At 65.6% G+C, this 50,214-nt stretch carries 52 protein-coding genes and 1 riboswitch; of the genes, 14 read left to right on the plus strand and 38 right to left on the minus strand.

Annotated elements, in window-relative coordinates:
• From SX1_RS11180 to SX1_RS11190, 3 genes are all read right to left on the minus strand, one after another.
• Positions 1–703: ferredoxin--NADP reductase (locus SX1_RS11180; protein ID WP_019053048.1), on the minus strand; the 703-nt coding region annotated here is incomplete at its 3' end.
• Positions 704–866: 163 nt separating this feature from the next.
• Entirely contained in the window at positions 867–1,184 is a 318-nt protein-coding gene (locus SX1_RS11185; RefSeq protein ID WP_026002527.1) for a hypothetical protein, read from the minus strand.
• 114 nt (positions 1,185–1,298) lie between these two features.
• Positions 1,299–2,903: a phosphoenolpyruvate carboxykinase gene (locus SX1_RS11190; protein WP_019053049.1), complete on the minus strand. Its 1,605-nt coding sequence runs from the start codon at positions 2,901–2,903 to the stop codon at positions 1,299–1,301.
• A 293-nt stretch (positions 2,904–3,196) separates the two neighbouring features.
• On the opposite strand from SX1_RS11190, the gene SX1_RS11195 reads away from it, so the two are divergent.
• From SX1_RS11195 to SX1_RS11210, 4 genes are all read left to right on the plus strand, one after another.
• Positions 3,197–3,901, plus strand: coding sequence for a response regulator transcription factor (locus tag SX1_RS11195; RefSeq protein ID WP_019053050.1), 705 nt, complete (start codon positions 3,197–3,199; stop codon positions 3,899–3,901).
• The gene (locus tag SX1_RS11200) at positions 3,870–5,468 is read left to right on the plus strand and encodes a sensor histidine kinase (protein WP_017183885.1); all 1,599 of its coding nucleotides are present in this window, start codon (positions 3,870–3,872) and stop codon (positions 5,466–5,468) included. Before SX1_RS11195 ends, SX1_RS11200 begins: the two co-directional genes overlap by 32 nt.
• Before the next feature lie 63 nt (positions 5,469–5,531).
• The gene (locus SX1_RS11205) at positions 5,532–7,028 is read left to right on the plus strand and encodes an ABC transporter substrate-binding protein (RefSeq protein WP_019053051.1); all 1,497 of its coding nucleotides are present in this window, start codon (positions 5,532–5,534) and stop codon (positions 7,026–7,028) included.
• 26 nt (positions 7,029–7,054) lie between these two features.
• Positions 7,055–7,477, plus strand: a complete 423-nt coding sequence (locus SX1_RS11210) for a DUF4112 domain-containing protein (protein ID WP_019053052.1) — start codon at positions 7,055–7,057, stop codon at positions 7,475–7,477.
• A 3-nt stretch (positions 7,478–7,480) separates the two neighbouring features.
• On the opposite strand, the gene SX1_RS11215 is transcribed toward SX1_RS11210, so the two are convergent.
• Genes SX1_RS11215 through SX1_RS11235 form a run of 5 tightly spaced genes read right to left on the minus strand, consistent with a single transcriptional unit; the run spans position 7,481 to position 11,629 of the window.
• Positions 7,481–8,185, minus strand: a complete 705-nt coding sequence (locus tag SX1_RS11215) for a ribonuclease T2 family protein (RefSeq protein WP_019053053.1) — start codon at positions 8,183–8,185, stop codon at positions 7,481–7,483.
• Positions 8,178–9,026: a carboxylating nicotinate-nucleotide diphosphorylase gene (nadC, locus tag SX1_RS11220; RefSeq protein ID WP_019053054.1), complete on the minus strand. Its 849-nt coding sequence runs from the start codon at positions 9,024–9,026 to the stop codon at positions 8,178–8,180. The genes SX1_RS11215 and nadC overlap by 8 nt, the downstream gene beginning before the upstream one ends.
• Before the next feature lie 3 nt (positions 9,027–9,029).
• The gene (gene nadA, locus SX1_RS11225; protein WP_017183880.1) at positions 9,030–10,016 is read right to left on the minus strand and encodes a quinolinate synthase NadA; all 987 of its coding nucleotides are present in this window, start codon (positions 10,014–10,016) and stop codon (positions 9,030–9,032) included.
• Positions 10,017–10,049: 33 nt separating this feature from the next.
• A complete protein-coding gene (locus tag SX1_RS11230; RefSeq protein ID WP_019053055.1) occupies positions 10,050–10,769 on the minus strand; it encodes a DUF4230 domain-containing protein in 720 nt (239 codons plus the stop codon).
• Positions 10,754–11,629, minus strand: coding sequence for an MBL fold metallo-hydrolase (locus SX1_RS11235; RefSeq protein ID WP_019053056.1), 876 nt, complete (start codon positions 11,627–11,629; stop codon positions 10,754–10,756). The genes SX1_RS11230 and SX1_RS11235 overlap by 16 nt, the downstream gene beginning before the upstream one ends.
• A 428-nt stretch (positions 11,630–12,057) precedes the next feature.
• On the opposite strand from SX1_RS11235, the gene SX1_RS11240 reads away from it, so the two are divergent.
• Positions 12,058–12,951, plus strand: coding sequence for a tyrosine recombinase XerC (locus SX1_RS11240; protein WP_019053057.1), 894 nt, complete (start codon positions 12,058–12,060; stop codon positions 12,949–12,951).
• Between the two features lie 52 nt (positions 12,952–13,003).
• Entirely contained in the window at positions 13,004–13,279 is a 276-nt protein-coding gene (locus SX1_RS11245) for a hypothetical protein (RefSeq protein WP_019053058.1), read from the plus strand.
• A 20-nt stretch (positions 13,280–13,299) separates the two neighbouring features.
• Here the strand turns inward: SX1_RS11245 and SX1_RS11250 are convergent, their stop codons facing one another.
• From SX1_RS11250 to rsmI, 4 genes are all read right to left on the minus strand, one after another.
• Positions 13,300–13,899 (minus strand): DedA family protein, encoded by a 600-nt coding sequence (locus SX1_RS11250; protein WP_019053059.1) that lies wholly within the window; start codon positions 13,897–13,899, stop codon positions 13,300–13,302.
• A gap of 106 nt (positions 13,900–14,005) precedes the next feature.
• Positions 14,006–14,980, minus strand: coding sequence for a glutathione synthase (gene gshB / locus SX1_RS11255; RefSeq protein ID WP_017183876.1), 975 nt, complete (start codon positions 14,978–14,980; stop codon positions 14,006–14,008).
• Between the two features lie 135 nt (positions 14,981–15,115).
• Entirely contained in the window at positions 15,116–15,469 is a 354-nt protein-coding gene (locus SX1_RS11260; RefSeq protein ID WP_017183875.1) for a YraN family protein, read from the minus strand.
• Complete coding sequence (rsmI, locus tag SX1_RS11265) at positions 15,466–16,308, minus strand: 16S rRNA (cytidine(1402)-2'-O)-methyltransferase (protein WP_019053061.1); 843 nt, start codon at positions 16,306–16,308, stop codon at positions 15,466–15,468. The genes SX1_RS11260 and rsmI overlap by 4 nt, the downstream gene beginning before the upstream one ends.
• Before the next feature lie 11 nt (positions 16,309–16,319).
• Between rsmI and SX1_RS11270 the strand changes: the two genes are divergently transcribed.
• A complete protein-coding gene (locus SX1_RS11270; RefSeq protein WP_017183873.1) occupies positions 16,320–17,525 on the plus strand; it encodes a penicillin-binding protein activator in 1,206 nt (401 codons plus the stop codon).
• A gap of 28 nt (positions 17,526–17,553) precedes the next feature.
• Here SX1_RS11270 and SX1_RS11275 read toward each other — a convergent pair whose 3' ends face one another.
• On the minus strand, positions 17,554–18,327 hold the full coding sequence (locus tag SX1_RS11275) for an ABC transporter ATP-binding protein (RefSeq protein ID WP_019053062.1): 774 nt from the start codon (positions 18,325–18,327) through the stop codon (positions 17,554–17,556).
• A complete protein-coding gene (locus SX1_RS11280) occupies positions 18,321–19,316 on the minus strand; it encodes a FecCD family ABC transporter permease (RefSeq protein ID WP_019053063.1) in 996 nt (331 codons plus the stop codon). Before SX1_RS11280 ends, SX1_RS11275 begins: the two co-directional genes overlap by 7 nt.
• 77 nt (positions 19,317–19,393) lie before the next feature.
• Between SX1_RS11280 and SX1_RS22615 the strand changes: the two genes are divergently transcribed.
• On the plus strand, positions 19,394–20,296 hold the full coding sequence (locus SX1_RS22615; RefSeq protein ID WP_043145595.1) for an ABC transporter substrate-binding protein: 903 nt from the start codon (positions 19,394–19,396) through the stop codon (positions 20,294–20,296).
• Positions 20,297–20,333: 37 nt separating this feature from the next.
• Here SX1_RS22615 and SX1_RS11290 read toward each other — a convergent pair whose 3' ends face one another.
• The 7 genes from SX1_RS11290 to SX1_RS11320 all read right to left on the minus strand — a co-directional run bounded on the left by SX1_RS11290 (position 20,334) and on the right by SX1_RS11320 (position 29,617).
• Entirely contained in the window at positions 20,334–22,178 is a 1,845-nt protein-coding gene (locus SX1_RS11290; RefSeq protein ID WP_026149681.1) for a TonB-dependent receptor plug domain-containing protein, read from the minus strand.
• 172 nt (positions 22,179–22,350) lie between these two features.
• Positions 22,351–22,570: riboswitch (cobalamin riboswitch) on the minus strand.
• A 68-nt stretch (positions 22,571–22,638) separates the two neighbouring features.
• The gene (gene fdhD / locus SX1_RS11295; RefSeq protein WP_019053066.1) at positions 22,639–23,433 is read right to left on the minus strand and encodes a formate dehydrogenase accessory sulfurtransferase FdhD; all 795 of its coding nucleotides are present in this window, start codon (positions 23,431–23,433) and stop codon (positions 22,639–22,641) included.
• On the minus strand, positions 23,430–23,663 hold the full coding sequence (locus tag SX1_RS11300) for a formate dehydrogenase subunit delta (protein WP_017183867.1): 234 nt from the start codon (positions 23,661–23,663) through the stop codon (positions 23,430–23,432). Before SX1_RS11300 ends, fdhD begins: the two co-directional genes overlap by 4 nt.
• Positions 23,664–23,673: 10 nt before the next feature.
• Complete coding sequence (gene fdhF, locus SX1_RS11305; protein ID WP_019053067.1) at positions 23,674–26,520, minus strand: formate dehydrogenase subunit alpha; 2,847 nt, start codon at positions 26,518–26,520, stop codon at positions 23,674–23,676.
• Positions 26,517–28,166 carry a formate dehydrogenase beta subunit gene (locus tag SX1_RS11310; RefSeq protein WP_019053068.1) on the minus strand — a complete coding sequence of 550 codons (1,650 nt, stop codon included), beginning with the start codon at positions 28,164–28,166 and terminating at the stop codon, positions 26,517–26,519. Before SX1_RS11310 ends, fdhF begins: the two co-directional genes overlap by 4 nt.
• Entirely contained in the window at positions 28,163–28,615 is a 453-nt protein-coding gene (locus SX1_RS11315; protein ID WP_019053069.1) for a formate dehydrogenase subunit gamma, read from the minus strand. Before SX1_RS11315 ends, SX1_RS11310 begins: the two co-directional genes overlap by 4 nt.
• A 99-nt stretch (positions 28,616–28,714) precedes the next feature.
• Entirely contained in the window at positions 28,715–29,617 is a 903-nt protein-coding gene (locus SX1_RS11320) for a LysR family transcriptional regulator (protein ID WP_026149682.1), read from the minus strand.
• A 45-nt stretch (positions 29,618–29,662) separates the two neighbouring features.
• On the opposite strand from SX1_RS11320, the gene mobA reads away from it, so the two are divergent.
• Positions 29,663–30,184 (plus strand): molybdenum cofactor guanylyltransferase, encoded by a 522-nt coding sequence (gene mobA, locus SX1_RS11325; protein WP_019053071.1) that lies wholly within the window; start codon positions 29,663–29,665, stop codon positions 30,182–30,184.
• 6 nt (positions 30,185–30,190) lie between these two features.
• On the opposite strand, the gene SX1_RS11330 is transcribed toward mobA, so the two are convergent.
• The 3 genes from SX1_RS11330 to SX1_RS11340 are packed head-to-tail and all read right to left on the minus strand — an operon-like array spanning position 30,191 to position 34,411.
• Positions 30,191–31,723, minus strand: a complete 1,533-nt coding sequence (locus tag SX1_RS11330; RefSeq protein WP_019053072.1) for a DHA2 family efflux MFS transporter permease subunit — start codon at positions 31,721–31,723, stop codon at positions 30,191–30,193.
• 11 nt (positions 31,724–31,734) lie between these two features.
• Positions 31,735–32,904, minus strand: coding sequence for an EmrA/EmrK family multidrug efflux transporter periplasmic adaptor subunit (locus SX1_RS11335; RefSeq protein WP_026149683.1), 1,170 nt, complete (start codon positions 32,902–32,904; stop codon positions 31,735–31,737).
• Complete coding sequence (locus tag SX1_RS11340) at positions 32,897–34,411, minus strand: efflux transporter outer membrane subunit (RefSeq protein ID WP_026149684.1); 1,515 nt, start codon at positions 34,409–34,411, stop codon at positions 32,897–32,899. Before SX1_RS11340 ends, SX1_RS11335 begins: the two co-directional genes overlap by 8 nt.
• Before the next feature lie 89 nt (positions 34,412–34,500).
• Between SX1_RS11340 and SX1_RS11345 the strand changes: the two genes are divergently transcribed.
• Positions 34,501–35,172: a TetR/AcrR family transcriptional regulator gene (locus SX1_RS11345; RefSeq protein ID WP_019053075.1), complete on the plus strand. Its 672-nt coding sequence runs from the start codon at positions 34,501–34,503 to the stop codon at positions 35,170–35,172.
• Here SX1_RS11345 and SX1_RS11350 read toward each other — a convergent pair.
• From SX1_RS11350 to SX1_RS24510, 4 genes are all read right to left on the minus strand, one after another.
• Positions 35,127–35,723, minus strand: a complete 597-nt coding sequence (locus tag SX1_RS11350; protein WP_255209743.1) for a winged helix-turn-helix domain-containing protein — start codon at positions 35,721–35,723, stop codon at positions 35,127–35,129. The two genes, SX1_RS11345 and SX1_RS11350, sit on opposite strands and share 46 nt — an antisense overlap.
• A gap of 66 nt (positions 35,724–35,789) precedes the next feature.
• Entirely contained in the window at positions 35,790–36,689 is a 900-nt protein-coding gene (locus SX1_RS11355) for a hypothetical protein (protein WP_019053077.1), read from the minus strand.
• Entirely contained in the window at positions 36,677–37,501 is an 825-nt protein-coding gene (locus SX1_RS11360; protein ID WP_255209744.1) for a hypothetical protein, read from the minus strand. The genes SX1_RS11355 and SX1_RS11360 overlap by 13 nt, the downstream gene beginning before the upstream one ends.
• Entirely contained in the window at positions 37,498–37,638 is a 141-nt protein-coding gene (locus SX1_RS24510) for a hypothetical protein (protein WP_017183854.1), read from the minus strand. Before SX1_RS24510 ends, SX1_RS11360 begins: the two co-directional genes overlap by 4 nt.
• Positions 37,639–37,787: 149 nt before the next feature.
• On the opposite strand from SX1_RS24510, the gene SX1_RS11370 reads away from it, so the two are divergent.
• Positions 37,788–38,411: a response regulator transcription factor gene (locus SX1_RS11370; RefSeq protein ID WP_017183853.1), complete on the plus strand. Its 624-nt coding sequence runs from the start codon at positions 37,788–37,790 to the stop codon at positions 38,409–38,411.
• A gap of 4 nt (positions 38,412–38,415) precedes the next feature.
• On the opposite strand, the gene SX1_RS11375 is transcribed toward SX1_RS11370, so the two are convergent.
• From SX1_RS11375 to argH, 4 genes are read right to left on the minus strand one after another with little or no spacing between them, the layout of a single operon-like run.
• Entirely contained in the window at positions 38,416–39,174 is a 759-nt protein-coding gene (locus tag SX1_RS11375) for a precorrin-2 dehydrogenase/sirohydrochlorin ferrochelatase family protein (protein WP_019053080.1), read from the minus strand.
• On the minus strand, positions 39,174–40,439 hold the full coding sequence (gene lysA, locus SX1_RS11380) for a diaminopimelate decarboxylase (protein ID WP_026149685.1): 1,266 nt from the start codon (positions 40,437–40,439) through the stop codon (positions 39,174–39,176). The genes SX1_RS11375 and lysA overlap by 1 nt, the downstream gene beginning before the upstream one ends.
• Before the next feature lie 18 nt (positions 40,440–40,457).
• Complete coding sequence (locus SX1_RS11385; protein ID WP_019053082.1) at positions 40,458–40,715, minus strand: hypothetical protein; 258 nt, start codon at positions 40,713–40,715, stop codon at positions 40,458–40,460.
• Positions 40,712–42,082, minus strand: coding sequence for an argininosuccinate lyase (argH, locus tag SX1_RS11390; RefSeq protein ID WP_026149686.1), 1,371 nt, complete (start codon positions 42,080–42,082; stop codon positions 40,712–40,714). The genes SX1_RS11385 and argH overlap by 4 nt, the downstream gene beginning before the upstream one ends.
• 58 nt (positions 42,083–42,140) lie before the next feature.
• Between argH and SX1_RS11395 the strand changes: the two genes are divergently transcribed.
• The 3 genes from SX1_RS11395 to SX1_RS11405 all read left to right on the plus strand — a co-directional run bounded on the left by SX1_RS11395 (position 42,141) and on the right by SX1_RS11405 (position 46,028).
• A complete protein-coding gene (locus tag SX1_RS11395) occupies positions 42,141–42,722 on the plus strand; it encodes a TlpA family protein disulfide reductase (RefSeq protein WP_026149687.1) in 582 nt (193 codons plus the stop codon).
• Positions 42,723–42,913: 191 nt separating this feature from the next.
• Positions 42,914–45,526, plus strand: a complete 2,613-nt coding sequence (locus SX1_RS11400) for a TonB-dependent receptor plug domain-containing protein (protein ID WP_019053085.1) — start codon at positions 42,914–42,916, stop codon at positions 45,524–45,526.
• Between the two features lie 79 nt (positions 45,527–45,605).
• Positions 45,606–46,028, plus strand: coding sequence for a RidA family protein (locus SX1_RS11405; RefSeq protein WP_019053086.1), 423 nt, complete (start codon positions 45,606–45,608; stop codon positions 46,026–46,028).
• On the opposite strand, the gene SX1_RS11410 is transcribed toward SX1_RS11405, so the two are convergent.
• From SX1_RS11410 to SX1_RS11435, 6 genes are all read right to left on the minus strand, one after another.
• On the minus strand, positions 46,021–46,209 hold the full coding sequence (locus tag SX1_RS11410) for a Trm112 family protein (protein WP_019053087.1): 189 nt from the start codon (positions 46,207–46,209) through the stop codon (positions 46,021–46,023). The genes SX1_RS11405 and SX1_RS11410 overlap by 8 nt on opposite strands.
• Positions 46,210–46,229: 20 nt before the next feature.
• Entirely contained in the window at positions 46,230–46,844 is a 615-nt protein-coding gene (locus SX1_RS11415; protein ID WP_019053088.1) for an LON peptidase substrate-binding domain-containing protein, read from the minus strand.
• An 11-nt stretch (positions 46,845–46,855) separates the two neighbouring features.
• The gene (locus SX1_RS11420; RefSeq protein WP_026149688.1) at positions 46,856–47,767 is read right to left on the minus strand and encodes a tetratricopeptide repeat protein; all 912 of its coding nucleotides are present in this window, start codon (positions 47,765–47,767) and stop codon (positions 46,856–46,858) included.
• Positions 47,768–47,985: 218 nt separating this feature from the next.
• Complete coding sequence (locus SX1_RS11425) at positions 47,986–48,828, minus strand: MipA/OmpV family protein (protein WP_019053090.1); 843 nt, start codon at positions 48,826–48,828, stop codon at positions 47,986–47,988.
• 72 nt (positions 48,829–48,900) lie between these two features.
• A complete protein-coding gene (locus tag SX1_RS11430; RefSeq protein ID WP_019053091.1) occupies positions 48,901–49,338 on the minus strand; it encodes a DUF2141 domain-containing protein in 438 nt (145 codons plus the stop codon).
• A complete protein-coding gene (locus tag SX1_RS11435; RefSeq protein ID WP_017183840.1) occupies positions 49,335–50,066 on the minus strand; it encodes a sterol desaturase family protein in 732 nt (243 codons plus the stop codon). The genes SX1_RS11430 and SX1_RS11435 overlap by 4 nt, the downstream gene beginning before the upstream one ends.
• Positions 50,067–50,214 lie beyond the last annotated feature (148 nt).

Below are 50,214 nucleotides of genomic sequence, written 5' to 3' on the forward strand. Positions count from 1 at the left end.
ACATCATGATCCGGTCGGTTTCGGGATCGAACTTCCCTGCGCCCGGAATCCCCTCGAACAGCGCGCCACTCTCGACCAGCTTGTCGATCCGCGCGCTGTGGCCGTCAAACGGTTCGCGGGTCACTGTCGGCACATAATGGAACTGCGCCGGCGCCTGTTCGGACACCAGCGGATCTTCCGCCCATTTGGATTCCAGCTCCTCGCGGAACGCCAGATCGCTGACCCGGCGTACCGAATGGATCACGACGACCTGCTCGTAAAATTCATACACGTCCGGGTCGCGCGACAGGCTCAGGAACGGGGCCAGGCCCGTGCCGGTCGACAGCATGAATAGCCGCTTGCCCGGCAGCAGCGCGTCGGTCACCAGCGTGCCGGTCGGCTTGCGGCCCAGATAGATCTGGTCGCCCGGCTCGATCAGCTGGAGCTTGCTGGTCAACGGGCCATCCTCGACTTTGATCGACAGGAATTCCAGTTCCTCGTCCCATGACGGGCTGGCGACCGAATAGGCGCGCAGCAGCGGCTTGCCATTTTCGCCCTTCAGGCCGATCATCACAAACTCACCGGAACGGAAGCGGAAGCTTGCCGGGCGGGTGATGCGGAAGCTGAACAGATGCTCGTTCCAGTGCCGCACCGACAGCACCGTTTCCACGCTCAGCGCGCCGGTGGGTTCCAATTGCGGCTTTTCGATCGTCACGTCGGTCAAGACCTTCTTCCTTGCCATCTATGCGCGCGGGCCGGGCGGGCCGCGCCTGTTGCGTATCGTTCGCAACAACTGATATCTGACGCGAATGGAGCCATCGCCCCATGAAGGCAAGGCGAAAAAAACTTGGGGGGTCGATAGCTGCCCCCCGCAGCGGTCGGGCTATTCAGCCAAACAGACCCTTGGCCAGGCCACCCAGTTCATTGAGCGGATTGCCGTCGCCATCGCGATCGAACATCCCGCCCAGCTTGCCCAATATCGCTTCGGGGCCACCGAACTGGGCGAGCAATTCCTGCAACTTGTCCGCCGACACGCCATGTTCCGCCGCGGTTTCGGCGAGCGCCGCCACGCTGGTTTCGCCGGACCCGATCTTGCCGCTGATCTCGCTCATCAGCCCCTGCATCTGTTCGGGCGTCAGGCCGATCTGCGCCGCGATCGCTTCCAGACCGCCCACCTTGCCGATTAGATCGTCGAACATGCCCATCATCGTCACTCCTGCTTCGCACCGGCAGCTACCATAGCATCGTTACGCAGGTGCAAAAAGAAAAAGGGCCGGAAGGATCGCTCCCCCGGCCCCGATTTGCGCGAATGCGTCCGATCAGGCGGCAGCGACCAGCGCCGCGCTGCGTACGCCTTCGTCCACATGATCCTCGAACTGCGCGAAATTGTCGACGAACTGCTTGACCAGCACGGCGGCGGTTTCGTCATAGGCGTTGGCGTCCGCCCACATGGCGCGCGGGTCCAGGATGGTCGAATCGACACCAGCGACCGCCACCGGCACGTCGAAGCCGAAATTGGGATCGGTGCGGAACTCGGCCTGGTTCAGGCTGCCGTCGAGCGCGGCATTGAGCAGCGCACGGGTCACCTTGATCGGCATCCGCTTGATCCCCGGCATCGTCGCCTTGCCACCGGCCCAGCCGGTATTGACCAGCCAGCAGGTGACCCCGCCCTTGTTGATCCGTTCCTTCAGCAGATTGCCATAGACGCTGGGATGACGCGGCATGAACGGCGCGCCAAAGCAGGTGGAGAAGGTCGCGGTCGGCTCGGTCACGCCGATCTCGGTCCCTGCAACGCGCGCGGTATAGCCCGACAGGAAATGATACATCGCCTGTTCCGGGGTCAACCGCGCGATCGGCGGCAACACGCCATAGGCGTCGGCGGTCAGGAAGATGATATTCTTGGGCACCGGACCCAGATTCTTTTCCGACGTGTTGGGGATGAAGTCGATCGGGTAGGAACCGCGGCTGTTTTCCGCCAGGCTATTGTCGTCCAGGTCGATTTCGCGAGTCTCCTCGTCAATCACGACATTTTCCAGCACCGTGCCGAAACGCTTGGTGGTGGCGAAAATCTCCGGCTCGGCCTCGGCCGACAGGTTGATCATCTTGGCATAGCAGCCGCCTTCGAAATTGAACACGGCAGTGTCCGACCAGCCATGCTCGTCATCGCCGATCAGCGTGCGGCTGGCGTCCGCCGACAGGGTGGTCTTGCCCGTGCCGGACAGGCCGAAGAACACAGCCGTGTCGCCGTTCGGGCCGATATTGGCCGAACAGTGCATCGGCATCACGCCCTTGACCGGCAGCAGATAGTTGAGGATGCCGAACACCGACTTCTTCATTTCACCGGCATAGGCGGTGCCGCCGATCAGGATCAGCTTTTCGGTGAAGTTAACGGCAACGACGGTTTCGCTGCGGCAGCCATGACGCGCCGGATCGGCCTTGAACGTGGGCAGGTCGATGATCGTATATTCGGGCGCAAAGCCCGCCAGTTCATCGGCCGTGGGACGCACCAGCAGGGTGCGGATGAACAGGTTGTGCCAGGCGCGCTCGTTGATGACGCGCACATTGACGCGATGTTCGGGCTGCGAACCGCCGAACAGGTCGGCGACATAGAGCGTGTCCTTTTCGCCCAGCGCCTTGAAGAAATCCGCCTTGAGCGCGGCGAAATGTTCCGGAGTCATGCCGCGATTGGTCTCGCCCCACCACACCGTCGATTCGGTTTCGGCATCGCGGACGATGAACTTGTCCTTGGCGCTGCGGCCGGTATGCTTGCCGGTCTTGACGACCAGCGGGCCGTCCTTCGACAATATGCCTTCGCCGTTGCGGATCGCCGCCTCGACCAGAGGCGCGGTGCCGAGATTCCAGAACTGGACGGCATTGGTCGTAATGCCCTGGTTGGCCAGGGTGATTGAGGATTTGGCCTGCACGCCTTTGCTCCTGATGTAATAATTCCGTGTCACAAACATTCTGTATATTCGCGACCGGTCCGCCCCTCAGCGCCGCTATCTTGCGGGCGGCGTCATTCTTGCAGACATTGGCGGCATACGGCTTTGCGTAGGGTGCGTCAAATCCCTGTGTTCAGGCGTTTGTCACGAATAGCGACTGTCCTGCCGCATGATCGGCCGACCCCGCCTTCCTTGCAGCGCGCGCTGGCATCGTCTAACGCTCGTTTCGCCCCCGCCACGCATGTTTCTGACCACACATATTTCTGGGATGCCGCATGACAGCAACCATCGCCCTGGTGGATGACGACAAGAATATCCTGACGTCCGTGTCGATCGCGCTCCAGACCGAAGGCTTCATGACGCGGGTCTATTCCGACCCGGAAGGCGCGCTGAAGGCGTTGCTCGACAATCCCGCCGATCTGGCGGTGTTCGACATCAAGATGCCGCGCATGGATGGCCTTGAACTGCTGCGCCGCCTGCGGGAAAAAAGCCCGATGCCGGTCATTTTCCTGACGTCCAAGGCGGATGAGCTGGATGAGGCGCTGGGGCTGGCGATGGGGGCGGACGACTATATCTCCAAACCCTTTTCCCAACGGCTGCTGATCGCCCGCATCCGCGCGATCCTGCGCCGCGCCGAAGTCAGCCGGACGCCCGAAACCCCCGACCAGCCGGTCGCCGACCCGATCATCCGCGGGCGGCTGGAAATGGACCCCGCCCGCCATCGGGTGAAATGGAACGGTCAGGACGTGACGCTGACTGTCACCGAATTCCTCATCCTCGAAACGCTGGCCACCCGCCCCGGCGTGGTCAAGAACCGCAACCAGTTGATGGACGCCGCCTATCAGGACGACGTCTATGTCGACGATCGCACCATCGACAGCCATATCAAGCGGCTGCGGCGCAAATTCCGCGAGGTAGATTCCGATTTCAACGCAATCGACACACTCTATGGCGCCGGATATCGCTTCTCCGAAGAGTGACGGCCTGGGTGCTGATGGCCTGCGCTGGTCCGGGCGGATCAGCCTCACGCCGCGCATCCTGGCCGTCAACGTCTTTGCGCTGGCGCTGCTGGCGGGGGGATTTTTCTATCTCGACAGCTATCGCACGCGCATCGTCGACGCGCGGCTGGAACAGTCGGCGCGGGAACTGCAATTGCTGGCGATCGGGCTGGAAAGCGTGCCGCCCGAACGCCAGCGTCAGCTGATCGCCGCCTATGCCCGCCAGACCGGCGACCGGGTGCGCCGCTACGCGCCCGACGGCCATCGCCTGTCCGACAGTTTCGCCATGGACGCACCGCGCTATCGCCTGCGCCAGCCGTCGGAAGAGGACTGGCAGCGCCATGTCGCCCGCTTCCTTGACAAGGCGATGGACCGGGTCGTGTCGGCGGACCGTCCGCCCGACTTCATCGAACCCGCCGTCGATCGCGCGGACGCCTGGCCCGAAGTGCAGATGGCGCGCAAGACCGGGCGACCGCAGGCCGTCAACCGCTACGCCCCCGACCGGACCTTCGTGATCTCCGCCGCCGTGGCGATGCGCGACGGCACCAGCCTGTTCGCGACCGAAAATGCCCGCGACATCACCCGCACCGTCCGCGCGGAGCGGCTGCGCCTCGGCATGGTGCTGGCGGTCGCGGTGCTGGCGTCGGTCCTGCTCTCCCTGTTCCTGGCGCGCACCATCGTGCTCCCGCTCCAGCGCCTCGCCCGCGCCGCCGTGCGCGTGCGGCTGGGCCGCGCGCGGCAGGTGACCGTGCCGCGCCTGCCCGAACGGCGCGACGAAATCGGCATGCTCGCCCGCGCCCTGTCGGACATGAGCCAGGCGCTGCGCCAGCGGATCGACGCGACCGACGCCTTTGCCGCCGATGTCAGCCATGAACTGAAAAACCCCATCGCCTCGCTCCGCTCCGCCCTCGACGCGCTCGAACGGGTCGACCGGCCGGACCTGCGCGCGCAGTTGATGGCGATCGCGCAGGACGATGTCCGCCGTCTCGACCGGCTGGTCACCGACATTGCCGAAGCCTCCCGCGTCGATGCCGAACTGTCCCGGACCCGGTTCGAGCCGGTGGACCTTGGCCAGCTCATCGAAAGGATCGTCGGCGCGCATGAGGCGCGCGGCGTGCCCCGCGGCGTGCGGCTTGCCTTCGCCCGCCCGCGCAAGAATGTCGCGGTGGTGCTGGGCGAGGAACAGCGGCTGGTGCGCGTGCTGGAAAATCTGATCGACAACGCCATTTCCTTCTCGCCGGACGGCGGACTGGTTCAGGTGGTCGCGACCGTCGCCGACGATCAGGTGCTGGTCAGCGTCGAGGATGAAGGACCGGGCGTCCCCGAATCGGAGCGCGAGCATGTCTTCCGCCGCTTCCACAGCGTCCGCCCCGAAGGCGAAAGTTTCGGCAAGCATTCTGGCCTCGGCCTCGCCATCGCCCGCTCGATCATCGACGGTCATCAGGGCCGCATCAGCATCGCCGACCGTCAGGACGCGCAGAGCGGCGCCTGCTTCATCCTGCACCTGCCGATGGCTGTGGCGCGCGATCCGGGGATGGTATCGGAATGATCGCGATCGCCCCGCCATGGCGGTTGGCGGCAGGCCGTTAGCGGGCTAGGGTGGCGGCCCATCATGTCGACCGTCCCCATCCCCCGTCGGCGCGTCCACCGCCTCGCCCTTGCTGCGCTGCCCGGCCTGCTTGCGATGATGGGCGGCTGTTCGGCCGACAGCAACGATCCCGTCGTCGTCAGCGTCGTGGGCGATCGCGAAGATTTCGCCAAACCCTTGCAGCATCTGCCCGATCCCGGCGCCAAGCTGTTTCTGGAAGCGACCGCGCAGGGGCTGGTCGCCTTCGACGCCAGCGGCGACATATTGCCCGCACTCGCCCAGCGCTGGATCGTGGAGGATGACGGGCGCAGCTATATTTTCCGCCTGCGCCGCGCCTTCTGGGCCAAGGGCGCGCGGGTCGCCGCACCCGATGTGGCGCGGATGCTGATGGCGCGGATCGAATCGCTGCGCCGGCTCGACCCGGACGGACCGCTCGACGCGGTGCAGGCCGTGATCCCGATGACCGGCGAAGTGATCGAGATCCGCCTTGCGACGGCCCGCCCCTATATCCTTCAGATGCTGGCCCAGCCGCAAATGGCCATCGTCTCGCGCGACGGGGGCACTGGCCCCTATCGCCGCAAGACATGGGGCAAGGCGATAATTCTGACCCCGATCGACCGGCTGAGCGACGATGACGATGCCGAGGACACGCCGGTCCCGGCGTGGCAGACGCGCGTGCTGCGCGCCGAACCCGCTGCCCTTGCCATCGTGCGCTTCCGCGAAGGGCAGGCCGCGCTGGTGCTGGGGGGGCGACTGGCCGATTTGCCGCTGCTCGTCCCCGCCGGGGTCGATCGCGATGCCGTGCGGGCCGATCCGGTGCAGGGGCTGCTGGGGCTGGCCGTGACGGGCCGGGGCAGTCTGCTCGACGATGACGGCATACGCGCGGCGATCAACATGGCGATCGACCGCAGCCAGATCCCTGCCCTGCTGCCGATCGGTGGCTGGGCCACCAGCAACCGCATCGTCCCCGACCAGCTCGATCTTGGCCGCGCGCCGACCGATCCGGACTGGGCCGCCCTGTCGCTGGAGGACCGGCGCGGCCGGGCGAGCGCTGCCGTTGCCGTCTGGCGCGACGATCATGGCGACCCGCCGCCATTGCGCATCGCCCTGCCGCAGGGGCCGGGCGCGACTTTGCTGTTCGGCCTGCTGCGACGCGATCTGGACGCCATCGGCCTGCCGGTGCGGCGCGTCTCCATGACCAGCGACGCGGAACTGCGGCTGATCGACGAAGTCGCCGCCTATGACAGCGCGCTCTGGTATCTGGGCCGGGTCGGCTGCGCCCGCAAAATCCATTGCAGCGACGCCGCCGATGCCCAGCTTCAGGCCGCCAGCCTTGCCAGCACGCCGGAGGACCGCGCCGCCCGCATCGCGGAGGCCGAAGCGCTGATGGTCGCGCATAATGGCTATATCCCGCTTGGCACGCCGATCCGCTGGTCGCTCGTGTCCAGGCGGCTCAACGGTTTCCAGCCATCGCCCCGCGCGCGCCACCCATTGAACCATCTGTTCCGACGCACCAACTAGGGCAGGCAACAGGAGACGCCTTGCCCATGCCGATTTCGCCCGACTCCGCAAATGGCACCGCCAGCGCCATTCCGGGCCTTGGCCGCGACCCCGCCTCGGTGCGCCGCCGTATCGAAGCGATGGAGGCGGTGCTGGAGCGCCTGTTCGTCGTCCCAGGCATCAATCGCCCCGTCGGTATCGACAGCATCGTCGGGCTGGTGCCGGTCATCGGCGACCTGGCGACCGCTTCCATGGGCATGTGGATGGTCTGGGAAGCGCGCAATCTGGGCATGTCGAAATGGCAGATTACCCGCATGTCGGCCAATGTCGGGGTCGATACGCTGCTGGGCGCCATTCCCTTGGTCGGCGATCTGTTCGACTTCGCGTTCCGCTCAAACACCCGCAACCTGCGCATCATCCGCAAGCATCTGGACAAGCACCACCCCTCGACCGCGACGATCGAGGGCTAGGGACTATAGCGGCGCGATCCGCAACGGGCTCTTGACCGGTGCGCCGCCCTGATGCGCCGGGCAGCGGGTAAACTCCATCGCCCGGTCCATGCACAGCCACACCTCGCTCAGCCAGTTGCCCCGCGCCGTCGTGACCCGCAGCATATCGGGCTTCAGCCCCCGGTTGGCGCGGGCAAAGGCCTGCGCAAACTGCCCGACGGTCAGGGACTTGCTCCGCGCCAGCGCCCCCATGTCGGGGTAGCGGATCGACTGGTACAACGCCCGCGACCGGTTGAAATAGCGCTCCGGCTTTGTCGTCATGCAGGTGCCATGCTTGGCCCATTCATGCTGGATCAGCTGGACCGACGGCGTCGCGCACAGATTCTGCCGGATCACTTGCCGGGGCACCAGATTGGCGGCGCGACAATATTGCGGCCATTCCTTGCCAAAGCCGTCCGGCCACAACCCATGCAGCGTAAAGCCGAAGCGGCCATGGCGGCCATCGCACTGAAGCGCACTCCCCTTGCCCCGCGCGGTCGAACAATATTGCGGCGACCAGCTGAGCGCCAGCGTATAGCTGCCGATCGGCAGGATGCGCCTGGGCTCTTTGGCGGTCGGCCCCTCCAGGTCGGGCCGGGCGATCTGCGCGGGCGGGCTGCACTGGGCCGATTGCGCCAGCGCCGTCCCCGGCATCGCGATCAGCGCCACCAGGGCCAGCCCTTTAAGCATAAGCGAAATCCAGCCCGATGTCCGCCGCCGGGGCCGACTGGGTCAGCCGCCCGACGCTGATATAGGTGACGCCCGTGTCCGCCCTTGCCCGGATCGTCTCCAGCGTCACCCCGCCCGATGCCTCGGTCGGCACGCGCCCGCCGACCAGTGCCGTCGCCTGCCGCAGCGTCGCCGCATCCATATTGTCGAGCAGCAAATGCGTGGCCCCGGCGGCCAGCGCCGGTTCGATCTGGTCGATCCGGTCGACCTCTACGATGATGCTGGCAACCCCGGCATCCACCGCGCGGCGCACCGCTTCCTCGACCGATCCGGCGACCGCGACATGATTGTCCTTGATCATCGCCGCGTCCCACAATCCCATGCGGTGATTGGTCGCCCCGCCCATCCGCGTCGCATATTTCTCAAGGACACGCAGCCCCGGAATGGTCTTGCGCGTATCCAGCAGCGTCGCGCCCGTTCCATCGATCGCATCGACATAGGCGCGCGTCATCGTCGCGATACCGCTCAGATGCTGGACCGTATTGAGCGCCGATCGCTCCGCCGTCAGCATCGCCCGCGCCTTCCCACGAATCCGCATGATGTCGGTCCCCGCCGCCACCCGGTCACCATCCTGATGCAGCAGTTCAATCACCACATCGCGATCAAGCGCCCGGAAGAAAGCGGCTGCGACCGGCAGGCCCGCCAGCGTCACCGCGTCCCGCGTGTCCATCACCCCGTCGAACATCGCATCGGCGGGGATCACCGCCTCGCTGGTGACGTCCCGGCCATCCGGCCCCAGATCCTCGGCCAGCGTGGAAGCGACGAAAGCGTCAAGGTCGAAACCGGGAAGGGAGAAGGTCATGGCTTATCGCGCCCCCAAATCCCCCTGCCCCACCGTGCCGCTGGCCATTTCCAGCATCCGATCGAGGCTCTTCTTCGCGCCCAGCCGCAGCGTTTCGTCCATCTCGATGCGGGGCTGGAGGTCGCGCAGCGCGAGGTACAGCTTCTCCATCGTGTTGAGCGCCATATAGGGGCAGATATTGCAGTTGCAGTTGCCGTCCGCGCCCGGTGCGCCGATGAATGTCTTTTCCGGCACCGCCTTTTCCATCTGGTGGATGATGTGCGGTTCGGTCGCAACGATCAGCGTGTCGCCCGGCATCGTCTTGGCAAAGTCCAATATGCCGCTGGTCGACCCGACATAATCGGCATGATCGACGATATAGGGCGGACATTCGGGGTGCGCGGCGATCGGCGCGTCGGGGTGCTGGGCTTTGAGCTTCAGCAATTCGGTCTCGCTGAATGCCTCATGCACGATGCACACGCCCGGCCACAGCAGCATGTCGCGGCCCAGCTTGCGCTTGAGATAACCGCCCAGATGCTTGTCGGGGCCGAAGATGATCTTCTGATCCTTGGGAATCTGCGCCAGTATCTTTTCGGCGGACGAAGATGTCACGATGATGTCGGACAGCGCCTTCACCTCGGTCGAACAGTTGATATAGCTCAGCGCGATATGGTCGGGATGCGCTTCGCGGAACGCCTTGAACTGGGCGGGCGGGCAGCTGTCCTCCAGGCTGCAACCGGCGTCCATGTCGGGCAGCACGACGATCTTGTCGGGCGACAGGATCTTGGCCGTCTCCGCCATGAAGCGCACGCCGCAGAAGGCGATGACGTCCGCATCCGTCTCCGCCGCCTTGCGCGACAGTTCCAGCGAGTCGCCGACAAAGTCCGACAGGTCCTGAATTTCCGGGCTTTGATAATAGTGACCCAGGATCACCGCGTTGCGCTCCTTGCGCAGTCGCTCAATCTCTGCGCGCAGGTCGGTACCCTGCGGAATGCCGGTAAAAGCGTTCATGTCCCTAAAACTCCTCGGTCCTTGACGAGCGCCCTAGCGCTGCGCTCGCTTGTTGGCCAGCACCTCGTTGATCGGCGTGGTCACATCCCACCGCTCGCCATTGCGGCCCCTGCGCTCCGGCGGGAAGGTGACGATCACCCGCGCATCGCCATAGCCCGCCGCGCTGAGCGGCGCGGCCATCAACTTGCCGATCGCCGCGCGACCATATTCACGCGCCTGCGCCATCCGTTCGGGCGAGCGCGCGGTTGCCAGCGCGCGGCTTTGCGCATGGGCGGACACGCGGCGGCTCAGCGCCTCACTCGCCTGCCGGGTCACGAACAGGCCGTTGGTCTGCACCAGCGTACGGCGGCTCTCATCGACATTGGGCTTGCCCGCCATCACGTCGGGCGCGTTGACGATCAGCGTGCGGGTCTGCCCGTCCCATTCCAGATCGTCCGCGCCCAATCCGCTGACATCGAGGAAATAATCGACCGAGAAGGGCATTTTGACGACCTGGTCGGACTTGAGCAGGCCAAAGCCGCGCACATCCTGCGCGCTGCTCTGGATCGTGCCGTTAAGTTCGGACACTTTCAGGCTGCTGACCCCGGCGATCTTCGCGGCGATCACCCTGGTGACGGCAGACCCGTCCTCCTCCACCGCCACGACATAGTCGCGGTCATAGCGCTGCCAGCCGATCCACATCGCCATGCCGACGAACAGCAGCAGCAGTCCGGCCACAAACGGCCCGGCATAGCGTTTCAGCGCATCTGCCACAGATCGTCCGCCGCCATGACCAGCCCCCGCTGATGCAGGTCGATCAGATGCGCCAGCACCGATCGCCCGGCGGCCGGGTGCAGGCGCGGATCGACGCCCTTGTACATTTCGGCCACCATGTCGGGGATCAAGCTGTCGCCATTACGCTCCAGAAAGCGCAAAATCTGGCCCTCACGCTGCTTGCGATGGCCGATCATGCCGCGCACCAGCCGCTGCGGATTGTCGATCGGTTCGCCATGGGCGGGATAATAGATAATGTCCTGACGCTCCAGCAACCGCTGCATCGACCGCATATAATCGGCCATGTCGCCATCAGGCGGCGAAATGACACTGGTGGACCAGCCCATCACATGGTCGCCGGTAAACAGTGCCTGTTCCTCGACCAGCGCGAAGCACAGATGGTTAGACGTATGCCCCGGCGTCGCCACCGCCTCCAATGTCCACCCCTCGCCGGCCAGCCGTTCGCCGTCCGCCAGTATCCGGTCGGGGCGATAGGCCGCGTCGAACGCCGCATCGGCGCGCGGCCCGTCATCATCCAGCGTCAGCGGCGCGCAGCCGATCACCGGCGCGCCGGTCATGGCGCGCAGCGGCTGGGCAGCCGGGCTATGGTCGCGATGGGTATGGGTGCAGACGATCGCCACCACCGGTCGCCCGGCAATGGCGGCGGTGAGCGCCGTCAGATGATCCGCCTCGTCCGGGCCGGGATCGATCACCGCCACGTCGCTCGATCCGACCACATAGGTCTGGGTGCCGGTGAAGGTGAAGGGCGACGGATTGGGCGCCAGCACGCGGGCCACCAGCGGCGACAGGGGCATCGCCACGCCCGTCGGCAGGTCGGCCAGATCAAAAGGGGGTGCCATGCTTCCCATGTGCCCATTTCCCGCCGGATTTCAAGGCCACGCCTGTCCTATCGCCCCGCTTCGCCCTATGCTGCCGCCGCAACTCTCCCATTTCATCGAACCCGGCCCATGCCGAACCGGGCAATCCCAACCCTTCTTCCTCGCTCAAAAATTAGGCGAACATGCGCTGTGCAAAGCCGACACCAGCAAATCCTCCCCTGCAAGGGGAGGGGGACCGCCGCGAAGCGGTGGTGGAGGGGTGTCGCCCTATCGGAAGCGCGATCCCCCTTCATCTGTCCTCCGGTCAACCCCACCCCACTATCGGATTTGCAACGCGCTCAGCCGTCACAAAATGTCCCAACCTTGTTCTTTTATGTCGCATTTGCCGGGAAATATGCGAAGTTAAGCCCGCCATTTCCTATTTCCCGCGCCTGCCCTAGACTGCCCTCATGCCCTCCCCCGACCTTATCGAACGCTGGCGTCATCATCTCAGCCTCGACCGGCGGCGATCGACCCATACGGTGCGCGCCTATGTCGCGACCGCCGAGCGGCTGGTGGCCTTTCTGGAGGCGCATCATGGCGAGCCCGTCACCGCTGCGCTGCTGGCGCAGATCAGCCAGGCGGACCTGCGCGCCTTCCTCACCGCGCGGCGAATGGAGGGTATCGGCAATCTGTCAGCGGCGCGGGAACTGTCCGCCGTGCGCGGCTTCCTGCGCTTCATCGGGGGTGAGGACGCCCGCGTGCCCCTATTGAAAGGCCCCCGCACCAAGCGCGGCCTGCCCCGCCCCGTCTCCCCCGATGAAGCCGTCGCGCTGGCGCAGGACATTGCCGAAGGGGCGCGCGAAGCCTGGATCGGCGCGCGCGACTGGGCAGTGCTGATGCTACTCTATGGCGCGGGACTGCGGATCGGCGAGGCCATGGGCCTGACCGGCGCGGCGCTGCCGCTCGGCGAAACCCTGCGCGTCACGGGCAAACGCAACAAGATGCGCGTCGTCCCGCTGCTGCCGCAAGTCCGCGCGGCGATCGACGCCTATTTGGCGCTCTGCCCCTATCCCATGACCCGCGACGAGATGCTGTTTCGCGGCGCCCGTGGCGGCCCGCTCTCCCCCGCCCTCATCCGCCGCGCGGTACAGGGCGCGCGCGGACGGCTCGGCCTCTCGGACCGCACCACCCCTCATGCACTGCGCCACAGCTTCGCCACCCATCTGCTAGGGCGCGGCGCGGACCTGCGCAGTTTGCAGGAACTGCTCGGCCATGCCAGCCTGTCCTCCACCCAGGTCTATACCCAGGTCGATGCCGCGCACCTGATGGACGTCTACCGCAACGCCCACCCGCGCGCCTGAAAATCGCCGTAATCCTGCGTCACCCTCATGCTTTCCTGGTAGGGGAAAGCCCATGCTGCGCTTCGTTCTGGCCTTGCAGGCCATGGGGGAAATCCCGCCCGACTTCGACCTCAAAAAGGTTCAGCCCAGCATCGATTCGATCGTCGTCACCGCGCGACGGCAAAACCAGCGGATCGACAGCGCCCCAGTCCCCGAAGAACCGCCGCTGGGCCGCGCGGAGATGGAACTGTTCGGCAAGGTGAAGGGGAATGTGCGCGTGGAAAGCCAGGGCATGGGCAACGGCACCACGTCGCAACGGGTGATGGTTGGCGTGAAGATACCGCTTTGACCGCTCAGCCCTTTGTCCGCTCAGCCCTTTGGCCGCCAGGTCGCCAGCCGCCACAGATAGAGGATCACCGCGCCCACCACGCACAGGGTAGCGGCGGGGCCGATATATTTGTCGATCTGGCTGAAATTCCTGCCCAGCACGAATCCGGCATAGGCAAGGATGATGTTCCAGATCAGCGCCCCGCCCGCTGTCCACGCCAGGAATTTCACATGCCCCATGCGGAACAGTCCGGCGGGCAACGATACCATCGTCCGCAGCGCTGGCATGAAGCGGAACACGAAGACGACGATCTGGCCATATTTGCCGAACAGTCGGTCCAGCGCCTCGACATCGCGCCATTCCAGCGTCGCCCAGCGGCCATAACGATCGACCAGCGGCTTCAACCGGCCAAAGCCCAGCACATGGCCGACCAGATACCAGAAATAATTGCCGACCGTGGTGCCGATGGTGCCGGCCAGCAGCAGCCATTCCATCGCCATCCGCCCCTGACCTACGCGAATGCCGCCAATGCCCATGATCAGTTCCGACGGGATCGGCGGAAAGACATTTTCCAGCACCATCAGGACGAAAATGCCCCAATAGCCGCCCGCGTCGATCAGGCGGAGCACCCAGTCGGTCATGTCACGATGCCCGAATGAAGGGAGGTCACTTCGCTTCGCTCAGTAGAGGGCTTCGACAGGCTCAGCCCGAACGGATCTAGAGTTAAGGATGAAAACAAAAACTTGCTCAAGCCGCCGCCCGCGCCGCCAGCCGCGCGTCGATCGCGTCCCAGATCATCCCGCCCGTATCGGTGCCGTCAAAGGCATCGATCGACACGATCCCGGTGGGCGATGTCACGTTGATTTCGGTCAGCCACTCGCCGCCAATCACGTCGATGCCCACGAACAGCAGGCCGCGCGCCTTGAGTTCCGGTCCCATCGCGTCGCAGATTTCCCGCTCCCTGTCGGTCAGCACGGTCTTGGCCGCCGATCCGCCAACCGCCAGGTTGGACCGGATTTCGCCCGCACCCGGAATCCGGTTGACCGCGCCCGCGACCTCGCCGTCGATCAGGACGATACGCTTGTCGCCTTGCGCGACACCGGGGATGAAGGCCTGAACCATGAACGGCTCAACCCATGACGCCTTGAATATTTCCACCAGCGAAGAGAGGTTCGCGCCATTCTTGCCGACATGGAAAACGGCGACGCCGCCATTGCCATAGAGTGGCTTGACGACGATCTCGCCATGCTGGGCCAGGAAGCTGCGCACTTCGGCCAGGTCACGGGTGATCATGGTCGGCGGCATGAAGCGGGCATAGTCCAGCACGAACAGCTTTTCGGGCGCATTGCGGACACTGGCCGGATCGTTGACCACCAATGTTTCTTCCTGCACCCGCTCCAGCAAATGGGTGGCGGTGATGTAGCTCAGGTCAAAGGGCGGGTCCTGCCGCATCAGCACGACATCGACATCGCGCCCCAGGTCCAGCATTTCCGGCTCGCCAAAAGCGAAATGGTCGCCTTCCACCTTCTGCACATTCACCGGCCGCGCCTTCGCCAGCACCCGGCCATCGCGATAGGTCAGGTCGGTCGCCAGATAATGGTAGAGCCTGTGCCCCCGCGCCTGCCCGGCCAGCATGATGTGAAAGGTCGAATCGCCCGCGATCTTGATGCCCTCCATCGGGTCCATCTGGACGGCGACGGTCAGGGGGTTCAGTTGCGTCATCTTCATTCCTTTTCCGTTCGCTCTGAGCGAAGTCGAAGGGCTCCGCCGAGCGTTAGCGAGGTGCTTTGCCTTCGCTGGCGCTCAGGCGAGGGCTTCGACTTCGCTCAGCCCGAACGGTTTGGGGGGAGAGGCACATCACCCCCCATGCCAGACATTGGCCAGATGGCGTGGCGCACGGCCCGGCGCAAGGAGGATGACGTCGATTCGCATGTCGTCGCCCGCTTTGGCCAGATCATGCCACAGAATTTCCGCCGCCGCCGCGACCCGGCGCAACCGCCGCTCGTCGATCGCCAGGTCCAGTTCCGCCGCCGTAGCGCGGGCCTTGACCTCCACAAAGGCGAGCATCGCGCCCTTGCGCGCGACCAGATCGACCTCCCCCGCTGGCGTCCGCATCCGCCGTCCGACAATCTGCCAGCCCTTCAGCCGCAACCACCAGGCGGCGATCCGCTCGGCCTGACGTCCGCGTCGCTCGGCCGCTTCCCGCTTCACCCCTTTAATTCCGTCGCGCGGTCATACAGGGTGCGCCGGTCCAGCCCCAGTTTCTTCGCGACCTCGCCCGCCGCCTTCGACACCGACAGCCGGGTCAGCGCCTCCAGCAGGGCCGCATCCGCATCCTCGGCGCTGGCCGGCGCAGCCTCGCCGGGCGGGCCGACGGTCACCACAATTTCGCCCCTGGGCGGCGCGTCGGCGTAGCGGGCGGACAGTTCGCTCAACGTGCCGCAGGCCGTTTCCTCGAAGGCCTTGCTGATTTCCCGGCTGACCGCCGCGTCCCGGTCGCCCAGATGGGCGGCCATGGCGGACAGGCTTTCCGACAGGCGCGGGCCGCTTTCATAGAAGACCAGGGTCGCCCGCAGCCCCGCCACCTCGTCCAGCGCATCGCCGCGCGCCTTGGCCTTGCTGGGCAGGAAGCCCATGAACAGGAAACGGTCGGTCGGCAGGCCCGACAGCGTCAGCGCCGCGATCGCCGCGCTGGGACCGGGCAGGGTCGTGATCCGCCGTCCCGCCGCCCGCGCATCGCGCACCAGCTTGTAGCCCGGATCGGAAATGAGCGGCGTTCCTGCGTCCGACAACAGGGCGACCGATTCGCCCGCCATCCGGTCGACCAGCCTTTGCCGCACATTTTCGCCGCTATGGTCATGATAGGGGATCATCGGCCGGTCCGAACCTGCATGGCGCAATAGCCGCGCGCTCACCCGCGTATCCTCCACGGCGACGACATCGGCCAGCCGCAGCACCTCCGCCGAGCGCGGGGTAAGGTCACCAAGGTTGCCGATCGGCCCAGCAACGATATAAAGCCCAGGTTCAAGACCCGATGATTGTGTTTCCATAAGGACGCCAGATGACAGAGACGGATGCCTCCCGGCAAGCGGACTTGTTCGCTTCTTTGAAACGCGGCACGCGCATTGTGCTTGCCGCGGGCACGCTGCTGCTCGCCGCCTGTCAGTCGATCGTGCCCAAGGGACCGGCCCCCGTCACCCCGACCGGCCCGACAGGACCGACCGGCCCTGATGTGACCCAGGGTCTGCCGACCGATACGCTGCGCCACCGCGTCGCGCTGCTGGTACCGATGAGCGGCCCCAATGCCGCCGTGGGCCAGTCGATCGCCAACGCGACCACATTGGCGCTGATGGACACCCGGACCGACAAGATCCGCATCACCACCTACGACACCGCGCCCGGCGCCGCAGCCGCGGCGAACCGCGCCCTGGCCGAGGGCAACCGCCTGATCCTTGGCCCCCTGCTGGCGGAGGACGCCCGCATCGTGGGGCCGATCGCCGCGCGCACCAATGTGCCTGTGATCAGCTTTTCCAACGACGCCAGCGTCGCGGGCAATGGCGTCTACATCATGGGTTACAACCCCAACCAGTCGATCGAGCGGGTCGTGGGTTTCGCCCATGACAAGGGGCTGTCGCAGTTCGCCGCGCTCATTCCGCGCGGCACCTATGGTGAACGCGCCGGCAATGCGCTGCTGCGCGCCGTCGAACAGGCGGGCGGCACCGTCGTGTCGATGCAGACGTTCGATCGTAGCCCCGGCTCGATCACCGCAGCGGTGAAGAAATTGCAGGCCTCGTCCAGCTATGACGCCTTGCTGATCGCCGACAGCGGCAAGGTCGCGATCCAGATCGCCCCGATCGTGCGCAAAAATGGCGGCGCGACGGCCCGCCTGCTCGGCACGGAATTGTGGAATACGGACGGCACGCTGGCGGCAAGCCCGGTGCTGCGCGGCGCATGGTTCGCCAGCGTGTCGGACACGCTCTATCGCCAGCTCGCGGGCAAATATCGCGCCCGCTACGGCACGGCGCCCTTCCGCCTGTCCTCGCTCGGCTATGATTCGGTCCTGCTGACGGTGCGGATCGCGCAGGACTGGAAGCCCGGCAGCCCCTTCCCCACCACGCGCCTGCGCGATTCGGGCGGCTTTTCGGGCATTGACGGCGCGTTCCGCTTTGGCCGCAACGGCGTCGCCGAACGTGCGCTGGAAGTGTCCGAAGTGGGGGCTGGTGCAGTCACGGTCATCGCGCCTGCTCCCCGCAGCTTCGCGGAATGAAATCATCCTCCCCTGCAAGGGGAGGATTTTAGATGCGCCCGGTCGGCAGGATCAAGGGCCAGCCATTGCCCGGATCGATGCAGGCGGTGATGCCATAGACATCGGCCAGCGCCTGGGTGGTCAGCACGTCCATCGGCGCGCCGTCGGCGACCAGCGCGCCGCCATCCATCAGCAGCAGCCTGTCGCACCAGCGCGCCGCCATGCTCAGGTCATGCAGCACCGTCACCACCAGCGCGCCGCTGCGCGCCTCGTCCCGCAGCAGGTTCATGACGTCGATCTGATGTCCAGGGTCCAGCGCCGCCAGCGGCTCGTCGGCGATCAGCCCGCGCGCCCCGACCGCCAGCGCCCGCGCCAGCAACACCCGCGCCCGCTCCCCACCGGACAATTCGGTCGCGATCCTTCCTTTCAGGTGCAGCACATCGGCCCGCGCCATCGCTGCCTCGACCGCTGCCTCATCTGCGTCGGACAGGCGGGACAGCGGCCCCAGATGCGGCAGCCGCCCCAGCGCCACCAGCCGATCGACGCTGAGCGGCCAGTGCAATGTCTGGCCCTGCGGCAGATAGGCGATGGCGCGCGCTATCGCCCCCCGGTCGATCCGCGCCACATCCTGCCCGTCGATCAGCACCCGGCCCGCCCGCGGCTTCGCAAGGCCCAGCATCGCCCGGATCAGCGTGGACTTGCCCGCGCCATTGGGACCGATGATGCCGACCAGCTGGCCCGGCCCCAGCGTCACCGCGACATCGCGCACCGCCACATGACGGCCAAGCCGGACGGACAGCCCTTCTACCGTCAGGCTCACCATAGCCGTCGCTCCCGCATCAGGTGGATCAGGAACACCGGCACGCCCAGCATCGCGGTGACGACCCCCAGCTTCAGTTCATTGACCGACGGGATCAGCCGCACGCCAATATCCGCCAGCGTCAGCAGCACCGCGCCGCCCAGCAGTGAGGGCCATAGCACCGCCGATGGCGACCGATCGGTCAGCGGGCGGACGATATGCGGGACGATCAGGCCGACAAAGCCGATCGCGCCGGACACCGCCACCGCGCCGCCCACGCCGATCGCGACGCCCAGCATCATGCGCAACCGCGCGGCATTAAGGTTCACGCCCAGCGCCTGCGCGCCTTCCTCCCCCAATGTCAGCGCGTCCAGCGTCCGCCCGTCCGCCAGCAGCAACGCCGCGCCGATCACGATGCAGGGCAAGGCGACCAGGACATGCACATAGCTGCGGTTTTCCAGACTGCCCATCAGCCAGGTCATGATCTCCATCGCGGCAAAGGGATTGGGCGACAGGTTGAGCGACAGGCTGATGCCCGCACCCGCCAGCGTCGCGACCGCGATCCCCGCCAGGATCAGGGTCAGCGGGCTTTCCGATGGACCGGCCAGCAGGAACAGCCCGGCAATGGCGACAAGCGCGGTGGTGATGGCGAGCAGCGGCAGGACCAGTGGGTGCAACGCGCTTAGGCCGAAATAGAGCGCGCAGACCGCGCCCAGCGCCGCTGCGTTGGACGCGCCCAGCACGGACGGTTCGGCCAGCGGGTTGCGCAGATAGCCCTGCAACGCCGCGCCCGACAGGCCCAGCATCGCGCCCACCAGCAGGCCCAGCAGCATGCGCGGCAGGCGCAGGTCGATGATGATCGCGCGGGCGACCGCATCGCCGCCGCCGGCCAGCACCGCCCATATCCGCGCCAGGCTGATCGCGACGGCCCCCAGCATCACCGATCCCATCGCCGCGCCGACCAGCAGGATCAGCAGCGCAGGGACGAGCAAGGGATGGCGGCGGGCCGTCATGGACGCCCCCCTTGGCGGTTGGCAAAGCGCCATGTTCCTGCGAAGGCAGGAACAGGTCCTACTACAAGACAGGCTCCATGATCCGTCCGTTGATCCTCGCCATTGCCGCCCTGACACTCACCGGCACGGCACACGCTGCGCCGCGGCGGATCGTGTCTCTCAACGTGTGCGCCGATCAATATCTGATCGCGCTGGCCGACAAGGGCCAGATCGCGGCGCTCAGCAGCAATGCGCTCGATCCCGAATTGTCGGCGGCGGCGGACAAGGCGCGCGGCTATCGTACGCTGCGCCGCGCTTCGGAAGAGGTGCTGGCGATCCGCCCCGATTTGATCCTGGGCTATCCGATCGGGCCGAACATGGTCGCCGGAGCGCCGCCGGGCCAATGGACCACATTGGGCCTGGCCAGTGCGGACAATTATGGCGCGATCGAGGACCAGATACGGCAGGTCGCGCGCGCGGTCGGCCATGTCGACCGGGGCGAAAAGCTGATTGCGCAGATGAACCGCGATCTGGCGGCGCTGCCGAAAGCGAAGCGCGGCGGCGTTGCCGCCTATTATCAGCGGCGCGGCTATATGACCGGTACCGGCACGCTGGTCGATGACCTGATGCATCGGGTCGGGCTGACCAATCTGGCCGCAAAACTCGGCAAGCCTGCGCTGGCGCAGGTATCGCTGGAGGCGATGGTCGCGGCGCGGCCCGACTGGCTGATCGTGGAAAGCGGCAGCGAAGCGGTGGTCGATCAGGGGACCGAAATGCTCCAGCATCCGGCGATCAAATCCATCCCGCGCATCAGCCTGCCGCAAAGCTGGACCGTGTGCGGCGGCCCGGCCTATGTGCAGGCGGCGCGGGCCATCGTGGCGCAACTTGGGGCGCCACGCAGCAAAAGCGTGGCGCAATTTGGGGCGCCACAGAGCAAAAGCGTGGCGCAACTTGGGGCGCCACGGAGCAAAAGCGCGGCGCGTTTGAACGCGCCAAGGTGAAGGGACGAGCAGCGCGCCCGTCCCCCCTTGTGCCATATCAGAAACGGACACGCACGCCGCCAAAGGCGGAGCGGCCATAGACGCCATAGCCATAGGCCGTGGCGTAGGCTTCATCGAACAGATTGTCGATCCGGCCATAGACTTCCAGATGCTCGCCCAGCGGCAGCGAGGCGCGCAAACCGGCAAGCGCATAGCCGTCGAGCTTGATCCGACTCCGGCTGGCATTCAGGTCGTCGCTATCACTCACCATGGTCAGGGTAGCGCCGGTCGACAGGCCGAACGACCAGACATAGTCGGCCGAGACGCTGACCGCATTGGCCGCACGTCGCAAAAGACGCTTACCAAAATTGGCCGATCCCGCTGACCGGTCGCGCGCATCGACATAGCTATAGCTGCCCGTCACGGTCAGCGCGTCCACCGGCTTCAAGGCAATGCTCGCCTCCACGCCCTTGGCGCGGGTGCGGTCCAGATTGCTGTAGCTGAAGGTCGCATTGTCATAATTGATCTGGTCGGTCGTGTCGCGGCGGAACGCCGTGACCGACAGGATCGCCCGGCCACCATCCAGGCTCTGGTCAAAGCCGATATCATAGCTTTTCGACCGTTCGGGGCGCAGCGCACTATTGCCGCTGAACATGTCGTACAGCTGATAGAGCGAGGGCGCCTTGAACCCTTCGCCATAGCTCAGGCGAAAATTGGTCGCGCCTGCATTGGGCGAATAGTTGGCATTCGCGCCGAACGTGGTCGCGCCGCCAAACTGGCTATGATCGTCATGCCGCACACCGCCCGTGACCGACAGGCCAGTAAAGGGCTTGACGATCGCCAGCGCATAGACGCTGTCGATATTGATCTTCGCCGACGACGTGCTGCCGAACCCGAAGAAATCATAGTCGGGCCGTTCATGCTCGTAGCCGAATACCAGCTTGGCCTGATCGACCGGGGCATAGACGCCTTCATATTCAAAGCGCAGATTGGTGCCGGAATAGCCATAATCCGGGTCAGTACCGCGCACGAAATAATAGTCGCGGTCGTTGCGCAGATAGGTGACGGCTGCGCGGTTCGTCAGCTTGCCATCCAGCAAAGCCAGGTTGAGGCCCGCATAGCCCACATATTGGTCCAGCTTGCTCACATCGCTGCTGTCGGCCGGTGCGCCAAAGAAGCTGTCATAGTCGAGATCCGCATGGATATAATAGCCACGCAGGTCGAGGCTCAGCGCATCGCTGAACGCCAGTTTGAGCCGCGCGTTGGTGGCGATATTTTCATAGCCGTCCTTTTCCGTGCCGCCCGCGGCCGATGAAATGCCGTCCGTGCGGAAATAGGCCGCGCCCACACCGCCCGACGCGATGCCGCTCGTGCCGGACACGTCCGCCTTGGCATTGACCGTATCGCTATAACCATAATCGACCGAGGCGTTCGCGCCGAAGCCGTCCACCGGCACGCCGGTCATGATGTTCACCACGCCGCCGATCGCCTGGCTGCCATAGACGACCGAGTTGGAGCCGCGCAGCACTTCGATCCGCTTGATATTGCCGGTCAGCAAATGGCCGAAATCATACCCATCGCCGATGCCGCTGGGGTCATTGACCTTCACCCCGTCGATCAGCACCAGAGTCTGCGTCGTTTCCGCGCCACGCAGCGATACGCCGGTCACGCCGCCGGTGGACCCGTTACGGTTGAAACGAACGCCGGGCGTCGTCGCCAGCAGATCGACCACATCGACCGCCTGCCGCGTCTGGATAGTCTGCGCGTCGATGACGGTGATCGCCTGCCCCACTTCGTCGCGCGACTGTTCGATGCCCGATGCGGTGACGATGATGTCATCGTCCTGCGCCAGAGCGGGCGTTGCCGCCAGCAGCGCAATGAGAGAAATCCCTGTTCTTACCATGATATATGCCCTGAGCGTCCCATGCGACTTCAAGGCCAGGGCGTCCGCGCACGCGGTCGCGCCATGATGCGGGATGACGCCAGCCCCCGCCGCACGGCACGATGCGGCCCCGGCCGCACAGCGTCGCTCGACGGAAAACCACCGTGCCATGACCAATCCCCTGGATCAGGGCAAGAGCGACCAGACGCCGGCAGGTCTCCTGGCTCACGGGTCAGGGCAATGATGCACGAACCTTCCCAGACATTGGCGTCCAGTGGCCGGGTCTTGCGACCCTTATGCATCATGCTCACCGCTTACAGTTGCAGGGACAGCTGCGGAATAGGGCGCTTCCACGCCCGCACCGCATTCCCATTTTCAGCCCCTTGCGGGACACCGGCGCGATCTAGCTGCAAGGAAGGCGAGCCCCCCTCACGCGACGCGCTGTAGGGCAAAGGCGTGGCATTGCCAAGCGGCTGTTTCGCTACGTCAGCGGGGCGTTGCCCCGGTGCAACATGGCATCGCGTCGCGCTAGCACGACGAGCGGCAGTCCCGCCGCCGCCGCGCGCTCCGCCGCCAGCCTTGTGGGGGCGGAAATCGTCACCAAAAGCGGGCATTGGCTCAGCACCGCTTTCTCCACCAGCTCATAGGAACAGCGTGACGACAGCAGCGCAAAGCCCTCGTCCCAGCCCGCGCCTGCGCGCTTCATCGCGCCGATCAGCTTGTCGAACGCATTGTGCCGCCCGACATCCTCCCGCGCCAGACGGATCGCCCCGTCCGCGCCGACCCAGGCGGCGGCATGGGCCGCGCCGGTCGCGGCATTGAGCGGTTGATGCGCCGCCAGCCCATCGAGCGCGCGAAAGATCGCCGCCCGGTCGGCGCGCGATCGCGTCGTCACTGGCGGCAGGGGCCGAATCGCCTGTTCCAGATTTTCGATCCCGCACAGGCCGCACGATGAATCGGACGCGCGGTGCCGTACCCGGTCCAGCAACAAATCGGTCCGCGATGGCGGCAGCGTCGCGCGCGCCACGATGCCCTGATCGGTATCATGGGTATCGACGTCGAACGGCGCATCGTCCGGCCCGATCAGCCGTTCCGCCAGCGCAAAGCCCAGCACCAGATCGGTCAGATCAGTGGGCGTCGCCATCAGCACCGCATAGCCGATGCCGTTGAATTCGATCGCGACCGGCACTTCATCGGCCAGCACCCGTTCGACCGCTTCGCCCTGTCCATCGCGGGCCAGGCGGGTGAAGGTCAGCGCGTCGCCGCCCTGCTTCAAGCGCTGATCCGGCGCACGGCCTGCGCCGCGATCGGCGACAGGGCGTCGGGCTGCTCCGCCGCCAGCGCCACGATCCGCGCGCGCATAAGCGGGTCCCAGAAGCTGGCGATATGGCTGGCGGTGGACGCAACCGCCTCCGCATCGCCCTGCGCCGCTAGATTGCGCGCAATCTGGTTGGCCATGTAGATCAGCCGGTCGGCGGTGGACATGACGTCATTTTCGTCGCTCATCGGGCCGATCCTATTCCGCCGCTTCCAACGGCGCAATGCGGCGGCTCATCCTGGCCTGATCGGCATAGTCGAGTTGCCAGTCGCTGGGGCCGTTGGATGGCATCACCTGCACCGCCGTCACCTTATATTCCGGGCAGTTGGTCGCCCAGTCGCTATAGTCGGTGGTGATGACATTGGCCTGGGTTTCGGGGTGGTGGAAGGTCGTATAGACCACGCCCGGCGCAACCCGCTCGGTTACTTGCGCACGCAGCGTGGTTTCCCCCGCCCGGCTTTTCAGGGCAACCCAGTCACCTTCCTTGATCCCGCGATTCTCCGCATCGGACGGATGGATTTCCAGCCGGTCCTCCGGATGCCAGGCGGTGTTTGCCGTCCGCCGCGTCTGCGCGCCGACATTATAGTGGGACAGGATGCGCCCCGTCGTCAGCAGCAGCGGGAAGCGCGGGCCGGTCTTTTCGTCCGTCGGCACATAGTCGGTGACGACGAACTTGCCCTTCCCCCGCACGAAACCGTCGATATGCATGGTCGGCGTGCCGTCGGGCGCGGCATCATTGGCGGGCCATTGCAGCGATCCTTCCGCCTCCAGCCGATCATAATGGACGCCCGCAAAGGTCGGGGTGAGCGCGGCGATCTCATCCATGATCTGCGCGGGGTGATCATAGGTCCACCGTAGGCCCATGGCGTTGGCCACCAGTTGCACGATTTCCCAGTCGGCATAGCCATTGAGCGGGGCCATCACCTTGCGCACCCGCTGTATGCGCCGTTCGGCGTTGGTGAAGGTGCCGTCCTTTTCCAGGAAGGTCGATCCCGGCAGAAAGACATGGGCGTAATTGGCGGTTTCGTTGAGGAACAGGTCCTGCACCACGACGCACTCCATCGCTGCAAGCCCCGCCGCGACATGATGGGTGTTGGGATCGGACTGAAGAATATCCTCGCCCTGCACGAACAGCCCCTTGAACGTCCCGTCGGTTGCGGCATCCAGCATGTTGGGGATGCGCAGCCCCGGCTCGGCGTCCAGGCTGACGCCCCATGTGCGTTCGAACAATTGCCGCGTCGCCGTGTCGGACACATGGCGATAGCCGGAAAATTCATGCGGGAAGCTACCCATGTCGCAGGCACCCTGCACATTATTCTGCCCCCGCAGCGGGTTCACGCCCACGCCTTCGCGCCCGACATTGCCGGTCGCCATGGCCAGGTTGGCGATGGCCATCACGGTCGAGCTGCCTTGGCTATGCTCCGTCACGCCCAGGCCATAATAGATCGCGCCATTGCCGCCTGTGGCATAGAGCCGGGCGGCAGCGCGTACCTCGTCCGCCTTCACGCCGGTCAGCGGTTCGATCGCTTCGGGCGAACGGGCGGGTTGGGAGACAAACTCCGCCCAGTCGGCAAACTCATCCCAGTCGCACCGTTCGCGGATGAAGGCTTCGTCATAGAGCTTCTCCGTGACGATGACATGCGCCATCGCGGTCAGCATCGCGACATTGGTGCCGGGGCGCAGGGGCAGATGATGGTCCGCCTCGATATGGGGGGATTTGACCAGATCGGTGCGGCGCGGGTCCATGACGATCAGCCTGGCCCCCTGCCGCAAGCGCCGTTTCATCCGGCTGGCGAACACGGGGTGGCCGTCGGTCGGGTTCGCGCCGATGACCAGAATGACGTCCGACTGCATCACGCTGTCGAAATCCTGCGTACCCGCCGACGTGCCGAAGGTCTGGCTCAGCCCATAGCCGGTCGGCGAGTGGCAGACGCGGGCGCAGGTATCGACATTATTATTGCCAAAACCCTGGCGGATCAGTTTCTGGACAAGGAAGGTTTCCTCATTGGTGCAGCGGCTGGACGTGATGCCGCCGATTGAGCGGGTGCCATATTTCGCCTGGATGCGACGGAACTCGCTGGCCGTATGGGCGATCGCCTCGTCCCACGACACTTCGCGCCATGGCTCGTCGATGCTGGCGCGGATCATCGGGTTCAGGATTCGGTCCTGATGCTGGGCATAGCCCCAGGCGAAGCGACCCTTGACGCAGCTATGGCCGCGATTGGCCTTGCCGTCCTTCCACGGCACCATGCGCACCAGTTCCTCGCCCCGCATTTCCGCGCGGAAGGTGCAGCCCACGCCGCAATAGGCGCAGGTGGTGACGACGGCGCGGTCGGGGGTGCCGACTTCGACGACCTTCTTTTCGATCAGCGACGCGGTGGGACAGGCCTGCACGCAGGCGCCACAGGACACGCATTCGGACCCCAGAAATCCCTCGCCCTGCGACGCGGAAACCTTGGAATCGAACCCCATCCCCTCGATCGTCAACGCGAACGTCCCCTGCACCTCGTCACAGGCGCGCACGCAGCGCGAACAGACGATGCACTTGCTGGGATCGAAATCGAAATAGGGGTTCGACTGGTCCTTCGCCTGCCCCATATTGGTCGCGCCATCATAGCCATAGCGCACGTCGCGCAGGCCGACTGCGCCAGCCTGATCCTGCAATTCGCAGTCCCCGTTCGCGCCGCAGGTCAGGCAGTCGAGCGGATGGTCGGAGATGTACAGTTCCATCACCCCGCGCCGCAACTGCTTGAGGCGGTCGGTCTGGGTGCGCACCACCATGCCTTCGGCCACTGGCGTCGTGCAGGACGCGGGATAGCCGTTGCGGCCCTCCACCTCAACCAGGCACAGGCGGCACGAACCAAAGCTTTCGACGCTGTCAGTGGCGCACAGCTTGGGAATGGAGCCGCCCAGCAGCGACGCCGCGCGCATGATGCTGGTGCCTTCGGGCAGGGTTATCGCCTGCCCGTCGATGGTCAGCGTGACAGACTTGCCGGTCGCAATCGCAGCGGGCGTGCCATGGTCGGTTTCGCGGGTAAAGGTCATTCCGCAGCCTCCTTCAACGGCGCGGGCGCGCCGAAATCTTCTGGGAAGTAATCGAGCGCGCTCAGCACCGGATAGGGGGTGAAGCCCCCCAGCGCGCAGAGCGAGCCATATTTCATCGTATCGCACAGATCGCGCAGCAGCGTGGTTTGCGCGTCGAGCGACGTATCGATGCGGGATGGCGCGCGAGAGTAGAGGGCTTTGCCAAGATAGCCCCCCTTCCCGTCATGCTGACGAAAGTCAGCATCCAGGGCGGCATCATCCAACCTTGCATTGCGGGACTCTGGATCCTGACTTTCGTCAGGATGACGACGGGAAATAGACGGTCTCGCCGCCATGATCCGGTCGACAATCTCCACCCCGCGCGTAGATCCGATCCGGCAGGGCGTGCATTTGCCGCAGCTTTCCGCCGCGCAGAATTCCATGGCGAAACGGGCCATATGCGCCATGTCCACGCTGTCGTCGAACACCGTGATCCCGGCATGGCCGATCAGGCCGCCTGCCGCCGCAAAGGCTTCATAGTCGAAGGGCAGATGGAACATGGATGGCGGGAAATAGGCGCCCAGCGGCCCGCCCACCTGCACCGCGCGTACGGGCCGCCCGCTGGCCGTGCCGCCGCCGACATCGTTCACCAGTTCGCCCAGCGTGATGCCAAAGCCGATCTCATACAGGCCACCATGGCGCACATTGCCAGCCAGTTGCACCGGCATCGTACCGCGCGACCTGCCGAAGCCGACGGCGGCATAGGCCTCCGCCCCTTCCGCCAGAATGAACGGCACGGCCGCCAGGCTCAGCACATTGTTGATGACCGTCGGCTGGCCGAACAGACCTTTGAGCGCAGGCAGAGGCGGCTTGGCCCGCACCTGTCCGCGCTTGCCCTCGATGCTGTCGAGCAGCGCGGTTTCCTCGCCACAGACATAGGCGCCCGCCCCTTCGCGCACTTCCAGCGTGAAAGGCGCGATCAGATGGGCGGCATGATCGATCGCCAGTCGCATCGTGGCAATGGCAAAGGGATATTCGGAACGGATATAGATATAGCCATGGCGCGCGCCCACGGCATGGGCCGCAATCGCCATGCCCTCGATCAGGCAATAGGGGTCGCCCTCCATCAGCATACGATCGGCAAAGGTGCCGCTGTCGCCTTCGTCGGCGTTGCAGACGATATATTTGTCGCCCGCAGGCGCATCCAGCACCGTCTGCCACTTGATGCCGGTCGGGAACCCCGCCCCGCCGCGCCCGCGCAGGCCCGACGCCTTGACCGCATCGACCACGGCTTGAGGCGTCATTGCGCGCGCCGCCTCCAGCCCCTTCCAGCCGTCCTGCGCCGCATATTCGGTCAGGCTGACCGGATCGATCACGCCGCACCGGGCGAAGGTGAAGCGCTGCTGTCCCGCAAAGAATGGATGCTGGTCGACCGGGCCCAGCCGGTTGGCGTGGCTGCCATCCAGCACCGCCGCGACATCCCCCGGCCCGACCGGACCGTAGCCGATCCGGCCTTGCGCCGTTTCCACCTCGACCAGCGGTTCGATGCTGAACAGCCCGCGCGATCCGGTGCGGATCACCTCGCGCCCCGCATCGGCAAAGGCCTGCGCGACAGCGTCCGCGCCCAGCGCCACCGACGCCATGTCGCGGCTCACATAGATTTTCATGCCGCCACCTCCGCCGCGATCCGGTCCAGCGCCGCACCGTCGATCCGCGCGACCGGGCGACCATCGACCAGCGCGTTCGGCCCGACCGCGCACAGGCCCAGGCAATAGACCGGCTCCAGACTGATCGCGCCATCGCCGCGCGTCTCCCCCATCGCCACGCCCAGCCGCTGCGCCGCCGCCGCCTCGATCGCCGCGCCGCCCCGCGCCTGGCAGCTTTCGGCCCGGCACAGTTTCACGACATGGCGGCCCGCAGGCGTCCGGCGGAAATCATGATAGAAGGTGACGACGCCATGCACATCGGCGCGCGACAGGTTCAGCGCGCGGGCGATGACCGGCACGACAGCGTCCGCGACATAGCCAGCCTCTTCCTGCACCGCATGCAGCAGCGGCAGCAACTGGTCGCGGGTTGCGCCATGACGCGCAGTCCAGCCTTCGATAAACTCTTCCATCCCGATACCCTGCCTTATGGCCCAGCTTTTGCCGCGATTGTGCGGCGGGAAGGCGCGCCGGTCAAATCGAAGCCAGCGATGCTTGATAGAGTTTATCTATCAAATGGAGCCAAAGCCGGGCGGCAGGCGCAACCCGCGCGCCACCGCCAGCACCGCCTGCGCCAATGGCCCCATCGGCGCGCTGTCCGACACGATCACGCCCACCCGGCTGCCCTCCCCCATGTCCGGCAGCGCCGCGGTGCGCGCCCAGCGCAGCCCGTCCAGCAAGGCGGCATGGCTGTCGGGAATGATCGAACAGAGCCGCCCCTGCTGCACCAGCCCCAGCAGCGCGACATAGGAGTCGGCGGTCACCAGGGGCCGCAGCGCCAGCCCGCGCTCGGCCAGCCGCGCGTCCAGTATCCGCCGGTTCTGCATCCCCTGATGCAACAGGCAGAGCGGCAGGCTGGCCAGGTCCGCCCAGTCGAGGACTGCCGGGATCGGCACGCCATGCGCCGCGCTCACCAGCATCGCCCGTTCGGCATAAAGCGGCACTGACAGGGCATGGGCGGGCGGCTCGAAATCCAGATAGGTGATGCCCGCATCCAGCTCGAACGCGGCCAGTTCGCGCTCGATCTGGCGCGACGTCAGCGCACGGACTGAAATGTTCAGCCCCGGATGCCGGTCCAGCATCGCGGTTGCCAGACAACCGATCGCGGGCATGGCGGCGGGGATCGCGCCCAGCCGCAGCTCGCCCTTCAACGGCCCGCGCGCAGTTTCCGCCGCCTGCCCCAGCGCTTCGGCGGCCGCCACCAACTGCCGCGCCCATGGCAATATCGCCTCGCCCTCCGGCGTCAGCCCGGCATATTTACGGTCGCGCCGGATCAGCCGCTTGCCCAATTGCGTCTCCAGCGTCGCGATCCCGGCGGACAGCGTGGGTTGCGACACATGGCATAGCGCCGCCGCCCGGCCGAAATGGCCTTCGCGCTCCAGCGCCAGGAAATATTCGACAAGGCGGGTCTGCATCTCTTTGCTATAGGGCTGATAGAGCGGCGCTATCAAGGAAGCATCATGGCGGAACGGCGGATATTGGGGGCGGTGCTGGCAGGGGGGCGCTCCAGCCGCTTTGGCAGCGACAAGGCGCTGGCGATGCTGCCGGATGGGCGAACCTTGCTGGACCATGCGATCGCGGGGCTGGCCCCCCATGTCGAACAAGTGGTGATTTGCGGTCGCGCAGGCGGTCTGGCGGATCGGCCCGCGCCCGGCATGGGACCACTCGGCGGCCTCAACGCAGCCCTGCATCACGCGCAGGCCCATGGGTTTGCAGGCATATTGACGACAGGGTGCGACATGCCGGTCTATCCTGCGGACCTGCCCGCCCTGCTGATCGGTGAACAGGCCGCGATACTGGAGGGCCAGCAACTGCTTGGCTGGTGGCCGGCATCGCTCGCCAACGCATTGGACGCGCATCTGGCGGAGGCGAATAATCGCTCCATCTACGGCTGGCTCGACCGCGTCGGCGCCCGTGTGGTGACGGTGCCGGGGCTGGCACTGCCCAATATCAACCGGCCGGAGGATCTGGCGGCGCTGTAAACGGGGTCAGTGCGCGGCGGACGTGTCCACATTGGGGCGGGGACGGGGCGCCAGCCAGACCATCGCCGACGCGAAGAACAGGATCAGGGCCGATATGAAGAATATGTGATCCACCGAAATGGCCGTCGCTTCCTGATCAACGATGTTCGAAATCACCTGCCGCGCCTGGTCGGTCGACATGCCGATATTTGCCAGGGCCGCCTGCGTATCGGCGGGCTGGAGGGTACCCGCCAGTTCACTGCGCGACACGCGCTGGCCATTGCCCCAGCCGGTCAGCACCAACGACGTCGCAATCGCCAGCGCCATGGTGCGCAGGAAATTCTGAAGCCCGGCAGCGGAAGCCGTCTCTTCGGGCCGCACCGACCCCAATGTCAGCGTGGTCAGCGGAATCATGAAGAAGGGCATGGCAAACCCCTGAATGAACTGCGGCGCAGCCATCATCCAGAAATCGACGCTACTGGTCCAGTGCGCGCGCCACAGCGTCATCAGGCCCAGCCACAACACGGCCCCCGAAATCATGAAGCGCGGATCGACCCCCCGGCCCATGATCCTGGCGGCGACCGGCGCGCTCATCAATGCGGCCATGGCCGTGAAGGCGGTGACGATGCCCGCCCATGTCGCGGTATAGCCCCTGGCGGACTGAAGCCATTGCGGGATGATGACGATACCGGAGAAATAGGCGCCAAAGCACAATGCCAGCGACAATACCCCGGTGGTGAAGCCGACATGGCGGAACACGCGCAGATCGACGACCGGATGCTCTTCCGTCAATTCCCAGATGATAAAGACCAGAAAGCCGATCAGCGACAGAATCGCCAGGCTCAAGATCAGCGGATCGGCAAACCAGTCATGGTCCCGGCCAAGGTCCAGCATGACCTGAAGACAGCCGATCCAGAAAACCAGCAACGCCAGCCCGATCTTGTCGATCGGCACCCGCGCCGTTTCCGTTTCGACCGGACGCAGCAGCGCCATCGCCGCAAATACGCACAGAATGGCGATCGGCAGGTTGATGAAGAAGATCCAGTGCCAGCTCCAATTGTCGCTGATATAGCCGCCGATAATCGGCCCCATCGCCGGACCCAGCAGCGTCGTCATCGCCCATAGCCCCATCGCGCGCGCGCGCCGTTCGGGCGGAAAGACGCGCAGCATCAGCGTTTGCGACATGGGCATGATCGGGCCACCGCACAGCCCCTGGCCAATGCGGCAGACCACGATCATGCTGAGTGACATCGACAGGCCGCACAGCACCGAAAACAGGCCAAAGCCGATCATCGCGCTGATGAACATCTTGACGACGCCAAAGCGCTGCGCCAGCCAGCCTGTCAGCGGCACGCAAATCGCTTCGGCGACCGCGTAGGATGTGATGATCCACGTCCCCTGATCGGGCGTGATGCCCAGATTGCCCGAAATATGCGGCACGGAAACATTGGCGATGGTCAGGTCCAGCACGACCATGAAATTGCTGAGCGCCAGCACCAGCCCCGCCAATGTGCGCTGTCGCGGCGTCAGCCGGGAAAAAATATTTGCCTCGCCGCTCACGACCCGGCCTTTCAGTGACCGGAAAGGTCGATATCGACCTCCGTGGAAAGGCCGACACGCAACGGGTGGGCCGCCAGTTCCTTGGGGTCGAGCGCAATACGGACCGGCAGGCGCTGGACCACCTTGATCCAGTTGCCGGTCGCATTTTGCGCCGGGATCAGGGAAAGCGACGATCCGGTGCCACCGGAAAAGCCCACGACCTTGCCATGATAGACGACGTCGCCGCCGTAAATGTCGGCAACGACCGTGGCGGGCATGCCGACCTTCACCTGGCGCAACTGCCGTTCCTTGAAGTTCGCGTCGACATAGACCTGCGCCAGCGGCACGATCGTCATGATCGGGCTGCCCTGCGCGACGCGCTGTCCTACCTGCACCTGCCGCTTGGTGATGACGCCGTCGATCGGCGCGCGGATGACCGTGCGGTCCAGGTCCAGCTTCGCCGCATCCAGCTTGGCCTGCGCGACCATGACGCCCGGATCGGTATCGACGCTCGACCCGCTGACCAGCGCGTCATTGGCGGCCAGCTGCCCGCTCGCCGCACTGCGCGTCGCCTGCGCGGTGTTGACGCCCGCCTGCGCCAGTTCCAGCGCAGCGCGCGCGGCGGCATAGGCGGTGCGCGCGCTGGTCACTTCGTCGCCCGACACCGCACCGTCGCCCACCAGCGCCTCGCGCCGCTGCAGGTCGATCCGCGCCTTTTCGACATTGGCCTGCGCTGTCGCCAGCTGCGCGCGCGCCTGCACGATGTCCGCGCCGCGCGCGTCGACCTGCGCCGCCAGCGCGCTGCTGGTCGCGCTGCTCTGGCGGAAGCGGCGCCGCGCTTCGGCCAGATCGGCCTGCGCCTGCGCAAGGGCGATGCGCGCATTGGTCGGGTCCAGCCGCACCAGCACGTCGCCGCGCTTCACCGCCTGGGTGTCGCTGACCAGCACCTGCGTCACCTGCGCGGAAATCAGCGGCGTCACCTGCGCCATTTCGGCATTCACATAGGCATTGTCGGTGCTGACATGATTACGCCCGATCAGCAGATACCAGGCCGCCCACAACAGGCCCAGCACCACGACTGCCAGCGCAAGACGGGTCAGCCACAGCTTACGCACAGCGGCACGATCCGCCTTTTTCGTGTCATCCGGCGCAGTGGCATCCGAAGCCTCTGAGGTGGAAAATTCAGGGGTGGCATCAGCCATGCGCAGCATCCTTGGGCAGTGTAGCGCTGTCGGCAAAACCGCCGCCCAGCGCACGGATCAGGGCAATATCGAGCGAAAAGGCGCTGGCTTCCAACGCAGAAACGGACCGGCGCGCGGCAATCAGCTGATCCTCGACATTCAGCACGTCGAGATAGGTGGACAGGCCACCATCATAGCGTTTGCGCGCCACGCCATAGGCGTCCTGCAACGCCACCAGCGCCGCGCGCGCATCCACCAGCCGATCGTCGAGCGTGCGGCGGCTGGTCAGCGCATCGGCAACGTCGCGATAGGCGGCCAGCACCGTCTTGTCATAATTGGCTACCGCTTCATCATAACCGGCGCGCGCGCCGCGATACTGGCCCTGCAACGCGCCGCCATGGAAAATCGGCAGGCTGATCGCCGGACCGGCATTGCCGAACAGCGAATCCTTCTCGAACAGCCTGTTATAGAAGGGCTTGGCCGATCCATTGACGCCGGTGCCGGTAAACATCGTGTCATAGCCCAGCGCCTGGACCCCGATCAGCGCGCTCAGGCGCACGGCCGGATAGAAATCGGCGCGTGCGACCTTGACCTGCTTGGCTGCCGCTTCCGTGCGGGCGAGCGCGGCGGCGATGTCCGGGCGGCGGGCGACCAGATTGGTGGTGACGTCCGCGGGCAGCCCGACCGGCATCAACCGACCCTTGGGCGGACGGGTGATCGACAGCCCGCGATCCGGCCCCGCCCCGACCAGCGCCGCAATCTGATGCTGGCGCAGCGCAATCGCCACGCGCGCCCCAGCCAGTTGCGCGCGCGCCGCTGCAACCGTCGCGTCCGACTGGCGCACGTTGCCGCGCGTTTCCAGCCCGTTCTGGCGGCGATCGGCAACCAGCTTCTGGCTGGCGGTCCGAATGTCCAGCGTGCGCTGTTGCAGTTCGGCTTCGTCATACAGCCGCGCCAGATCGGCATAGGCGTCGGCGATGCCCGTGGTCAGCGCCAGCCGCGCCTGTTGCGCGTCCAGTTGCGCCGCGCGGGCCTGTGACGTCGCCGCTGCCAGCGCGGCCTTGTTCCGACCCCAAAGGTCCAGGTCAAAGCCCAGATTGAGTGCCACCTGACCCGTACCGAGCCAGCCCTGCGGAATGAACTCCTTGGGTTGCCCCATATTATAGCTTTGCTTGGTCGTCCCGGCCCTGGCGTCCAGATCCGCCGACGGCAGCAATGTGGCGCCCGCCTGTTGCGCCATGCCCTGCGCCTGCGCGAATCGGGCGGCGGCGATCGCCATGTCGGGCGCGTTGGCCAGCCCTTCCTCGATCAGCGCGGTCAGTTGCGGGTCGCCATAGGCGGTCCACCAGTCTTCGCCCGGCCAGGCGGCGTCAGGCGCGTGCAGGCTGTCCTGCGCCGCCACGCTCTGCGCCGTGCGAATCGCCGGGGCGGGGCCAAGATCGGGCACGGCCGCACATGCTGCCAGCAGCGACAGGGCCGCCGTCGAAATCATGATGCGTTCGGGGGAAAACAGGCGACTCACCGACATGACAAACCGTACCATCCAGTATGAAAACCGCCATTGCCGCTGTTGCCAGGCCTTGTCAACAAAATTGCCATACTCTATGGTACGGTTTAATGACAGCTGTGGCCAAATCTCCTCCTCCCACGCGAAGGGAAGCGCGCAGGCTGGACCGGCGGGACTGTATCCTGACGGTTGCGGAGCGCTATTTCCTGGAACATGGCTATGCCGGAACGACGATGTCGGGCATCGCGGCGGATCTGGGCGGGTCGAAGGGGACGCTCTGGAATCATTTTCCGTCGAAGGAAGAGTTATTTTCCGCCGTCGTCGATCGGGTCGTGACGGCCTATCGAATGCAACTCTCGCAAATCCTTGATCCCTGCGGCCTGCTGGAACCGACGCTGCTGCGCGCCTGCCGCAGTCTGCTCGACAAGGTCTGCTCCCCCCAAGCCATCGCCCTGCACCGCCTCATTTATTCGGAAGGTGGGCGATTTCCCGAACTCAGCCGGATTTTCTTCGAGCTTGCCCCCCGCCATACCCGCGCGCTCCTCGCCGACTTTCTGGAAGGCGCGATGAATCGCGGCCAGATAAGACGGGCCGATCCAACCGACGCCGCACGCATGCTGATGGCCATGACCATGGGGGGCAGTCATCAGCAATTGCTGATGGGGCAGATGCGCGAGCCACGACCGGAAGCCTTGCAGGCGGATGTCGCCCTGGCGGTCAACCTGTTCATGCGCGCCTATGCCCCTGAAAGCACGGTCGCCACCACCGGGCAGAGCGCATAGCCTTTCCCCTTGATCGTCCGCAGCAACGGCCAGTCAAAGTCCCGGTCGATCTTGGCGCGCAGACGCGACATATGCACTTCCACGCTGTTGGTGCCGGGGTCGAACTCCAGCCCCCATATCGCCCGCAACAGCGCCTCCCGGCTGATCGCCTCCCCCGGCCGTCGTGCCAGATGGAGCAGCAGCGCATATTCGCGGGCCAGCAACGGGATGGCCCGGCCCGCCCGCTCCACCTGCCGGTCGACCAGATGGATAAGCAGGTCGCCCACGCGCAGCCGGGGCTGCTCATCGCGGGCAAGCCGGATGATCCGCGCCACCGCTTCGTCTTCATGCATCCAGGGGCCAACCACATCCTGCACGCCGCTCTCCAGCGCGCGGGCGCGCGCGGCGGGATCGTCCACGCCCTGCCACAATATCGTCGCGTCGCTGATGCTGACGCGCGGCGGCTCGCTGCCCGGCCCCAACATCGCCAGGTCGAACCCGCGCGCGCTCAGCGCCCGTGCCAGCGGGGCGAAATCACTGCCCAATCCGTGACAATCGACCCGCCTGCCCACCTGTCATCCACCCATTGCTGACCAGCCGCATCCGACCGCCGACGCAGTCCGAAAACAAGCCAATCCCTATCCATTTCGGACCATTCGGAGCGCAGCCTCGCTCGCATGCCGGATCAGCGGGCTGCTCCCCCGCGCGCCCGATTCCCAATGGTCGATCCGGGCCGCGCCGTTCATCGCGGCGCCGATCGCGTCCCAGGCGGTCCGCCGCATCGCGTCGACCGGGTGGCGGGCCGCAAAATCCTGCGCCAGGTCGATCGCATTGTCCGTGCCGCATCCGACCGCCAGTTCCAGCAGCAATTGCGCGCTGGCCACGGTCATGCATTCGGCGATCGTGCTGCTGGCGGTATCGAACCGATATTGCCGTCGCCAGCCCTGATCGGGCGCGCTCGCCAATATGTTGAGCGAGACAGAGAGGGAGTCCGGCGGCAATTGCGCATGAATGTCGCGATTGGCGCGATAGAGCAGCATCCGCCCCTGCGACAAATGGCTGCGCTCGACAAAGCGCAGCGCCACCGCCTCCCCCGCCGCGCCCGCGACATCGCCGTCATAGACATAATAGTCCGACCCATAGCCCGGCCCCAGATAGCCGATGGTCAGGAAATCAAAGCCATGATCGTGCGGCACATGGTACAGGAAGGGGGCCGGGCCGCTCATCCGCATCACATGGTCGCGCTGGGCGGGCCAGAAGGCGGCGCGCAGCACATATTTGCCCCTGGGCGGGCGCAGCAGCATGACCTGCGCCGAATAGGGATTGGCCTGCCGCTGCCCCGCGCACCGCGTCTTGAGTTCCGCGATCGCAAAATCGGCCAGGAAATGCCGGTTGCGCGCCAGCGCCCGCAGCATGGGCGCGGCAGCCGCCAACCCGTCCTCGTCGGCGGGATCGAAGGCCGGACTTTCGCACCAGTCGATCAGGGCATCCAGGTCGATCATCCGCTCGTCTGGCGCTGGATCGATCAGGCGGGGCACGCCATGTTCCCGATCTGCGTCAGCGTCCGCGCGGCCAGCGCCCGTACCGCAACGTCGCTTTCCCGCTGCGCCATGGCGCGCAAGGCAGGCAGGGCGCTCGCCGTATCCAGCGCCAGATATTCGCGCATCACCGCCCAGCGTTGCGCGGCAAGCGGCGTATCTAGCGCCTCGCCAAATTGCGCCGCCGCGTCGGCCCGCCCCTGCGCTCGCAACAGCGACAGCAGCATCAGCGCACGGGCATGGCCCTCATCCGCCTCCGCCTGCGCCACCAGCGCCCCGGTCGCAAAATCGCATATGCGCGAACGGACCGACCCTTGCGGCGCGACCTGCGCGCGCAACAGCATCAGCGGCGCTCCGTCCGGCAGAATGCGCAGCGTTTCGCGCCGCTCGTCCACTTCCAATATCTCGCCCATGGCGCAATGCCGCTGCCCGGTCGGCACGGCCCGGTCCGCCTCCAGCCGAAACCCCTCGGCCCGCAGCGCGCGATTGAGCGGGCGGCACAGCATGTGACGACCGGAAAAATGCACCCGCGATCCTGTTTGCGGCACCGGGTCGATCACCGTCGCCGACAGCCATATCCGCTCCGTCCGCGCCAGCACCAGATGCCGGGCCGCACCGTTGCGGCTCGCGCGAAAGCCCGGCAAATGCAGCGGATCGTCGGCCAGCGCCGCGCAGCCCTGCGCCAACAGATCGGTGAACCAGCCTATGTCATGCAGGAACGGCCGGATCAGCGCCAGCGCACGGCCAGGCGGCGCATCCTGCGCCTCGGCCACTGCCCGCCCCAGCGCCGCCCCCAACGCTGCTGGCGTCACGGCTGGTCGATGATCGCAATCACAATATCCATCAGGCTGATGTCCAGCACGTCGCCATCCTGCAATCCGAACAGGCTGACCTCGCCGGGCAGGTCGGCAATATCGTCAATCGCCAGTTGAGGCACGGTCTGTGGCATCGGCATCCTCCTTCTGCGGGTCGCAGGGGCGACGCTATGGCGCGCGGGAAGGGGGGACCAATTAAATGTAATTAATCGTGGCTACCGCTCATTAACCAATTCTTTGTGCGGCCATCCTATCATGGGGATTGTAGCAAAAGGGTGGAGCCATGCCGATCTTCAAACGCGTTCGCAGCCGTCGGCCCGACGATCAGGACATGAGCGAGACTGCCCGACCGCAACGCCGCCTTCGCATATTGCTGATCGACGAAAATCCTACCGCGCGCGCCGTCGTCGCCCGCCGCCTGTCGCACCTGAACTATGACGTGGCGCTGGCGGAAAATGGCTTTGTCGCGGTCAACCTGCTCGTCACGCGCCCGGCCGACATCATCCTGATCGACATGGGGCTGACCATGTTGCCCGCGATCGCGACGATGAAGAAAATCCGCGCCGCGAACCTTTCCGCCTCCGCCTGCTTCGTCATGCTGACCGGGCGGCTCGACAGCCAGTCGACGGTGGAGGCGCTGGAGGCCGGGGCCGACGACCATGTCGTCAAACCCTTTGATTTCGACGTGCTCGACGCGCGGCTGCGTCATCTGTGCCTGCGTGCCGAAACGCTCGGCACGCTCACCCGTCACAATGCCGAACTAGACGCCCGCATCGCGCGGCGCGCCGTCGAACTGGGCGAAACGCGCGAAACCCTGCGCGAACTTCAGGCCGACCGCGCCCGCCTCGTATCATCCATCCAGGCGCTGCATGACGAAGTCGAGCGACTGAGCGCGCAACAGGGCTGACCCTTCAGTCCAAGGTCACCCACAGCGACAAGCCTTCACCCGGCTCGGCAGGCGGCCCGTCCGCCACGATCCGCGCCGCATCGGCCCGCGCCCGGTCGAGGATCAAGGCAGGGACTGACGGGGGATGGTAGATCCTGTCCGCTTCCCCTAGCAACCGCGCGGCGCGCAGCGTCAGTTCATCCGGATCGTCCGACGATAGACGGATGGATACCAGCCGCGCTGCCACCGCCTGCCCCTCCGCCGCCAGCCACGCGCCAAGTGCATCCGCCGCGTCGGCCCGTAGCGGATCGATCATCCCGCCCGGCGCAAGGCCCGCGTCTATGCCCCGCCGCCGCGCGCCGGCATCGGCCCAGCGCGCCTTGATCGCCCCGCGCGCGGCCAGCAAGCCATCCGCCAATTTGCCCAACCGCGCGGGCAGCATCGCCTCCAGCCTCTGCCGCAGCGCCTTGGCCAGCCCCGCCGACGCCCCGCCCGTGCCGATCGCGATCAGCACCGGATCGCGGTCGACGATCGCGGGCAGGGTGAAATCGCACAGGTCTGGATTGTCGGTCGCATTGACCAGCACGCCGCGCGCCCGCAGCCGCTCCGCCGTCGCCGCGTCGCCATCCGACACGATGGCGATCCGCGCAGCGCTGTCCTCCTCGCCCACGATTTGTGCGCCCGCCCGCTCCAGCAGGCGGCGCTTGGCGTCGGCCGCCTCGCCCGCCCCGGTCAGGATCACCGGCCTGCCCGTCAGGCGCAAAAAGACGGGCAGGCTGTGCATCAGTCGGCCAGCCAGTCCGGAATGCTATCGCCAGCGATCAGCGCCTCGATCGGCGGGCGCGCACGCACCACCGCCCATTTGTCGCCCGATACCAGCACTTCGGGGGCCAGCGGGCGGCTGTTATAGGTGCCCGCCATCGTCGCGCCATAAGCGCCCGCGGTCATGAACGCGACCAGATCGCCCGCGGCCACCACGTCCATGTCGCGGCCCATGGCGAAAGTATCGCCGGTCTCGCACACCGGCCCCACCACATTGGCGGCGGCGCGCTGCCCCGCCGGGGTCACCGCGCGAATATCATGCCATGCGTCATACAGGCTGGGCCGCAACAGGTCGTTCATCGCCGCGTCGACGATGACGAAAGGCGCCTTCGCGCCCTGTTTCACCCGCACAACCCGCGACAGCAAGGCTCCCGCATTGCCTACGATCACCCGGCCCGGTTCGAACATCAACCGCACCGGCCAATCCTGCGTTACCCGGCACACCATGTCGCCATAGGCCGCCGGGCTGGGCGGCTCCGGCAGGGCGGGGTCATAGGGGACGCCCAGGCCGCCACCCAGATCGGCGGTGCGAATGTCATGGCCGGCATCGCGCAGCGCCGCGATCAGCGCGCCAACCTTGGTAAAGGCCGCCTCCAGCGGGGCGAGGTCGGTCAACTGGCTGCCGATATGGACGGCAACGCCCTGCACATCCAGCCCCGGCAGATCGCGCGCGGCGGCATAGCTTTCCAGCGCCCTGGCATAGGGGATGCCGAACTTGTTTTCCGACTTGCCGGTCGAAATCTTGGCATGGGTGCCCGCATCGACGTCCGGGTTGATCCGATAGGCCACCGGCGCGCGCTTGCCCATCGACAGCGCGACTTCGGACAACATTTCCGCTTCCGGTTCGCTTTCCAGATTGAACTGGAAAATACCGTGGGTCAGCGCCAGCCGCATTTCCTCAGCCGTCTTGCCAACGCCCGAAAAGACGATGCGGTCGGCCGGAATGCCCGCCGCGATCGCCCGCAGCAATTCCCCGCCCGACACCACGTCCGCGCCCAGGCCCAGTTTCGCCAGCGTCGCCAGCACGGCCGCATTGGGGTTCGCCTTGACCGCAAAGGCGATCAGCGGATTGTCGAGGCTGCCCAGCGCGTCGCGGAACACGCCGACATGGCGCGTCAGGGTCGCGGTCGAATAGACATAGACCGGCGTGCCGACCGCATCGGCGATCGCCGCCATCGGCACCTGCTCCACCTGCATGGCGCCGTCCACATAGTCGAAATGGTCCAAATTCCGGTCCTCAGTCTCTTATTGGGGCTGCTTTTCGGGCGGCAGGTCAAATTCGTCCGCCTGTCGCTTTTGCGACTGGGTCAGCAATTCCACATTGCGTTGCGGCCGCGCCTGGGTCGATGGCGTCATCAACTGCGCGGCGGTCGGCGAAGTCGCCGCGCCCACCGGCACCGCTGGCAGCTCCTGGCCCGCAACGGGCTTCAACGGTTGTCGCCCGCCGCAGGAAACCAGCGCCAGCGCGGTAAAGGCCAGTCCCGCGATCGTCCGAATCGTCATGATCCCAATTCCTCCCGCGCCTGCGCGATCCGCGCCCGCACCTGCATGGGCGCCGTGCCGCCATGGCTCATCCGGCTGGCGACCGACGCATCGACCGTCAGCACCGCATAGACGCGATCGTCGATCCGCGCGTCGATGCCCTGCAACGTGGCGATCGGCAGCTGGTCGAGCGGCACGCCCGCCGCTTCCGCCGCCGCCACGGCACGTCCGGTGATATGGTGCGCCTCGCGGAAAGGAATACCCCCTTCGCGCACCAGCCAGTCGGCCAGATCCGTCGCGGTGGCAAAGCCGCTTTCGGCCAGGCCGCGCATCCGGTCGGTGCGGAACGTCACCGTTTCGATCATCCCGGTCATCGCCGCGATCGACAGGGCCAGCAGGTCGTGCGCCTCGAACACGGGCGGCTTGTCGTCCTGCATGTCCTTCGAATAGGCGAGCGGCAGCCCCTTCATCGTCACGCACAGCGCGTTCATGCAGCCCATGATCCGCCCGGCATGGCCGCGCACCAGTTCGGCGGCGTCGGGATTGCGCTTTTGCGGCATGATCGAACTGCCGGTCGAATAGGCGTCGGGCAGCTTGACGAAGCCGAAGGGCTGGCTGGCCCAGATGATGAACTCCTCGGCCAGCCGCGACAGGTGCAGCGATGCCTGCGTTGCCGCCATCAAATAATCGAGCGCGAAGTCGCGGTCGCTCACGCTGTCCAGGCTGTTGTCGGTCGGCTTGGCAAAGCCCAGGGCCGCCGCCGTCGCGTGCCGGTCGATCGGAAAGCCGGTACCGGCCAGCGCCGCCGCGCCCAGCGGGCATTCGTCCGCCCGCGCCCGCGCATCGGCAAAGCGGCTGCGGTCGCGGCGCACCATCTCATAATAGGCCATCAGATGATGGCCCAGCGTTACCGGCTGGGCCGACTGCAAATGGGTAAAGCCCGGCATCACCGCATCGGCATTCTCGTCTGCCCGCGCCAGCAGCGCGCGTTGCAGGCCGATCAGCCCCGCCTGCACCTCGTCGATCGCATCGCGCACCCACAGGCGGAAATCGGTCGCTACCTGATCGTTGCGGCTGCGCGCGGTGTGCAGCCGCCCGGCGGTCGGGCCGATCAGCTGCGCCAGCCGCGACTCGGTGACCATGTGGATGTCCTCAAGGTCCAGATCCACCGGCACGCCATCGGCTTCATATTCCGCCGCGATCCGGTTCAGCCCCTCGGTAATCGCCTGCGCATCCTCGCCATCGACGATGCCCTGCTTGGCCAGCATTGCGACATGCGCCTTCGATCCTGCGATGTCCTGCTTCCACAATCGCTTGTCGAATGGGATGGAGGCATTTATCTCGCGCATGATCGAAGCGGGGCCGGCCGCGAACCGGCCACCCCACATGCTGTTGGAGCCTTCTCCCTTGGAACCCCCATTGTCCCGATCTGCTTCACGCGCGCTGATGATACTGCTCCTGACTGCCGGATTGGCGGCCTGCGATAGGCAATCGCCGCCCGCTGGGCAAGCCAATGCAAGCATGAGCGGTGAGGTTCCCGCGTCAGGCAATGCCTCGCAGGGAGACGGCGAGTTCAGCTATCGGCTGGACCGCAGCAAGGCGGGCACCCCCGCTCCCACCTTCGCCTTCCAGAATCCCGACGGGGGCGATGCTACCTTGCAGGATTTCGCCGGACGCCCGATGCTGGTCAATCTGTGGGCGACCTGGTGCACCCCCTGCGTTGCGGAAATGCCAACGCTCGACCGGATCGCGCAAAGCTATGGCCCAAAGGGGCTGGCCGTCCTCACCATTTCGCAGGACACGCAGGGGGCAAAGGCGGTCAAGCCCTTCTTCGCCAAGCATCCCCTGCCCCATCTCAAGGGCTGGGCTGATCCGGACAATCATTTCGGCTTCGACTATGCCACCGTACTGCTCCCCACGACCGTCCTTTATGACGCAAAGGGCAAGGAAATGGTCCGCGTGATCGGCGCGATGGATTGGGAAGGGGCGGAAGCCAAGGCGCTGATAGAGGCCGCCATGGCGTCCTGACCACACGGCTCTTTGGCGCAGCCGCAAAATCGGCTTACGCGGCTGCGCCTGCCAAATAACGCCTCGTTTCCGACATAGAAACGAAGCAGAAACAATCCACAAATCTGTAATTTTTGTGCAGCGCAATAGAGGATCGGCGCCACCCCTTCGTCATTCCCCCTGTCATCGATAAAGCTGAACAGGGGACATGAATGACACGGTTATCGGCGCTTAAACTCTCACTGATCCTCGCATCGTCCTGGTCCGCCTGCGCCATCGCGCAAGACGCGCCACAGGAACCACAGGTTGACGAAGGCGCAGCGATCATCGTCACCGGCACCCGCGCCGTCGGCATGCAGGCCGCAGACAGCGCCGCACCGATCCAGGTGCTCAGCCAGGACGCCATCGCCCATGTCGGCCAGCCGAACCTCAACCAGGTGCTGACCCAGATCGTACCAAGCTTCACGGCCCAGACGCAGGGCACCGACCTTTCCAGCTTCTCGCTGTCGGCCCGTCTGCGCGGTCTCAGCCCCAACCACACGCTGGTGCTGGTCAACGGCAAGCGCCGCCACGGCAATGGCATCCTTCAGGTGCTCGGCGCCTTCTCCGGCTCGGCCGCGCCCAGCATTGATCTTATTCCGCCAGACTCGGTCGAACGCGTCGAAGTGCTGCAGGAAGGCGCCGCCGCCGTGTATGGCACGGACGCCATTGCAGGCGTCATCAACTTCATTCTGAAGGATGATCCAGAGGGCGGCTCGATCAAGCTGACCGGCGGTCAGCATTATGACAGCGAAGGCGAACTTTTCTCCGTTTCCGGCAATTATGGCGTCCGGCTTGGCGAGGACGGCTATATCAACCTGTCCCTGTTCCATCGCCGCCAGGACTATACCACGCTCGGCGAAGGCCAGGTGCAGGTGACGAAGCTGGATGGCACGCTTCAGCCCAATGCCCCTGCCCAATGGTCGAACCTTACCGGCGATGCGCTGGCCGGGATCAATGGCGGCCAGCCCAAGACCGAACTCAACCTGCTCTTCTACAATGCCGGTTATGATTTCGGCGGCGTGGAAGTCTATAGCTTCGGCAGCCTCGCCCGCCGCGAAGGCTGGGCCAAGCAGGGCTACCGCCATCCCAAGCGCATCTGCTACGAATCCGGCAATCTGGGTGGCGGCGTCACGCCCGCAGCCTACAATCCCAATATCTGCTACAGCAATACCGGCACTGTGGGCATGGTCCCGCTCCAGCATGTGATCGAGGATGAATATAGCTTCACTGTCGGCGCGCGCGGCGAAACGGCAGGCTGGAACTATGACCTGAGCACCACCTACGGCAATCAGAAGAACGACATCTGGACCGAGAAGTCCGCCCATCGCGAAGTGTGGCAGGAAAGCTATGCCGCGTCGCTATTGGGCGTCGGCGTCCCCAACACGCCTGACAAGGCCTATGACGGCGGCTTCCGCCTCAGCCAGACCACAGTGACCGCCGACATCCGCAAGGAATTCGACATAGGCATGGCCACTCCGCTGACCTTCGCGTTCGGCGGCGAATATCGCAAGGACACCTATGAGATCGTCCAGGGCGATTTCTATTCGACCTACAAGACGGGGGTTCAGTCCTTCCCCGGCTACAAGTCGACCGACGCCGGGCGTTTCAAGCGCAGTTCGCGCGCGGGCTACCTGAACTTCATCGCCAACCCGGTCGAAGGCTGGAGCGTCGATCTGGCGGGCCGTTACGAAGATTATACCGATTTCGGCGATACGCTGATCGGCAAGATCACGACCCGCTATGATCTGTCCGATGCCTTTGCGGTCCGCGCCACGGCCAGCACCGGCTTCCGCGCACCGACACTGGCCGAACAGAAATATTCGACCATCAACGTGGGGCCAACCAGCGCCGTCGCCCAGCTTCCCGCTGGCACGCCCGCTGCCGCCCTGCTCGGCTTCGACTCGCTTGGCCCGGAAAAATCGAAGAACTTCTCGGCGGGCATCGTTCTGCGCCCCGTGCCCCGGCTGGCGATCACCGTCGATGCCTATCTTATCAAGATCAAGGACCGCATCGCCGCTACCGCATCGCGCAACGCCGTCCAGGGCGGCGTGATCCAGCCCGGCGCAGCAGCGATCTTCGACGCGCTGGCGGCCGCCGGCATCGTTCTCGATACCGCGCTCCAGACCGTTGGCGTGCAAAGCTTCACCAACGGCATCAACACGGAGACCAAGGGCATCGACTTCTCCGCCAGCTATCCGGTCGCGCTTGGTTTCGGCACGCTCAACCTGTCGCTGAACGGCAATTACAACAAGACCAAGATCACCAAGAACAAGGTCGGCTATCCGCTGTTCAACGCCGCGTCGGAAAGCAATATCGAAGATACGACGCCCAAATATAAGGTCGGCTTCGGCGCCCTGCTGAAGGCTGACAAGCTGACCGTCAACCTGCGCGAAACCCTCTATGCCAAGCAGAGCGTGCTGGTCCGTCCGGGCGTTGGCAGCGGCGTGATCCCCGATGGCGGCTTCCTGATCGCCGACGGCGCGCTGATCAACGGCGTCAATGCGAACCAGCTCTATTTCAACGGCGTGGTGAAACGGGCAATCATCACCGACCTGGAAGTCGGCTATGATTTCACCGACAATGTCACCTTCTCGATCGGTGCGAACAATCTGTTCGACAAGATTCCCGAAGTGCCCAAGCTGGTGACCGGCACCGGGGTGGTCGTCAATCCCGGCGTGTCGCCCTACATCAACGGCTCCGGTTCCTATAACAGCCCCTATAACCACGGCGCCTATGGCACGTCGGGCGGCTATTATTACGCCCGCATCGACTTCAAATTCTGATCGACCGTTAAATCATGTCATAAAGGAAGGGCCGGTTCGGAAACGCACCGGCCCTTTTCCGTCCGACAGGGGTCCGTCCATGCAGCCATTCGCCCTCCTCGCCGCGCTCGGCCTGACCATCGCAGCACCAGCCATGGCGCAGCAGGCGATGCCCGCGGCTCTGCCCTTTTCTCCTGCCGTCCGCGTCGGCGACACGCTCTATCTGTCCGGCCAGATCGGGCAGGTGCCGCCGGGCATGGACCCACACGGGGAGGGGTTTGACGCCGCCGTCAAAGCGGCAATGGATTCGATCGGCAGGATATTGGCCGACAACGGCCTCGACTTTGGCCAAGTCGTCAAATGCACGGTGATGCTAGATGACATGGCGGACTGGCCCCGCTTCAACGCGGCCTATCTCCCCTATTTCAAGGGCAAGCGCCTGCCCGCGCGCAGCGCCTTTGGCGCCGATGGCCTGGCGCTGGGCGCGCCGCTGGAAGTAGAATGTATCGCCGCGTTCAAATAGGGCTGGCTTCGCGCAGCAGCAGCACCGGCACGCCATCGCGCACCGGATAGGCCAGCCCCGCCGCGTCGGAGACCAGCACCCCGCGCGCATCGTCCCAACGCAGCGGCGTGCGCGTCACCGGGCAGACCAGCTTGGCCATCAGCCACGGGTCGACCGGCGCGCCAGCACCTGCTCCGCTCATTGCTCCGGTCATTGCCCCGGTCATTGCATCGTCGCGCCGCCATCGCGCTCGATCCGGCCGAAAATCTGCATTAGCTGGATGATCCGTTCCGACCGTTCGCCCAGCGTGTCCGCTTCCAGCAGCGTCTGCTTGGCCGCCGCGTCGAATGGCGCGATCTGGGCGATGCCATTGACCAGCGCCATATCATCGAGCCGCGACACCGCCGTCCAGTCGACGACATAGCCCAGCGCATCGGCAAAACGGCGCGATTCCTGCTCCAGCGCCGCCCGTTCTACCGCATGCAGCACCTCATCCTCCTGCGGCGCCTGCATCACATCGGCCTCGATCTGGCGGAACTGCGTCGTTACCGGCAATTCGCGCACTACCTTGAACCGCGCCAGCCCGGTCAGGATGATGTTGAACCGCCCATCGTCCAGCGCCTCGATATGGCTGACATGGCCCAGGCAACCCATGTCGAACAGCTGCGGCACCGGCCCGTCGCCACGCGGCTGGATCATGCCGATCCGCCGGTCCCGCGCCATCGTGTCCTGGATCAGCGCGCGGTATCGCGGCTCGAAAATATGCAGCGGCAAATCCATGCCGGGCAGCAGCAGCGCGCCGGACAGCGGGAATATCGAGACGCGGGCAAGAGGCACCGGCCGGGCCGTCAGGCGAACAATATCTGCGACAGCTTGCGACGCTGCGCCGATACCCAGGGATCTTCCAGCCCGACCGCCTCGAACAGGGTCAGCAATTGCGTCCGCGCCGCGCTGTCATTCCACGCCCGGTCGCGCCGGACAATCTCCAGCAGCGCCTCTGCCGCGCCATCCCGGTCGCCATTGGCCATCAGCCCGCCCGCCAGCTCGAACCGTGCCTCATGATCGTCCGGGTCGGCTGCGACCTTCGCCTCCAGCCCCGACAGGTCAGCCACCGGCTTGGCGTCACGCGCCAGGGCAATCGCCGCGCGCGCGCGATCCACCGCCTGATCCTTGGCCGCATCGGCGGGCAGCGCGTCCAGCACCGCGTCCGCCTCGTCCAGCTGCCCCATCGCCACCAGCGCCCGCGCCTGGCCCGACGCCACATCAGCATGGCCGGGCACCATGTCGGCAATCTGGGCAAAGATCGACAGGGCGCGCTCGGCATCGCCCGCGGCCAGCGTTTCCTCGGCCATTGCGATCAACGGCGCGATTTCCAGTTCCTGCGCCTTTTCCTCCGATTCGATCGGCAACTGGCCCAGCAACTGGTCGAGATATTGTTTGAGCTGCCCTTCGGTCCGCGCCTGGGACAGGTCGGCGACCGGCTGGCCCTGGAACACGGCATAGACGGTCGGGATCGACTGGACCCGGAACTGGCTGGCGATAAAGCCATTTTCGTCGACGTTCACCTTGACCAGCTTGACGCCCTTGGCCGCATAGTCGGCGCATACCTTCTCGATGATCGGCGTCAGCTGCTTGCACGGACCGCACCATTCGGCCCAGAAATCCACGATCACCAACTGCGTGCGCGAAGGCTCCACCACGTCGCGGCGAAACGCCTCCACGGCCAGCTTGTCGGCCTCGCTCATTCCCAGGGTCGCCACGCTTTCATCTCCTGCCACTGCGGTACGTCGCCGCCTCCATAGCCCGCAATATGGGTAGCGTCACCCTCCCCGCAAGGCAGGACATACGCGCGCTGCAACAAACTCGCCCGCTCCTCTGCCCGGACGCCCAACGCCAGTATTCTATGGGTGGCCGGGTGGGGGAGCGGGCCGGTGCGGCAGCAAAAATGCGCTCTACCGCGCATTTTTCAAAAAACTTCTCAGAAAGTGTAGCCAACCCCGAGCGCGGCGAGAAACTGGTTCTTCGACCCGGCAATCGCCACCACGGGCGAATCGGCATAGCGGCCCAGCATCCGCGAATAGCCAACCGCGCCCACGATCACCCATCCCTTGCGGATGTCGCCGGACAGGGAATAGCCCCCCGTCAGATTGGCGTTGACGCGCCGGAACCCGGAACCGCTGCCGCCGCGCGTATAGACCGGCAGGCCGCTTGCCAGCGCGCCCGCTGGATCGACGTCGAAATAATAGCGGCCAAACTTCTTGCCGACATAATCGGCCGACAGGCCGATGCCCGCAAAGCTGCGGATCGACAGCGGCGTGAAATATTCGATCGCGGGGGTGACGATATAGCTTTCATGCGCGCCCGCGACATCCTTGGTCACCGCGACCCGCGCGCTCAGATTGTCATAGGCGCTGGTGATGATCCCGGTCTTGCCGATGCCGACATAGCCGCCGACCTCCACTGCGGTATCGCGCTTGCCCAGCGCTTCGACCGCGCTGTCCTTGATCTGCTTGCGGCTGGTCCGGTCCAGCCGGACGCCCACGGCCGGTCCCGCCTGAAAGTCGATGCCGCTGTCATCCCGGTTGGGAATGGCATCGAAAAACAGCATGGGGCCACGGGTGAAGAAGGCATGATCCTTCACCTTGCCGCGCAATTGCGGGCCAACGATCAATCGGGAATCGTCGGACCCTTCATAGCTGGGGACGGAAGCGACGCCCACGCCGATGGTCAGGCTGCTGTGATCCTCCGCCTCCTGCGCCAGCGCGGGCGCGGCGGCCATGAAAGGAAGGGTGAGGAGGAGGATGCGGGTAAGCTGGTTCATAAGGCCCCTGTTCAGCCAATGGCGGTCGGCCACACAATGTTTCACGCCGGTTACAGGTTCCGCCGGATATGCCTACAGGAAATATTTGACCCGGATGTCCTGTTCCACCGGCGCGCCTGCGACCGCAAAACTGGCCGCTCGGAAACTGGGCGCGCCAAAGCGCAGCACCGGATTGCGGGAAAAGCCGACCCCCTCGCGCGGGATGCCAGCGAATGTATCCAGCTTGCCATTGCCATTTTCGTCATGGACGATCGCGATGGCGTAATCGCCCGGCGTCACATTGCCGATCGTCACCGCCCCGCCCCTGGCCGCTACCGCAAAATGCCGCTTGTCGGGATCATCGCTGCAATCTGGGAAATAACGCGGCACCCGCGTCACGCACACCAATATCTGTCCTTTGGTCGATCGCAGCCCCTCCAGCGCCATGATGAGCGGCTGCGGCTGCCCCAGCGGCGCCGCGCCCAGCAGCAGCGGAACCAGCAACGTCAACCCACCGACCCGCCCCTTCACGCGCGCGCCTTTGCCGTAAAATCGCCCAGCCCCCGATCCGTGCCGCACAATCGGTCCCAGACCCGGAAATAGAGGCCGTAATTGCAGGCATAGAGGTCATGGTGCCGCTGATGATGGGTGGCGGTGATCAGCCAGCCGCCCAGCGGCCCGCGCACCATCCAGCGCGGAAACATCTCCCACCCCATATGATTGCTGACCCCCATGATCGTCATGATCGTCAGCACCGCCGCCAGCGCGCCGACATGGATCGGGATGATGAACACCAGCGCCGGTATCACCACCGCCCCGGTCAGCGCTTCCCAGGGGTGAAAGCTCATCGCCGCCCAGGCCGTTGGCGGGCGGCTGGCATGATGCACCGCATGGGCGATGCGAAAGGGCTTGGGCCGGTGCATCCAGCGATGCGTCCAGTAAAACCATGTGTCATGTGCGGCCAGGTAAAGCAGTACCGACACGGGGAGGTACCAGATCGGGAAGGCTGCGACATCGGTATAGATGCGCGTCCATCCGCGCGCCTGCCATCCCCATGCGACGATCCCGGCGGGGATGCCGTAAATCAGCGCGGACAGCAGCGACCAGCCGATCTCCCGACGCATCTGCCGCTCCAGCCCGCGATACAGGCCCGGCTGCCGCACTCGCGTCGCCAGCGCAAAACCGCCGCTCGCCAGCAGATAGCGAACGCCGACAATGGCGCTCATCGCCAAAGCGGACCAGAAAATAGCTGCGACCATCCAGCGCCTATAGCCCAAACAAATCCCGGCATCCCAACGAAAGCTGCAATCCCGCCTTTTTCTTCGCACCACTGTGACATCCTCCCCTTGCAGGGGAGGTGGCAGCACGACGTGCTGACGGAGGGGTGTTACCCTATCGAGACGGCGA

It is taken from the genome of Sphingobium xenophagum NBRC 107872, from assembly GCF_000367345.1.
Classification (GTDB): Bacteria; Pseudomonadota; Alphaproteobacteria; order Sphingomonadales; family Sphingomonadaceae; genus Sphingobium; species Sphingobium xenophagum.

Excerpts from the sequence above, each read along its gene's own strand:
- SX1_RS11185 (WP_026002527.1), bottom strand. The coding sequence starts at position 1,184 with ATGGGCATGTTCGACGATCTAATCGGCAAGGTGGGCGGTCTGGAAGCG.
- SX1_RS11195 (WP_019053050.1), top strand. The coding sequence starts at position 3,197 with ATGACAGCAACCATCGCCCTGGTGGATGACGACAAGAATATCCTGACG.
- SX1_RS11200 (WP_017183885.1), top strand. The coding sequence starts at position 3,870 with ATGGCGCCGGATATCGCTTCTCCGAAGAGTGACGGCCTGGGTGCTGAT.
- SX1_RS11205 (WP_019053051.1), top strand. The coding sequence starts at position 5,532 with ATGTCGACCGTCCCCATCCCCCGTCGGCGCGTCCACCGCCTCGCCCTT.
- SX1_RS11210 (WP_019053052.1), top strand. The coding sequence starts at position 7,055 with ATGCCGATTTCGCCCGACTCCGCAAATGGCACCGCCAGCGCCATTCCG.
- SX1_RS11215 (WP_019053053.1), bottom strand. The coding sequence starts at position 8,185 with ATGCTTAAAGGGCTGGCCCTGGTGGCGCTGATCGCGATGCCGGGGACG.
- nadC (WP_019053054.1), bottom strand. The coding sequence starts at position 9,026 with ATGACCTTCTCCCTTCCCGGTTTCGACCTTGACGCTTTCGTCGCTTCC.
- nadA (WP_017183880.1), bottom strand. The coding sequence starts at position 10,016 with ATGAACGCTTTTACCGGCATTCCGCAGGGTACCGACCTGCGCGCAGAG.
- SX1_RS11235 (WP_019053056.1), bottom strand. The coding sequence starts at position 11,629 with ATGGCACCCCCTTTTGATCTGGCCGACCTGCCGACGGGCGTGGCGATG.
- SX1_RS11240 (WP_019053057.1), top strand. The coding sequence starts at position 12,058 with ATGCCCTCCCCCGACCTTATCGAACGCTGGCGTCATCATCTCAGCCTC.
- SX1_RS11245 (WP_019053058.1), top strand. The coding sequence starts at position 13,004 with ATGCTGCGCTTCGTTCTGGCCTTGCAGGCCATGGGGGAAATCCCGCCC.
- SX1_RS11250 (WP_019053059.1), bottom strand. The coding sequence starts at position 13,899 with ATGACCGACTGGGTGCTCCGCCTGATCGACGCGGGCGGCTATTGGGGC.
- gshB (WP_017183876.1), bottom strand. The coding sequence starts at position 14,980 with ATGACGCAACTGAACCCCCTGACCGTCGCCGTCCAGATGGACCCGATG.
- rsmI (WP_019053061.1), bottom strand. The coding sequence starts at position 16,308 with ATGGAAACACAATCATCGGGTCTTGAACCTGGGCTTTATATCGTTGCT.
- SX1_RS11270 (WP_017183873.1), top strand. The coding sequence starts at position 16,320 with ATGACAGAGACGGATGCCTCCCGGCAAGCGGACTTGTTCGCTTCTTTG.
- SX1_RS11275 (WP_019053062.1), bottom strand. The coding sequence starts at position 18,327 with ATGGTGAGCCTGACGGTAGAAGGGCTGTCCGTCCGGCTTGGCCGTCAT.
- SX1_RS11280 (WP_019053063.1), bottom strand. The coding sequence starts at position 19,316 with ATGACGGCCCGCCGCCATCCCTTGCTCGTCCCTGCGCTGCTGATCCTG.
- SX1_RS22615 (WP_043145595.1), top strand. The coding sequence starts at position 19,394 with ATGATCCGTCCGTTGATCCTCGCCATTGCCGCCCTGACACTCACCGGC.
- SX1_RS11290 (WP_026149681.1), bottom strand. The coding sequence starts at position 22,178 with ATGGTAAGAACAGGGATTTCTCTCATTGCGCTGCTGGCGGCAACGCCC.
- SX1_RS11300 (WP_017183867.1), bottom strand. The coding sequence starts at position 23,663 with ATGAGCGACGAAAATGACGTCATGTCCACCGCCGACCGGCTGATCTAC.
- fdhF (WP_019053067.1), bottom strand. The coding sequence starts at position 26,520 with ATGACCTTTACCCGCGAAACCGACCATGGCACGCCCGCTGCGATTGCG.
- SX1_RS11310 (WP_019053068.1), bottom strand. The coding sequence starts at position 28,166 with ATGAAAATCTATGTGAGCCGCGACATGGCGTCGGTGGCGCTGGGCGCG.
- SX1_RS11315 (WP_019053069.1), bottom strand. The coding sequence starts at position 28,615 with ATGGAAGAGTTTATCGAAGGCTGGACTGCGCGTCATGGCGCAACCCGC.
- SX1_RS11320 (WP_026149682.1), bottom strand. The coding sequence starts at position 29,617 with ATGCAGACCCGCCTTGTCGAATATTTCCTGGCGCTGGAGCGCGAAGGC.
- mobA (WP_019053071.1), top strand. The coding sequence starts at position 29,663 with ATGGCGGAACGGCGGATATTGGGGGCGGTGCTGGCAGGGGGGCGCTCC.
- SX1_RS11335 (WP_026149683.1), bottom strand. The coding sequence starts at position 32,904 with ATGGCTGATGCCACCCCTGAATTTTCCACCTCAGAGGCTTCGGATGCC.
- SX1_RS11340 (WP_026149684.1), bottom strand. The coding sequence starts at position 34,411 with ATGTCGGTGAGTCGCCTGTTTTCCCCCGAACGCATCATGATTTCGACG.
- SX1_RS11345 (WP_019053075.1), top strand. The coding sequence starts at position 34,501 with ATGACAGCTGTGGCCAAATCTCCTCCTCCCACGCGAAGGGAAGCGCGC.
- SX1_RS24510 (WP_017183854.1), bottom strand. The coding sequence starts at position 37,638 with ATGCCACAGACCGTGCCTCAACTGGCGATTGACGATATTGCCGACCTG.
- SX1_RS11370 (WP_017183853.1), top strand. The coding sequence starts at position 37,788 with ATGCCGATCTTCAAACGCGTTCGCAGCCGTCGGCCCGACGATCAGGAC.
- SX1_RS11375 (WP_019053080.1), bottom strand. The coding sequence starts at position 39,174 with ATGCACAGCCTGCCCGTCTTTTTGCGCCTGACGGGCAGGCCGGTGATC.
- SX1_RS11385 (WP_019053082.1), bottom strand. The coding sequence starts at position 40,715 with ATGACGATTCGGACGATCGCGGGACTGGCCTTTACCGCGCTGGCGCTG.
- argH (WP_026149686.1), bottom strand. The coding sequence starts at position 42,082 with ATGTGGGGTGGCCGGTTCGCGGCCGGCCCCGCTTCGATCATGCGCGAG.
- SX1_RS11395 (WP_026149687.1), top strand. The coding sequence starts at position 42,141 with ATGATACTGCTCCTGACTGCCGGATTGGCGGCCTGCGATAGGCAATCG.
- SX1_RS11400 (WP_019053085.1), top strand. The coding sequence starts at position 42,914 with ATGACACGGTTATCGGCGCTTAAACTCTCACTGATCCTCGCATCGTCC.
- SX1_RS11405 (WP_019053086.1), top strand. The coding sequence starts at position 45,606 with ATGCAGCCATTCGCCCTCCTCGCCGCGCTCGGCCTGACCATCGCAGCA.
- SX1_RS11410 (WP_019053087.1), bottom strand. The coding sequence starts at position 46,209 with ATGAGCGGAGCAGGTGCTGGCGCGCCGGTCGACCCGTGGCTGATGGCC.
- SX1_RS11425 (WP_019053090.1), bottom strand. The coding sequence starts at position 48,828 with ATGAACCAGCTTACCCGCATCCTCCTCCTCACCCTTCCTTTCATGGCC.
- SX1_RS11435 (WP_017183840.1), bottom strand. The coding sequence starts at position 50,066 with ATGGTCGCAGCTATTTTCTGGTCCGCTTTGGCGATGAGCGCCATTGTC.